The 48,748-nt window shown below is 63.6% G+C and carries 47 protein-coding genes; 20 read left to right on the top strand and 27 right to left on the bottom strand.

The genetic code is table 11. From position 1 onward, the window contains the following. From GZ092_RS14905 to gdhA, 6 genes are all read right to left on the bottom strand, one after another. Positions 1 to 1,101, bottom strand: a 1,101-nt coding sequence (locus GZ092_RS14905) for an FtsX-like permease family protein (RefSeq protein ID WP_363254542.1), incomplete at its 3' end; no start/stop codon positions are given. 21 nt (positions 1,102 to 1,122) lie between these two features. Continuing rightward, positions 1,123 to 1,770: an ABC transporter ATP-binding protein gene (locus GZ092_RS14900; RefSeq protein ID WP_293637525.1), complete on the bottom strand. Its 648-nt coding sequence runs from the start codon at positions 1,768 to 1,770 to the stop codon at positions 1,123 to 1,125. Continuing rightward, positions 1,761 to 2,795, bottom strand: a complete 1,035-nt coding sequence (gene miaA / locus GZ092_RS14895; RefSeq protein WP_293637523.1) for a tRNA (adenosine(37)-N6)-dimethylallyltransferase MiaA — start codon at positions 2,793 to 2,795, stop codon at positions 1,761 to 1,763. The genes GZ092_RS14900 and miaA overlap by 10 nt, the downstream gene beginning before the upstream one ends. Positions 2,796 to 2,854: 59 nt before the next feature. Continuing rightward, complete coding sequence (locus GZ092_RS14890; protein ID WP_293637521.1) at positions 2,855 to 3,772, bottom strand: alpha/beta fold hydrolase; 918 nt, start codon at positions 3,770 to 3,772, stop codon at positions 2,855 to 2,857. Positions 3,773 to 3,843: 71 nt separating this feature from the next. Next, the gene (locus GZ092_RS14885; protein WP_293637519.1) at positions 3,844 to 4,215 is read right to left on the bottom strand and encodes a DUF1090 domain-containing protein; all 372 of its coding nucleotides are present in this window, start codon (positions 4,213 to 4,215) and stop codon (positions 3,844 to 3,846) included. A gap of 117 nt (positions 4,216 to 4,332) precedes the next feature. Further along, positions 4,333 to 5,676 (bottom strand): NADP-specific glutamate dehydrogenase, encoded by a 1,344-nt coding sequence (gene gdhA, locus GZ092_RS14880; protein ID WP_293637517.1) that lies wholly within the window; start codon positions 5,674 to 5,676, stop codon positions 4,333 to 4,335. Positions 5,677 to 6,165: 489 nt separating this feature from the next. On the opposite strand from gdhA, the gene GZ092_RS14875 reads away from it, so the two are divergent. Next, positions 6,166 to 7,278 (top strand): acyltransferase, encoded by a 1,113-nt coding sequence (locus GZ092_RS14875; RefSeq protein ID WP_293637515.1) that lies wholly within the window; start codon positions 6,166 to 6,168, stop codon positions 7,276 to 7,278. A gap of 54 nt (positions 7,279 to 7,332) precedes the next feature. Here the strand turns inward: GZ092_RS14875 and mutL are convergent, their stop codons facing one another. After that, on the bottom strand, positions 7,333 to 9,261 hold the full coding sequence (mutL, locus tag GZ092_RS14870; RefSeq protein WP_293637513.1) for a DNA mismatch repair endonuclease MutL: 1,929 nt from the start codon (positions 9,259 to 9,261) through the stop codon (positions 7,333 to 7,335). A gap of 198 nt (positions 9,262 to 9,459) precedes the next feature. Between mutL and GZ092_RS14865 the strand changes: the two genes are divergently transcribed. Together GZ092_RS14865 and GZ092_RS14860 are read left to right on the top strand one after the other, a co-directional pair. Continuing rightward, complete coding sequence (locus tag GZ092_RS14865; protein ID WP_293637511.1) at positions 9,460 to 10,119, top strand: DedA family protein; 660 nt, start codon at positions 9,460 to 9,462, stop codon at positions 10,117 to 10,119. Between the two features lie 97 nt (positions 10,120 to 10,216). Beyond that, complete coding sequence (locus GZ092_RS14860; protein WP_293637509.1) at positions 10,217 to 12,076, top strand: AMP-binding protein; 1,860 nt, start codon at positions 10,217 to 10,219, stop codon at positions 12,074 to 12,076. A gap of 160 nt (positions 12,077 to 12,236) precedes the next feature. Here the strand turns inward: GZ092_RS14860 and GZ092_RS14855 are convergent, their stop codons facing one another. From GZ092_RS14855 to tsaE, 3 genes are all read right to left on the bottom strand, one after another. After that, positions 12,237 to 12,449, bottom strand: a complete 213-nt coding sequence (locus GZ092_RS14855; RefSeq protein WP_293637507.1) for a glycine zipper 2TM domain-containing protein — start codon at positions 12,447 to 12,449, stop codon at positions 12,237 to 12,239. A 167-nt stretch (positions 12,450 to 12,616) separates the two neighbouring features. Beyond that, a complete protein-coding gene (locus tag GZ092_RS14850; RefSeq protein ID WP_293637505.1) occupies positions 12,617 to 14,119 on the bottom strand; it encodes an N-acetylmuramoyl-L-alanine amidase in 1,503 nt (500 codons plus the stop codon). Beyond that, on the bottom strand, positions 14,116 to 14,634 hold the full coding sequence (gene tsaE, locus GZ092_RS14845) for a tRNA (adenosine(37)-N6)-threonylcarbamoyltransferase complex ATPase subunit type 1 TsaE (RefSeq protein WP_293637504.1): 519 nt from the start codon (positions 14,632 to 14,634) through the stop codon (positions 14,116 to 14,118). The genes GZ092_RS14850 and tsaE overlap by 4 nt, the downstream gene beginning before the upstream one ends. Between tsaE and queG the strand changes: the two genes are divergently transcribed. After that, positions 14,605 to 15,741 (top strand): tRNA epoxyqueuosine(34) reductase QueG, encoded by a 1,137-nt coding sequence (gene queG / locus GZ092_RS14840; RefSeq protein WP_293637503.1) that lies wholly within the window; start codon positions 14,605 to 14,607, stop codon positions 15,739 to 15,741. The genes tsaE and queG overlap by 30 nt on opposite strands. Positions 15,742 to 15,812: 71 nt before the next feature. On the opposite strand, the gene GZ092_RS14835 is transcribed toward queG, so the two are convergent. Further along, on the bottom strand, positions 15,813 to 16,718 hold the full coding sequence (locus tag GZ092_RS14835; RefSeq protein ID WP_293637532.1) for an AEC family transporter: 906 nt from the start codon (positions 16,716 to 16,718) through the stop codon (positions 15,813 to 15,815). Positions 16,719 to 16,829: 111 nt separating this feature from the next. Here GZ092_RS14835 and GZ092_RS14830 point away from each other — a divergent pair, with 111 nt between their 5' ends. Next, entirely contained in the window at positions 16,830 to 17,801 is a 972-nt protein-coding gene (locus GZ092_RS14830) for a tripartite tricarboxylate transporter substrate binding protein BugE (protein WP_293637502.1), read from the top strand. 70 nt (positions 17,802 to 17,871) lie between these two features. Beyond that, positions 17,872 to 18,774 (top strand): site-specific tyrosine recombinase XerD, encoded by a 903-nt coding sequence (gene xerD, locus GZ092_RS14825; RefSeq protein ID WP_293637530.1) that lies wholly within the window; start codon positions 17,872 to 17,874, stop codon positions 18,772 to 18,774. 11 nt (positions 18,775 to 18,785) lie between these two features. Here xerD and GZ092_RS14820 read toward each other — a convergent pair whose 3' ends face one another. From GZ092_RS14820 to GZ092_RS14810, 3 genes are all read right to left on the bottom strand, one after another. Beyond that, a complete protein-coding gene (locus tag GZ092_RS14820) occupies positions 18,786 to 20,060 on the bottom strand; it encodes a class I SAM-dependent methyltransferase (RefSeq protein ID WP_293637501.1) in 1,275 nt (424 codons plus the stop codon). A gap of 125 nt (positions 20,061 to 20,185) precedes the next feature. After that, positions 20,186 to 20,449, bottom strand: coding sequence for a hypothetical protein (locus tag GZ092_RS14815; protein ID WP_293637499.1), 264 nt, complete (start codon positions 20,447 to 20,449; stop codon positions 20,186 to 20,188). A 118-nt stretch (positions 20,450 to 20,567) separates the two neighbouring features. Then, the gene (locus GZ092_RS14810) at positions 20,568 to 21,389 is read right to left on the bottom strand and encodes a ferritin-like domain-containing protein (protein WP_293637497.1); all 822 of its coding nucleotides are present in this window, start codon (positions 21,387 to 21,389) and stop codon (positions 20,568 to 20,570) included. Positions 21,390 to 21,512: 123 nt separating this feature from the next. Here GZ092_RS14810 and GZ092_RS14805 point away from each other — a divergent pair, with 123 nt between their 5' ends. After that, the gene (locus GZ092_RS14805; protein ID WP_293637495.1) at positions 21,513 to 22,037 is read left to right on the top strand and encodes a gamma carbonic anhydrase family protein; all 525 of its coding nucleotides are present in this window, start codon (positions 21,513 to 21,515) and stop codon (positions 22,035 to 22,037) included. 264 nt (positions 22,038 to 22,301) lie between these two features. Next, positions 22,302 to 23,270, top strand: a complete 969-nt coding sequence (locus GZ092_RS14800; RefSeq protein ID WP_293637493.1) for an Hsp33 family molecular chaperone HslO — start codon at positions 22,302 to 22,304, stop codon at positions 23,268 to 23,270. Here the strand turns inward: GZ092_RS14800 and GZ092_RS14795 are convergent. The 4 genes from GZ092_RS14795 to GZ092_RS14780 all read right to left on the bottom strand — a co-directional run bounded on the left by GZ092_RS14795 (position 23,264) and on the right by GZ092_RS14780 (position 27,266). Continuing rightward, positions 23,264 to 23,794, bottom strand: coding sequence for a hypothetical protein (locus tag GZ092_RS14795; RefSeq protein WP_293637491.1), 531 nt, complete (start codon positions 23,792 to 23,794; stop codon positions 23,264 to 23,266). The genes GZ092_RS14800 and GZ092_RS14795 overlap by 7 nt on opposite strands. A gap of 66 nt (positions 23,795 to 23,860) precedes the next feature. Then, positions 23,861 to 24,139, bottom strand: a complete 279-nt coding sequence (locus tag GZ092_RS14790) for a septum formation initiator family protein (protein WP_293637490.1) — start codon at positions 24,137 to 24,139, stop codon at positions 23,861 to 23,863. 15 nt (positions 24,140 to 24,154) lie between these two features. Beyond that, complete coding sequence (eno, locus tag GZ092_RS14785; protein ID WP_293637489.1) at positions 24,155 to 25,438, bottom strand: phosphopyruvate hydratase; 1,284 nt, start codon at positions 25,436 to 25,438, stop codon at positions 24,155 to 24,157. Between the two features lie 127 nt (positions 25,439 to 25,565). Next, positions 25,566 to 27,266: a CTP synthase gene (locus GZ092_RS14780; protein ID WP_293637488.1), complete on the bottom strand. Its 1,701-nt coding sequence runs from the start codon at positions 27,264 to 27,266 to the stop codon at positions 25,566 to 25,568. Between the two features lie 149 nt (positions 27,267 to 27,415). Between GZ092_RS14780 and GZ092_RS14775 the strand changes: the two genes are divergently transcribed. Together GZ092_RS14775 and GZ092_RS14770 are read left to right on the top strand one after the other, a co-directional pair. Beyond that, the gene (locus tag GZ092_RS14775) at positions 27,416 to 28,405 is read left to right on the top strand and encodes an XdhC family protein (RefSeq protein ID WP_293637487.1); all 990 of its coding nucleotides are present in this window, start codon (positions 27,416 to 27,418) and stop codon (positions 28,403 to 28,405) included. A 19-nt stretch (positions 28,406 to 28,424) separates the two neighbouring features. Next, entirely contained in the window at positions 28,425 to 28,991 is a 567-nt protein-coding gene (locus tag GZ092_RS14770; RefSeq protein WP_293637528.1) for an NTP transferase domain-containing protein, read from the top strand. Positions 28,992 to 29,071: 80 nt separating this feature from the next. Here GZ092_RS14770 and GZ092_RS14765 read toward each other — a convergent pair whose 3' ends face one another. Genes GZ092_RS14765 through GZ092_RS14755 form a run of 3 tightly spaced genes read right to left on the bottom strand, consistent with a single transcriptional unit; the run spans position 29,072 to position 32,963 of the window. Then, a complete protein-coding gene (locus GZ092_RS14765; RefSeq protein ID WP_293637486.1) occupies positions 29,072 to 31,303 on the bottom strand; it encodes a xanthine dehydrogenase family protein molybdopterin-binding subunit in 2,232 nt (743 codons plus the stop codon). Continuing rightward, the gene (locus GZ092_RS14760) at positions 31,300 to 32,394 is read right to left on the bottom strand and encodes a xanthine dehydrogenase family protein subunit M (RefSeq protein ID WP_293637485.1); all 1,095 of its coding nucleotides are present in this window, start codon (positions 32,392 to 32,394) and stop codon (positions 31,300 to 31,302) included. Before GZ092_RS14760 ends, GZ092_RS14765 begins: the two co-directional genes overlap by 4 nt. Then, positions 32,391 to 32,963, bottom strand: coding sequence for a (2Fe-2S)-binding protein (locus GZ092_RS14755; RefSeq protein WP_293637484.1), 573 nt, complete (start codon positions 32,961 to 32,963; stop codon positions 32,391 to 32,393). Before GZ092_RS14755 ends, GZ092_RS14760 begins: the two co-directional genes overlap by 4 nt. Positions 32,964 to 33,131: 168 nt before the next feature. Here GZ092_RS14755 and coaBC point away from each other — a divergent pair, with 168 nt between their 5' ends. The 4 genes from coaBC to GZ092_RS14735 all read left to right on the top strand — a co-directional run bounded on the left by coaBC (position 33,132) and on the right by GZ092_RS14735 (position 36,065). Then, positions 33,132 to 34,415, top strand: a complete 1,284-nt coding sequence (gene coaBC / locus GZ092_RS14750; protein ID WP_293637482.1) for a bifunctional phosphopantothenoylcysteine decarboxylase/phosphopantothenate--cysteine ligase CoaBC — start codon at positions 33,132 to 33,134, stop codon at positions 34,413 to 34,415. Next, positions 34,412 to 34,819: a hypothetical protein gene (locus GZ092_RS14745; RefSeq protein ID WP_293637481.1), complete on the top strand. Its 408-nt coding sequence runs from the start codon at positions 34,412 to 34,414 to the stop codon at positions 34,817 to 34,819. Before coaBC ends, GZ092_RS14745 begins: the two co-directional genes overlap by 4 nt. Continuing rightward, positions 34,816 to 35,262, top strand: a complete 447-nt coding sequence (gene dut / locus GZ092_RS14740) for a dUTP diphosphatase (RefSeq protein WP_293637479.1) — start codon at positions 34,816 to 34,818, stop codon at positions 35,260 to 35,262. Before GZ092_RS14745 ends, dut begins: the two co-directional genes overlap by 4 nt. Positions 35,263 to 35,471: 209 nt before the next feature. Further along, positions 35,472 to 36,065 (top strand): glycine zipper 2TM domain-containing protein, encoded by a 594-nt coding sequence (locus tag GZ092_RS14735; RefSeq protein WP_293637477.1) that lies wholly within the window; start codon positions 35,472 to 35,474, stop codon positions 36,063 to 36,065. A gap of 87 nt (positions 36,066 to 36,152) precedes the next feature. Here the strand turns inward: GZ092_RS14735 and GZ092_RS14730 are convergent, their stop codons facing one another. Next, positions 36,153 to 36,677: an FKBP-type peptidyl-prolyl cis-trans isomerase gene (locus GZ092_RS14730; RefSeq protein ID WP_293637475.1), complete on the bottom strand. Its 525-nt coding sequence runs from the start codon at positions 36,675 to 36,677 to the stop codon at positions 36,153 to 36,155. A 14-nt stretch (positions 36,678 to 36,691) separates the two neighbouring features. Between GZ092_RS14730 and GZ092_RS14725 the strand changes: the two genes are divergently transcribed. The 3 genes from GZ092_RS14725 (at position 36,692) to GZ092_RS14715 (ending at position 38,958) form a co-directional block, all read left to right on the top strand. Continuing rightward, positions 36,692 to 37,921: a cupin domain-containing protein gene (locus GZ092_RS14725; protein WP_293637474.1), complete on the top strand. Its 1,230-nt coding sequence runs from the start codon at positions 36,692 to 36,694 to the stop codon at positions 37,919 to 37,921. A gap of 37 nt (positions 37,922 to 37,958) precedes the next feature. After that, positions 37,959 to 38,471 carry a hypothetical protein gene (locus GZ092_RS14720; RefSeq protein WP_293637473.1) on the top strand — a complete coding sequence of 171 codons (513 nt, stop codon included), beginning with the start codon at positions 37,959 to 37,961 and terminating at the stop codon, positions 38,469 to 38,471. A 211-nt stretch (positions 38,472 to 38,682) separates the two neighbouring features. Next, positions 38,683 to 38,958 carry a hypothetical protein gene (locus GZ092_RS14715; RefSeq protein ID WP_293637471.1) on the top strand — a complete coding sequence of 92 codons (276 nt, stop codon included), beginning with the start codon at positions 38,683 to 38,685 and terminating at the stop codon, positions 38,956 to 38,958. A gap of 53 nt (positions 38,959 to 39,011) precedes the next feature. On the opposite strand, the gene GZ092_RS14710 is transcribed toward GZ092_RS14715, so the two are convergent. The 5 genes from GZ092_RS14710 to GZ092_RS14690 all read right to left on the bottom strand — a co-directional run bounded on the left by GZ092_RS14710 (position 39,012) and on the right by GZ092_RS14690 (position 44,045). Next, complete coding sequence (locus GZ092_RS14710; protein WP_293637469.1) at positions 39,012 to 39,785, bottom strand: MBL fold metallo-hydrolase; 774 nt, start codon at positions 39,783 to 39,785, stop codon at positions 39,012 to 39,014. 41 nt (positions 39,786 to 39,826) lie between these two features. Then, the gene (gene bamC, locus GZ092_RS14705; RefSeq protein ID WP_293637527.1) at positions 39,827 to 40,867 is read right to left on the bottom strand and encodes an outer membrane protein assembly factor BamC; all 1,041 of its coding nucleotides are present in this window, start codon (positions 40,865 to 40,867) and stop codon (positions 39,827 to 39,829) included. A 138-nt stretch (positions 40,868 to 41,005) separates the two neighbouring features. Beyond that, entirely contained in the window at positions 41,006 to 41,890 is an 885-nt protein-coding gene (gene dapA, locus GZ092_RS14700; RefSeq protein WP_293637467.1) for a 4-hydroxy-tetrahydrodipicolinate synthase, read from the bottom strand. A 92-nt stretch (positions 41,891 to 41,982) separates the two neighbouring features. Next, a complete protein-coding gene (locus GZ092_RS14695) occupies positions 41,983 to 42,612 on the bottom strand; it encodes a class I SAM-dependent methyltransferase (protein WP_293637465.1) in 630 nt (209 codons plus the stop codon). A 191-nt stretch (positions 42,613 to 42,803) separates the two neighbouring features. Further along, positions 42,804 to 44,045, bottom strand: a complete 1,242-nt coding sequence (locus tag GZ092_RS14690) for an MFS transporter (protein WP_293637463.1) — start codon at positions 44,043 to 44,045, stop codon at positions 42,804 to 42,806. Between the two features lie 158 nt (positions 44,046 to 44,203). Here GZ092_RS14690 and GZ092_RS14685 point away from each other — a divergent pair, with 158 nt between their 5' ends. The 3 genes from GZ092_RS14685 to GZ092_RS14675 all read left to right on the top strand — a co-directional run. Beyond that, complete coding sequence (locus GZ092_RS14685; RefSeq protein ID WP_293637461.1) at positions 44,204 to 46,183, top strand: DNA topoisomerase IV subunit B; 1,980 nt, start codon at positions 44,204 to 44,206, stop codon at positions 46,181 to 46,183. After that, positions 46,183 to 47,100 carry a lytic transglycosylase domain-containing protein gene (locus tag GZ092_RS14680; RefSeq protein WP_363254537.1) on the top strand — a complete coding sequence of 306 codons (918 nt, stop codon included), beginning with the start codon at positions 46,183 to 46,185 and terminating at the stop codon, positions 47,098 to 47,100. Before GZ092_RS14685 ends, GZ092_RS14680 begins: the two co-directional genes overlap by 1 nt. Positions 47,101 to 47,438: 338 nt before the next feature. Continuing rightward, positions 47,439 to 48,748, top strand: a 1,310-nt coding sequence (locus GZ092_RS14675) for a DNA topoisomerase (ATP-hydrolyzing) (RefSeq protein ID WP_293637459.1), incomplete at its 3' end; no start/stop codon positions are given.

Genomic DNA, 48,748 nt, shown 5'->3' with positions numbered 1-48,748 from the left:
GCCGCCGATGCCGGCAGCTGCCACGCCGAGCGTGCCGTAGCCCAGCGCCGCGCCGCTGCTCCACTGCAGCGTCGGCGCGACGCCGGCAAAATAGCCGCCGCCCAGGTCGCCGCCCAGCAGGCGCAGCGCCAGCGCCGCCAGCCCGCTGCCCAGGGCGATGCCGGCCAGGCTGCCGACAATGCCCAGCGCCAGCGACTCGATCAGCACCAGCTGCAGGCGCTCGCGGCCGGTCAGACCGAGCACGCCGAGCAGCGCAAACTGCTGCGCCCGCTTGGCCACGCTGAGCGACAGCACCGAAAACACCAGAAAGGCGCCGGTGAACAGCGCCACCAGCGCCAGCACTGTGAGGTTGACTCGGTAGGCGCGCGACAGGTTGCTGACGCGTTCGGCGGCGTCGCCGGGCGCGGTGGCGGTGATGCCAGCCGGCAGCCGCAGGCTGTCGATGAAGCTTAGGCTGTCGGCGCCTGCCCTGAGCCGCACGTCGATGCGCGACAGCTGGCCGCCCCGGCCAAACAGGTCCTGCGCGCCGGCAATGTCCATCACCGCCAGCGGCCCGCCGCCGGCATTCACCGTGCCCGCCACGCTGACGCTGCGCAACTGCAGTCCGTCCTGCAACTGCAGCCGGTTGCTGGCAAACACCCGGCGCGCCGCCGGGTTGAGGAACACCGTGCCGGGCGCAAACAGCGCCATGCGGTCAGCGTCCTTCGCCGGCACCGGCATCAGGCCGGGCGCCACCGATGCCACGGCCAGCGCATCGACGCCGATGATGCGCAAGGACTGGCGCCTGGCCCGGTCGCTGTTTTCATCGAGCGCATAGGTCGAGAGTTCGAGCACCGGGCTGGCCATGGCCACCTGCGGATGGTTGGCCACCTGGGCGTACAGCGCCTCGTCAAAGCTGCCCTGCACGGCCCGCAGTTCCAGGTCCGGCTGGCCGTTGACCGCGCGCACCGCCTGCGAGAACTCGCTGAGCGCCGAGGCGTTGATCAGGTGAACGGAAAACGCCAATGCCACGCCCAGCATCACCGCCACGACCGCGGCCACGCTGCGCCACGGGTGGTGGCGGAGTTCCTGCCAGGAAAAGGTTTGCAGCAGGGCGCGCATGGGCTGGGTTTTTGCCACGCCTCAGGCCTCGATACCGGTGCTGCTCAGGTGCAGCACCCGGTCGGCGCGCGCAGCGGCAGCAACCGAATGTGTCACCAGCACCATCGCCGCGCCCTGTTCGCGGGTCTGGGCGATCAGCGCGTCCATCACTTTTGTCGCCGTTGTCGGGTCGAGGTTGCCGGTCGGCTCGTCGGCCAGCAGCAGGCCGGGCCGATGCACCAGCGCCCGGGCAATCGCCACCCGCTGCAACTGCCCGCCGCTCAGCTGCTGCGGCAGCCGCCGTCCCAGGCCGCCCAGACCGACGGCTTCAAGCAGCGCCTCAACGCGCGCATCGTCGGGCTCGCCCAGCAGCAGCAGCGGCAGGGCGACGTTTTGCGCCACATCCAGATGCGGCAGCACATGAAAAGCCTGGAACACAAAGCCGACCTGGCGGCGGCGCAATAAAGCGCGCTGGTCGTCGTTCATCGCGCCCAGGTCGGCGCCGTTCAGCACGACCGAGCCTTCGTCCCAGCTGTCCAGCCCCGCCATGCAGTTGAGCAATGTCGATTTGCCGACACCCGACTCGCCGACGATGGCGACGAATTCGCCCGGCGCCACGTCCAGCGAGACGTTGCTGAAAACGGCAGCATCGCCATAACGCTTGCCCAGCTGGCTGATTTTCAGGCGCATGGGAAGTTGCTCCTGTACGCCTTGACACGGTCCAGCACCTGCTGCAGCGCGGTTGGGTCATCGCAGGCCACCACTTCGCGTTGCGGCATGGAACGCAGCCAGGTGATCTGTCGTTTGGCCAACTGGCGCGTGGCAAAAATGCCTTTGTCGCGCAAGGCGTTGAAGTCTTTTGTCGAGAAACTTCCTTCCCGCCCGTCGGCCTCCAAGGCATCCAGCGCTTCCCACGCCTGGCGATAACCGACGCAGCGCATGGCGGGCAAGTCAGGCGTCAAGTCCCCCCGTGCTCGCAAAGCCCTGACTTCATCGACAAAGCCGGCGGCCAGCATCGCGTCAAAGCGTTGGGCAATGCGTTCGTGCAGCCAGGCACGATCTGTTGGTTCCAGGGAAATAAGGGTGTTCGCGCAGGCTGGACGTTCGCTGCCAGCTATGGTTTTGGTAGCGTTTCGCTGGTGGAAAAACGACAGCGGCTGGCCGGTCAGCCGGAACACTTCCAGCGCCCGCGAAATGCGCTGCGAATCATGCGGCGCCAGGCGCGCGGCCGTGACCGGGTCGATCTGCGCCAGTTGCTGGTGCAGCGCCGGCCAGCCCTTGGCGCTGGCTTCAAGCAGCAATGCCGCGCGCACTGCCGGGTCGGCCTTGGGCATGTCGTCCAGGCCGTCAAACAGCGCCTTGAAATACAGCATGGTGCCGCCTACCAGCAGCGGCAGCTTGCCGCGCGCGCTGATGTCTTCAATCAGCCGCTGCGCGTCCTGCACGAATTCGGCAGCGCTGTAGGCTTGCAGCGGGTCGCGAATATCGATCAGGTGATGCGGCACGGCTGCCAGTTCAGTAGCGCTGGGCTTGGCCGTGCCGATGTCCATGCCCCGGTAAACCAGGGCTGAATCGACGCTGATGATCTCGACCGGGTACTGCCGGGCGATGGCCAGCGCAGCAGCGGTTTTGCCTGACGCCGTGGGGCCGGCCAGGCCGATGCAAAAGGGACGGGAATATGGCGCACTGTGCGCCGGTACAAAAGAAACAGGCATGCGCTTGAGGCTACCAGAAAGCCCTGCCAGCGCAGGTGCCCTGGCATCCGGTTTGGGGTTTAGGGCTGCAGCAACTGGGGCGATACCAAAGGCATAACTGCGCGGGTGGGGCTGGCGCCAAACAGCGTGGCCAGCGCGACGCGGTACTGTGCCTGTCCCAGGGTGTTGGTGCTGTGGTGCGAGCCGCCCTTGACCAGCACAAACGCCTTGGGCTCATGTGCCGCGTCATACAGCTTGCGCCCCAACGCCGGCAGGATCAGCGTGTCATTCGCGCCATGCACCACCAGCAGCGGTGCGCCCAGGTGGGCAACTTTTTCCAGCGAATCGAAGGGCTGGGTGATCAGGGCGCGCAATGGCAACCAGCCCCATTTCATGGTGCCGAGCACATCGGCAATCGAGGTGAACGTGCCTTCGACAATCGTGCCGGCCTCGTCATCGACCTTGGCGGCCAGTTCGATTGCGACCGCACCGCCCAGAGAATGCCCGAAGATGTAGCGCGGCTGCTGAGGGTGCCGGGCGCCCAGCCAGTCCCAGGCAGCGCGCGCATCCTCGTAGGCCATATTTTCTGACGGCAGATCGGGCGAGCTTTTGCCAAACCCCCGGTAGTCAATCGCCAGCACCGAAAACCCCAGTTCCTGCATGCGGCGGATGCGCGGTGCCGAGCCTTCGACATTCCAGCGCGCACCGTGCAGGAACAGCAGCACCGGCGCCTTGGCACCATTCCAGGCAGCGTGCCCCGGGTCGGCGGGCAGCCACAGGCCGTGCAGCTTGACGGGGTTGCCCGTGGCTTTCGAGTCAAAATTGATCCAGACATCCTGCATGTCCCGCGCCAGTTCGGCGCTGCTGCCCCAGCTGCTGTTGCTGGGCTGGAAAATCCAGCCGCGTTGCTTCTGGTCCAGCGCCGTGCCGCCCGCCAGCAGTGCAAAGGCCAACAGCAGGAAAAAAAGAAGCGATAAAAAAATGGGCCAGCGTTTCATTACTTCATAGAGCGCGCTGGGCCACAAAAGTTCTCATGGCCCATGGCGCACTGGCCGCCGGGCTGCGGTGGCTAGGGCAGGAGCGGCTTTTGCGCTTGCGCCAGATCGCTGCGCGCCTTGTCCAGGTCGGCCTGCTGGCTGGCAATTTTCCGGGCATCCCCTTTGGCCTGCGCCTTGGCTAATTTTTCCTCCCGCCCGGCAACTTTTTCCGTGGCTTTTTTGATGTCGCTTTCACGATCGGCCGCCAGCGAGGCGTCCGTGCAGTTCGACTGGGTGGCGCGCAAAGCCTTTTGCAGGCCGGCAATCTGGTGCTGCCGGCCCTGCGCCTGGGCCTGGCCGACTTCCAGTTCGATGCGGGTGATCTTGGCGGCGCAGGCTGGCTCGGCCGCCAGCACAGGGGCTGCGGCAAGAACCAGCAGGCTGGCAATGAGTAAATGTTTCATGGATTTTTCTGAAGAATGGTGCCGATGGGCAAAAGGTCGTGGAGTATGCGCGTTTAACCAGACACAAAAAAAGGGGCTGTGATGCCCCTTCGTATTGTCTGTCGCAGGGGCGGGAGCTTACACCACACCTTGCGCCAGCATCGCATCGGCCACCTTGACGAAACCCGCCACGTTGGCGCCATCGACATAGCTGATCGTTCCGTCTTCACGGCGGCCGTACTGCAGGCAGGCGCTGTGAATATCCTGCATGATCTGCAGCAGGCGCGCGTCCACCTCGTCGCGCGACCACGACAGGCGCATCGCGTTCTGACTCATTTCCAGGCCTGACGTGGCCACACCGCCCGCATTGCTGGCCTTGCCCGGCGCGTACAGCACGCCGTTGTCTTCAAACACCCGCACCGCGTCCAGCGTCGAAGGCATGTTCGCGCCTTCTGCCACGCAGACCACGCCGTTTTTCACCAGGAGTCGGGCGTCGTCGATGTCCAGCTCGTTTTGCGTCGCGCAGGGCAGGGCAATGTCGACCGGCACATGCCACGGGCGAACGCCGGGGTGGAAGGCCACGCCGGTGCGCTGGGCATAGTCGTTGACCCGGCCATACAGATGGTTCTTGACTTCCATCAGTTCGGCCAGTTTTTCGGTGGTGAAACCGTCTTCATCGACGATGGTGCCGCTGGAGTCCGACACGGTGATGACCTTGGCACCCAGCGCCATGGCTTTTTCCACCGCGTACTGCGCCACGTTGCCCGAGCCCGACACGCTGACGCGCAGGCCGTCCATCGAGCGGCCTTTTTGTTTCAGCATTTCTTGCGCGAAATAGACCGTGCCGTAGCCGGTGGCTTCCGGGCGGATCAAGGAGCCGCCAAAGCTCAGGCCCTTGCCGGTGAACACGCAGTCCGAGCGGTTGGAGAGTTTTTTGTACATGCCGGCGATGTAGCCGATTTCTCGTCCGCCCACGCCCATGTCGCCTGCCGGCACGTCGGTGTCGCTGCCGATGTGGCGGAACAACTCGCTGGCAAACGCCTGGCAAAAGCGCATGACTTCGAGCGGGCTCTTGCCCTTGGGGTCAAAGTCCGAGCCGCCCTTGCCGCCGCCCATGGGCAGCGTGGTCAACGCATTCTTGAAAGTCTGCTCAAAAGCCAGAAATTTCAGGATCGACAAATTCACTGAAGGGTGAAAGCGCAGGCCGCCCTTGTACGGGCCGATGGCCGAGCTGTGCTGGATGCGGTAACCACGGTTGACGCGGACTTCGCCCCGGTCGTCAATCCACGAAACGCGGAACATGATGGTGCGCTCTGGCTCGATCAGGCGGTCAAGCAGGCCGTGTTCAGCGTATTTGGGATGCTTTTCAATGTAGGGCCAGAGGCTTTCAAGCACCTCGGTCGTGGCCTGCAGGAATTCCGGCTGGCCTGGATTGCAGCCGGCGACATGGCTTAAAAAGCTGTCCAGGGTTTGGTATTTCATCCGTTCAATTCCTCATATTGGTGCATAAACTCATGCGGAAACAGCATTTTGCCGCGAAAAGTTTGTATTTACGGCTTGTGTCCCCATCGCTTTCGTTGATATGCACCAAGTTGGAGCTTTTTAGTCCAGATGGAAAAGTGGGAAAGGCTTCCGATTCATGGCCGACAGCCGGTTGGATGAAGGCTGGCTCGCTGGCTTGGCTTGGCTTGGCTTGCGTAAGTTTTGTGCAGTTTTCCCACTTGGGGAAAGTTGCGCACGAAGGTGGCGTTCAGCCTCGCTGGAGTTTTGTTGCGCCTGGAAAGCAATCCAATGAAGACCCTTTACACCGAATAAATTGGTGACCCTTAAAAGGTATGTTTTGTTAAAAAATGTTGGCTATTGGTTTTAACTGATGAATTTCTTTCAGAATGGCCCGGCATTTCAGAGATTGAAAGGCAAACCATCAAGCCTGTTTAAAACAAGGCAGCATGAATATATCGAAATATAGCTATGATTAAATCGTTTGAAGGTGGGCGGGGCATTGCCGCTGTGTTTGTGGCGTTGTTTCATCTGGGTATCGGTGCCAGCTTTGTTTCCCCTCTTCGAAATGGGTACCTGTTTGTGGATTTGTTTTTTGTTTTGAGCGGATTCCTGATTTATTCAGTTTATTCAAAACAGCTTGAAAATACAGATGCCTTCAAACCATTCATGATCCGGCGTTTCGGCCGGCTTTTTCCATTGCTTGTATTTGCAACGGTCGCTTATGTCGCGGGTCAGAATCTGGTGGTGTTTGTCAAGAGCATGGCGGTCATGTTGGGCTATTCGCGATTTTTCCGTGAACCGGGCCTGCTGGAGTATTCTTATCCCAACGCTGCAGAAATCGTGTCAACCCTTAGCCTGACGCATGGCCTGGGGCTGTTTGACAAGCTGATTTTGAATTATGCGAGCTGGAGTATCAGCACCGAGTTTTATGCCTACCTGCTTTTTGCCAGTCTTTGTTTTCTGACACGTGGCAGAATCCGCCTGGCCATTATTGCAATGCTTGCCGTGCTGGGCTATTTGCTGACCGTCTGGGCTTCAGTCGATTTACACGATTGCCTCACAATTGGAAGATGCTTTGATGTGAGTTATGACTTTGGATTTGCGCGCTGTGTTTCAGCGTTCTTTTTGGGCGGGCTTGTCTCTCACTTTGTGAGATTTATAGATTTCAATGCCAATCGCCTGCAAATAATCGGTTTGGTTGCATTGACCGCACTTTTTTGGGCGGTCGATGATTACCCGATTTTGGGGATATTTTTCCCCGGCGTGTTTGCCATCCTGATTGTTTCAATCAGCAAGGACACCGGCTTTCTGGCGGAATTGTTGAAATGCAGGCCATTTCAAATCCTTGGTGAGCGGTCGTACTCGATCTACCTGATGCATCCTGTGGTCTTGCTGCCGCTGATGAGTTACCGGGACAGCATCAAGGGAGTTGCAATGAGCAGCGCCGTGCTGGTGGCATATCTGGCGGTTCTCTGGGTGGTGTCGGGCTTGACCTACCGGTTTGTCGAAAACCCGTTCAGGATTATCTTCAACCGCATTGCCAGGGGCTTTGCCCTGCCACGCCCCATTCCGCTGGCCTGATTCGCCTCATGCCCTGAACTGCCTTGAAATGGCATGGGACGCAAAGGCGGGTGCTCAGCGTCCGCGTAAAAACAGGCTGTCAAGTTCCTTCAGGCTGACCTGGCGCCAGGTCGGCCGGCCATGGTTGCACTGGTCGGAGCGCAGGGTAGCTTCCATCTGGCGCAGCAGGGCGTTCATTTCATCGACCGTCAGACGCCGGTTGGCACGCACCGCGCCGTGGCACGCCATGGTGCCTAGCAGTTCGTTCTGCGCCCGCTCAACCACGGTGCTGGCCTCCATCTGCGCCAGTTCGGCCAGCACGCTCCTGGCCAGTTCCACCGCATCGCCCGTCGCCAGGCTGGTCGGCACGGCCCGCACTGCGAGCGTTTTGGGCGAAAACGGCGTGATTTCCAGGCCCAGCAGGGCCAGCGTGTCGATGCAGGCTTCGGCCGTCGCCACTTCGTGCGGCGTGGCGGCAAACGTCGCCGGAATCAGCAAGGGCTGGCTGTCGATGCGCGAGGCTTCAAACTGGCTTTTCAGCCGTTCGTAAACGATGCGCTCGTGGGCCGCATGCATGTCCACGATGACCAGTCCCTGGCCGTTTTCGGCCAGGATGTAAACGCCCTGCAACTGGGCCAAGGCGCGGCCCAGCGGCCAGTCGCCCCGGGGCAGGGGGGCATCTGGCGACGAGCCGGACGGCGGGATTTCGGGCCTGGCAGTGGGAGCGCCGGGTAGCGCGCTGTCAGGCGCAACGGGCTTGACCGTGCCGGGCGGCACCGGCCACAGGGCTTCAAAGTCCGACACGCGGTTTCCCTGGTCTGCTCCGAATTTGATAGCTGGTTGTACCCACCCCTGCTGCGCAAAGGCCTGTTTTGGCTTTAAATTGAAGTTCTGCGACGGCTGAGCGGACGCCTCGGCTTGCGTGGCGTTTGCACTGGCCGCGCCGGCTCGGGGTGCGGCCAGCGCATCCTGCACGCCATGGCGCACCGCCTGGTGTACCTCTCGGCTGTCGCGAAAGCGCACCTCGATCTTGGTCGGATGCACATTCACATCGACGCGCGCCGGGTCGATCTCGACATACAGCGCATACACCGGCTGGCGGTGGCCGTGCAGCACGTCCTCGTAGGCGCTGCGGGCGGCATGCGTGAGCACCTTGTCGCGCACGAAACGGCCATTGACATAGGCAAACTGCTGGTCGGCGCGCGAGCGGGCGGCGTCGGGAATGCCCGCCCGGCCCCAGACGCGCACGGCCGGCGAGCCGTCCCGCCGGGTGGCGCTGCTCTGGTAGCTCACAGCCACCGACTGCGCCACGAAGTCGTCCCCCAGCACATCAGCGAGGCGCTGGGTGTGGGCTTGAAAACCGTCTGTGCCCTCTAGCCCCACGCAGGCACGCCACTGCTCGACCAGCTTGCCTTCGTGCCAGATGGCAAAACCCACATCGGGCCGCACCAGGGCATGGCGTCGCACGGCTTCGATGCAGTGCGCCAGCTCGGTGGCGTCGGTTTTCAGGAATTTGCGCCTCGCCGGCGTGGCGTAGAACAACTCGCGCACCTCGACGCTGGTGCCGCGCGCGCGGGGTGCCGGCTTGAGTTCACCGGTGCGGCCGTCAAGCTGCCAGGCGTGGTCGGTGTCCTGCGTGCGCGAGATCAGGCTCATGTCCGCAATCGAGTTGATGGCCGCCAGCGCCTCGCCCCGAAAGCCCATGGTGCCGACCGCTTCGAGGTCCTGCAGCGACGCGATCTTGCTGGTCGCATGGCGGCGCAGCGCCACCGGCAGCTCTTCCCTGGCAATGCCCAGGCCGTCGTCCTCCACCACGATCAGTCGCACGCCACCGGCCGACAGGCGCACCGTGACCTGCGTTGCGCCGGCGTCCAGCGCGTTGTCGAGCAGTTCGCGCACCACCGAAGCCGGACGCTCCACCACCTCGCCAGCGGCAATCTGGCTGATCAGTTCATCGGGAAGGTCACGGATGGGGCGGCGCGCGGCCGGGTCTTGAGGCGTCATGAAGCGCCAATTTTAGGCGCAGCATCCATGCGCCGCGCCCCGGCCGCAGGAAGCATGGCCGTGCCGGCTACCAATGGTGCATGCGTCGCGGACGGTTTCAGCGCCGCTCTCCAAACCGTGCAGGACAACGCCGCCGGATGTGACGTCCCGTCCTGGCGTCCGGAAAAAAGCGGTGGCAGACCTGTCAAAATCAGCTTCATGGAACTAGCCGCCTTTCTCATCGATTTCATCCTTCACGTTGACAAGCACCTCGAAACCTTCGTGGCCAGTTATGGCCTGTGGGTGTATGCGCTGCTTTTCTTGATCATTTTTGTCGAGACCGGCGTGGTCGTGATGCCGTTCTTGCCCGGCGATTCGCTGCTGTTCGTCGTCGGTGCGATGTGCGGCGTCGGCCTGATGAGCTACCCGCTGGCCGTCGGCCTGCTGTTTGCCGCGGCAGTGCTGGGCGACCAGTGCAATTATTCGATTGGCCGTTACATCGGGCCCAAGGTGTTCCAGTGGGAGGACTCGCGCTTTTTCAACAAGAGGGCCTTCAACCAGGCGCATGCGTTTTACGAGCGTTATGGCGGCGTGACCATCATCGCCGCGCGCTTCATGCCCTTTTTGCGAACCTTCGCGCCCTTCGTTGCCGGTATTTCGCACATGAGCCGCGGCAAGTTCTCGCTGTTCAACCTCGTCGGCGCGGCATTGTGGGTCGGAGGTATCGTCACGGCCGGCTATGCCTTCGGCAATGTGCCCTTTGTCAAGACGCACCTGGACAAGATCATCTGGGCCATGATCCTGATTCCCGGCCTGTTCGTGCTGTTTGGCGCCTGGCGGGCACGGCGCCAGGCGGGCAGCACGCCGGTCCAGCCTTGACGCCTGCGCGACGTGGCGGCGGCCACGGCTTTGCCGGGTGGCAGACAATTCATCGCTTTGCACGCCGTGCCTGACTGGCCGTGCTGCGTTTTTTTGAATGACCACGATGCCGATGCTCCTGACCGCCGTGCGCACCCTGCCTGAACTGCTCGCCTGGCGGCTGGCGCAAACCCCCGGCGGTGCGGCCTACCGCGCGTTTGACGAGGCTGCCGGCCAGTGGCAGACGACACGCTGGGCCGAGGCTGGCGAGCGCATCGCGCAGTGGGCCAGGGCGCTGGCGGCAATGCAACTGGCGCGGCAGGCGCGCATCGCCATCCTGCTGCCCAACGGCCTGGACGCCGTCTGCATCGACCAGGCCGCGCTGTCGCTGAGCCTGGTGCCGGTGCCGCTGCATGCCATCGACAACCCCGGCAGCATTGCCTACATCCTGTCGGACTGCGAAGCGTCGGTGCTCATGGTGACCAGCCTGGCCCAGTGGCGCGCCATTGAAGGGGTCGGCCTGGCACTGCCGGCGCTCCGGCAGGTGGTGGTGACGGCAAGCGAAACCCTGCCGGGCAGTCCTGCCAGCGTTGGTGCAGCGGTGGTTTCGCTCGTGGACTGGCTTGCGGCCGGGCAGGGTGTTTTGCCGGAAACCGTACAGCCGCCCGATGCCGGCGACCTGGCCGCCATCGTCTATACCTCGGGCACGACCGGCAAGCCGAAGGGCGTGATGCTGACGCATGCCAACGTGGTGTCCAACGTCCTCGCCATCCTGACGCGCGTGGTGCCGACGGCGGACGATGTGTTTTTGTCCTTCCTGCCGCTGTCGCACACCTTCGAGCGCACGGCTGGCTACTACCTGCCGTTGGCCACCGGCAGTTGCGTGGCCTATGCACGTTCGGTGGCGTTGCTGGCCGAAGACCTCAAGACCGTGCGACCGACGGTGCTGATCTCGGTGCCGCGCATTTATGAGCGCGTGTTCGGAAAATTGCAGGAGTCGCTGGCCGGCTCGGCCTTGAAGTCGCGCCTGTTCCATGCCGCGCAGGCCGTCGGCTGGCGGCGTTTTTGCAGGGCGCAGCACTTGACGCTGGCCGACGGTGAAGGCAGCGCCTGGGCGATGCTGGACCCGCTGCTGTGGCCCTTGCTCGACCGGCTGGTGGCCGGCAGGCTGCGGGCGCAGTTCGGCGGGCGGGTGCGTGTGGCGGTGAGCGGTGGCGCGCCGTTGTCGCATGCCGTGGCGCGCTGCTTCCTGGGGCTGGGCCTGCCGCTGCTGCAAGGCTACGGCATGACGGAAACCTCGCCGGTCGTGGCGGCCAATGGTGTCGATGACAACGATCCGGCCACGGTCGGCCGGCCGCTGCCGGGGGTGGAGGTGCGCATTGGCGACAACCGCGAACTCCAGGTGCGTGGCCCGCTGGTGATGCAAGGCTACTGGAAGCGCGCCGACGACACGGCCCGCGTGCTGGCGCCTGACGGCTGGCTGTCCACCGGCGACCAGGCCGACCTGGAGGGTGGGCGTATCCGCATCAGGGGCCGGATCAAGGAAATCATCGTGACATCGACCGGTGAGAAAGTGCCGCCGGGCGATCTGGAGCTGGCAATTGCGGTCGATCCGCTGTTCGCGCAGGTGCTGGTGGTCGGCGAGAACCGGCCTTTCATCGCCTGTGTGGCGGTGGTCAATCCGGTGGAGTGGCGCCGCCTGGCGGCCTCGCTGGGGCTGGATGCCGAAGCCGACGCCAGCCTGAACCTGCCGGCCGTTCGCCGGGCGGCGCTGGCGCGCGTGGCGGCCCAGTCCCGCGACTTTGCGCGTTACGCCACGCCCCGTGTGATCTTCCTGACGCGCGAGCCGTGGACACTGGAAAACACCCTGATGACGCCTACCCTCAAGCTCAAGCGCAACAACCTGACAGCGCGCTTTGCCGGCGAGATCGAATCGATGTACCTTCCCGATGTGCGCCAGGCGAAGGTGCGCGTATAGGCTTTCCTCGACTCCACCGGGTTTGCGGGGCGGTTTGGACAAAAAAAGACGACCCACTGACATTCATCAGGAATCGTCTTTTTGATTTCAGCCGGTCAGGCTGAAATCCGTTTTCGCCGCGTCGCCCGGGCTGGCCAGGGCGACGTTCAGGCGGAAAGGCTTAGTTGCGCTTGCCGACCTCATTGCCGATCAGCGCGCCGGCAGCGGCGCCGCCCACGGTTCCGAGCGTGCCGCCAAAGACGGCATTTCCGGCCACGCCACCGAGCACTGCGCCAGCGCCGGTGCCGATTTGCGCATTGGTCGGGTTCGTTCCGCAGCCGGTCAGGGCAATCAGGGAAGCTGCAGCGGCTGTCATCAAAATTTTCGTGATCATGGTTTTCACCTTTTCTGTTTGGATCCAGGCTGATTCACCAGCGATCGTCACGTCGTGACATCCCGGCGCAGCCTGTGAGCCTAGTCTAATGCCTGCAGCAAAGCCGGACTGTAGGAAGAAACCGCCGGCACTTGTCGTATGGACGTTCCTTGCGCAGGTCAGCCGTTTTACAGGGCGCGGTTGCGCGCCAGCGGCGGGTTCTTGGCGAAATAGCGCGAGATGCCGCGCATCAGCGCATCGGCCAGCTGGATCTGGTAGCCGTCGCTGCGCAGCCGGGCTTCTTCGGCCGGATTGCTGATGAAGGCAGTCTCGACCAGCACGCTCGGAATGTCGGGCGCCTTCAGCACGGCAAAGCTGGCCTGCTCGACCCGGGCCTTGTGCAATTTGCCGACGTTGCCGATCTCGCCCAGCATGGCGCTGCCCAGCTTCATGCTGTCGTTGATCTGCGCCGTGGTGCTCATGTCGAACATGGCCCGCTGCACCTGGGCATCCTTGGCCTTGACATTGATGCCGCCAACCAGATCAGCCGAGTTTTCCTTGTTGGCAATCCAGCGCGCCGCGCTGCTCGACGCGCCTTTTTCGCTCAGGGCAAAGACGCTGGCGCCCTGCGGCGTCTCGGTAAAAAAGGCGTCGGCATGCAGGCTGATGAACAGGTCGGCCTTGACGCTGCGCGCCTTTTGCACCCGGACATGCAAGGGCACGAAAAAATCGGCATCACGCGTGAGGTAGGCGCGCATGTTGGGCTGCTGGTTGATGCGGTCGCGCAGGCGGTGCGCAATCTGCAGCACCACGTCCTTTTCACGCGTGCCGCCCGGACCGATGGCGCCGGGGTCTTCGCCGCCATGGCCGGGGTCGAGGGCGACGATGACCAGGCGGTCGGTCTTGTTTTCAATCTCGGGCGCGGTGTCGCCCCTTGAAAATGGCGTGCTCTCGGCCTGCGGCCGGGACGGTGGCGGCCTGATGGCCGGTGGTTCCACGGATGCGACCACCGGCGGCCGGACGGCGTTGGCCGCAAGGCTGGCGGGCGGCGCGGCAGGCGCCGTCGCGGCAGGCGCGGAAGCGGCCTTGCCCGATTGCTGCGCCATCAGGTTGCCCAGCGGGTCATTGGCCTGTGCCTGTGCTGCCGCATTGACAGGCGGCGCCACGGGCGCAACGGCCACGGGCGCGGCTGGCGGCTTGACCGGGTCGGCCAGCCGTTCGGCAATCAACGCTTCGAGCGGGTCCACCGGCTGCGCCGGATACAGGTCGAACACCAGCCGGTGCTGGTAAGCGGCCACCGGCGCCAGGCTGAAGACCTGCGGCAGCATCGGCTTTTTCAGGTCCATGACCAGCCGCACCACGCCGGGGGAGTTCTGGCCGACGCGAATGCCCGAGATGTTCGGATCATCGGACTTGACCTTGGCGACGAGCTCGCGCAGCGCCGGGATCAGGTCGATGCCCTCGATGTCCACGGCCAGCCGGGGCGGCTCGGGAATGAAAAACTGGCGTGCCTTGATCGCGGTGTCGGACTCGATGGTCAGTCGGGTGTAGTCTTTGGACGGCCAGACACGCACCGCCACGATCGAGGCGCCCCGCGCAATGTGCTGGGTGCCCAGCAACAGCACGATGCCGCCCATTTGCAGCGCATGGCGGCGACTCGGACCCCCGGAAGATTTTTTCTTGTTGTTCATGCCAGTAACTCCGCCCCCGTGGGGGTATGGGCCGTCAGGGTAATGCGCCGTGATTCGTAGGGCTGCATCTCGATGGCAATCACCAGGTCGGGCAGGGGTAAATGATCCCCTGCCTTTTCCGGCCACTCGACCAGCTTGAGCCCGGGGCTGGCGAATGTCTCGCGGAACCCGGCTTCTTCCCACTCATGCGGATCATTGAAACGGTAAAAATCAAAATGCCAGATCGACAATTCAAGATTGTGGCCCGAGTCAAGGCTTGACGCCTTCAATGTGTAAGGTTCTACAACCGCATAGGTGGGGCTTTTGATGCGCCCCTGCACGCCCAGGCTGGCGAGCAGGTGGCGCACAAACGTCGTCTTGCCGGCGCCCAGGTCGCCATGCAGTTCGATCAGCGCCCGGCGGATCGCTGGCTTGGCGGCCAGCGCCCGCGCAAGGGATTGCGTGGCCGCCTCGTTGGGCCAGGTCATGTTTTTTACAATCAGCGGATGCCGACCTGCAATCAGTGGAACAGTCATCAATTCGTTTCTCAAATTCAAACCTGGGCGCGCGAGCTTGGGTTTTCGCAAACCGGCATCGCGGATGTTGACTTGTCGTCTGCCGAAGCCGGATTATCGGCCTGGCTGGCCGCCGGTTTTCACGGCAGCATGCACTACATGGCAGCGCATGGCCTTAAAAGAGCGCGTCCGGCCGAATTGGTTCCGGGAACGGTCAGCGTGATCACGGCACGAATGGATTATTTGCCGGCCTCCATCCCGCGCCAGCCTGGCGAATGGCAGGCGATGGAATTCAGCCGGCTGCAGCGGCCAGCTGAAGGCATTGTCTCGGTCTATGCACGGGGACGCGATTACCACAAGGTGTTGCGCGCCCGTCTGCAAAAGCTTGCCGAACGCATCGGCGAGGAGATCGGCCCTTTTGGCCACCGCGCCTTCACCGACTCGGCGCCGGTGCTGGAGGCCGAACTCGCATCGCGCAGCGGCCAGGGCTGGCGCGGCAAGCACACGCTGCTGCTGAACCGCGAGGCGGGGTCGATGTTTTTTCTGGGTGAAATCTACGTCGACATTGCCCTGCCGCCCAGCGCGCCGGTCACGTCCCATTGCGGCAGCTGCCAGGCGTGCATCGACATCTGCCCGACGCAGGCGATCGTGGCGCCGGGCAAGCTCGACGCGCGGCGTTGCATTTCTTACCTGACGATAGAGCACGCCGGTCCGATTCCGTTGGAACTTCGCCACTTGATGGGCAACCGCATCTATGGCTGCGACGACTGCCAGCTGGCGTGCCCGTGGAACAAGTTTGCCCAGCGCAGCAGCTTGAGAGATTTCGACGAACGCCAGGGCCTGAGCGGGCAGCAACTCGTCACGCTGTTCGGCTGGAGTGAGGAAGCCTTCCTGCGCTTCACCGAAGGCAGCCCGATCCGCCGCATCGGCCATGAACGCTGGCTGCGCAACATCGCGCTGGCCATGGGCAATGCCTTGCACGGCGGCATGGCCAACCCGGTGGACGAAACCGGTCTGCGCGCCAGCTTGCAGGGCCGTGCCGATCACCCGAGCGACGTGGTGCGCGAGCAGGTGGCATGGGCGCTGGACCAGCGGGCCGCTGAAGCGCCGGTTAATGATGAAAAGTGACGTTCACGCATGCTGTACATGCATGAGCAGCTATCAAATACGTAGCAACGAGTGTGCCGCGCCCGCCAACCTCAGTTCAGCAGGCCCAGCGCGAACGGCAGGCTCACCACGCCCAGCAGCGTGGACAGCGTGACGAGGCCTGCGACGTAGCCGCCGTTGTAACCCATGCGCGCAGCCAGCACATAAGCGCTTGACGCCGTCGGCAGGCCGGAAAACGCCAGCAAAATGGTGCTTTGCATGGCATCCAGGCCAAAGGTCCGGGCCAATCCCAGCGCCACCAACGGCATCAGGACATGCCTGATTGACAGCACCGCCACCGACAGGGTTTTGGCTTGCGACAGGTGTCCCAGTTGCATGCCGGCGCCGGCCGCCATCAGGCCCAGCACGATGGCCGAGGCGCCGAGGCGCGACAGCGTCGGCATGGACCAGGCGGGCAGGCTGAACCCCAGCAGATTGGCCACCAGGCCGGCCGCCGTGGCCAGGATCAGCGGATTGCGCAGCAGTTCACGCAAAAAACCGCTGCCCGCATGCCGCGCCATGGGCCACACCGCCGCCATGTTGAGCAGCGGCACGCTCACGCCGATCAGCACGGCGATGAGCTGCAGCCCCTGGCTGCCCGCCAGCCGCTCGGCCAGCGCCAGGCCGATGAAGGAGTTGAAGCGAAAAGCCACCTGCGCGCTGGCGGCATGCTCGCGAAGGTCGATGTGCCGACGCAAGCCGGGCAGGTAAGGCAGGCTGTAGACCAGAACGACGCCGGCCAGCCCCAGCGCCGCGCCGGCGCCGATCAGGTTGGAGGTCGCTGCCAGGTCGAGCGGGCTTTTGACGATGGACTGGAACAGCAGCAACGGAAACAAAAAATAATAGACCAGGCTTTCCACCGGACCCCATACCGTGCGGTTCAGCGGCGTGTAGCGGCACAGCAGGTAGCCGCACAAGATGAGCGAAAAGTCAGGCAGAAGCAGCTGGGCGTATATCACCGGGCGAAGAATAACCGCAATCATGGGGTTAGCCCTTATGCGTATTCCACAGGGGACTGCGCCAACGGCAGCGTTTACGATGCACGGTTGTCTTCTTCCAAGGAACTGATCATGAAACGTCGCTACCTGCTGGCTTTTTCTGCCCTTGCCCTCGGCGCTGCCCCGGGCGCCGTGCTGGCCCAGGGTTATCCGAACAAGGTCGTGAAGCTGCAGATTCCGTTTGCGCCGGGCGGCACGACCGACATCATTGGCCGCGTCATGGCCGAGCCGCTGGGCAAGGCGCTGGGCCAGGTGGTGATTGTTGAAAACAAGGCCGGTGGCGGCGGTGTGATTGGTGCCACCGAAACCGCGCGCGCGCAGCCCGACGGCTATTCGCTGGGCATTGCCACGGTGTCCACCACCGCCGCCAACCCCGCCATCAACCCGAAAATTCCCTACAACCCGCTGACCGACTTCACGCCGATCATCAACATTGCCGCCACACCCAACATCATTGCCGTGCATCCGAGCTTTCCGGCGCGCAACTACAAGGAGTTTGTCGCCGAGCTGAAGAAAAATCCGGGCAAATATTCGTTTGCCTCGTCCGGCACCGGCTCGATTGCCCACCTGCAGATGGAACTGTACAAAAACCTGAGCGGCACCTTCATCACGCACATTCCCTACCGTGGCTCGGGTCCGGCGCTGAACGACACGGTGGCCGGTCAGGTGCCGATCATTTTTGACAACCTGCCTTCGACCTTGCCGTTTGCCCTGCAAAAGCGGCTGATTCCCATCGTCGTCGCCGCGCCCGAACGTCTGGCCGCGCTGCCCGACGTGCCGACCTTCAAGGAGGTCGGCCTGGAGCCGGTCAACCGCATGGCCTACTACGGCATCGTCGGCCCCAAGGGGCTGCCGAAAGAGGTGGTGGACAAGGTCAACGCCAGCGTGAAAAAGGCGCTCGAAGACCCGGCCGTGCGCAAGCGCATCGAGGACACCGGCTCGCTGATCGTCGCCAACACGCCCGAGCAGTTCGCCGCCCAGATCAAGGCCGAGTACGACGTGTACAAAAAGGTCGTCGAAACCTCGAAGCTAAAGCTTGATTAATCCCCCGCTATTGCCATTGCCGCAGGCGGCCGATGCGCCGGACGCCCCGTCTTTGCTACCGGCGCCCGGCATGCACCCGCAAAGCCAGTCGGCCATCGACGCGTTCATCGACGCCCTGTGGCTGGAGGACGGCCTGTCCCGCAACACGCTGGCGGCCTACCGGCGCGACCTGTCGCTGTATGCCGTCTGGCTCAATGGCAACGAACAGCAGCAGCGCACGCTCGACGATTCGGATGAAGACGCCATCAAGGCCTACTTTGCGTTTCGTCATGCAGTGACCAAGGCCACCTCGGCGAACCGCTGCCTGACGGTGTTCAAGCGCTACTTTCGCTGGGCGCTGCGCGAAAACCTGGTGGCCGCCGACCCCACGCTCAAGCTCGCGTCGGCCAAGCAGGCGCTACGCGTTCCCAAGGTGATGTCCGAGCCGCAGGTCGAGGCCCTGCTGTCGGCGCCCGACGACGACACGCCGCTCGGGCTGCGCGACCGCGCCATGCTGGAAACCATGTATGCCAGCGGCCTGCGCGTCAGCGAGCTGGTCGGGCTCAAGACGTTTCATGTCGGCCTGAACGAGGGCGTGCTGCGCGTCCTGGGCAAGGGCAGCACCGAGCGGCTGGTGCCGTTTGGCCAGGTGGCGCGCGAATGGATCGTGCGCTACATCGCCGAGGCGCGGCCGGCCATCCTGGGGGGCCAGCAGACCGATGACCTGTTCGTCACCAGCCACGGCCACGGCATGAGCCGGGTGATGTTCTGGAAGCTGGTGAAAAAGTATGCGCTGCTGGCCGGCATTCATTCGCCGCTGTCGCCGCACACGCTACGCCATGCTTTCGCCACGCACCTGCTGAACCACGGCGCCGACCTGCGCGCGGTGCAGATGCTGCTCGGCCATGCCGACATTTCCACCACCACCATCTACACCCATGTGGCGCGCGAGCGGCTCAAGGCCATCCACGCCGAACACCATCCGCGCGGCTGAATGGCACACGCTCAGGCGCTGGCCGGGTACATGTAGTCACGCCGGAACGGGTAGGCCGACTTCGCGCCGCGGATGACTTCGCCCTGAAAGGCCGCTGCCGGCCGCGTCGCGAGCACCTGGTGCAGCGCAATCCAGCCCTGCTCGAAGCTCATGGCGCTGCCTGCCAGGTACAGCCGGTAGGCACGCAGTATCTTTTCGGCACGTTCGGGCGGGTTGTCAGCCGCCAGCGCCTGGCGTGCTTCGTCCAGGTGCGCTTCCAGCGCATCGGACCATTCCCACAGCGTGCGGCCATAGTGCGGCCGCAGGTTTTCGGTATCGACCATTTCCAGGCCTGAATTTGCCAGGTGGCCGAGCACGGCGCTGACATGCAGCAACTCGCCACCCGGGAAAATGTATTTTTCAATGAAGTCGCCCATGCCGGCGCCCATTTGGCGGTGTTGCAGGTCGCCTGCGGTGATGCCATGGTTCAGGACCAGTCCGCCCGGCGCCAGCAACTGCATGATCTTGCCAAAATAGGCGTCCATGTTGGCCTGGCCGACATGCTCGAACATGCCGACCGACGATATCTTGTCGAAGGGCTGTGCTTCGGGCAGGTCGCGGTAGTCGCGAAGTTCGATGCGCACCCGGCGCTCCAGTCCCTTGCCGGCGATCAGCTGCCGCACATGCTGGTACTGGTTTTCCGACAGCGTGATGCCGGTCGCATCGACGCCATAGTGCTCGGCGGCCCACAGCAGCAGCGCGCCCCAGCCGGCGCCAATGTCCAGGAAACGCTCACCCGGCCTGAGCATCAGCTTGCGGCAGATATGCTCAAGCTTGGCGTCCTGCGCCTGCGCCAGGGTCATGCCGCTGTCCTGGTAATAGGCGCAGGAATAGACGCGGCGCGGGTCCAGCCACAACCCATAGAAAGCATCTGAAACATCGTAATGGAACTGTATCTGCGCCGAGTCCCGGGCGCGCGTGTGGGTTGAAGCGGAACGTGCCCGGGTCATCAGGCGGGACCACCAGCCGGTGTCGCTTTGCATCGGGCTGTGCGGCAGGAGCTTGAGCATCACGCCCATCACATCGCGCATGGCACCCTCGAACTGCAGCTTGCCCTCGACATACTCTTCGGCCAGCGCGCCTATCTGTCCTGCCTTGAGGCGGGCGATGCTCGACCACCGGGACAGCGACAGCCGGACCGGCGCATCCGCCGCTCCGAACTGCTGGCCCTGCGGCAAGCGCACGGCCATCCCGTCGGGCAGGGCTGAAAGGGCGGACAAAGGACCGGAAGCCATGAACGAGGACATGCGCAACTCCTTGGGATTGCAAAAAGTCTAGCGCGCCTCCATACGGGCCGCCATCACCTGAAATGCCCAGTCTGCGGCCCGGACGCCGGCCTCCGCTCAGGGGCGGCTGCTGTCGAACCAACGCCTCAGTCGGTGAGCAGGTTGCGCATTTCATGCGCAAAGCACAGCGACGAATTTTTCCATCGGGCCACGTCGGCGCGCAGCTGCTGTATCTGGCTTTCGAGAAGCTGGATGCGTTGCTGCTCGGCACTCAGCCGGTTGAGGCTGAGCAGCCGGCTCGACATATCCGGCTGCAACGGGCCGGCCACGGGACGGACCATGGACCCGCTGACTTCACCGGGTTCAAAAAATTTGATTTTTGCCTTTTGAATCAGTAGCTTCATCATCATTGCGAGTCTCCTGTTTTCATTCGCCCCATGGTCTCCTGCCAACGTTTTCAAATGTAGCGCCGTCCAGTCCAGCTGTGCGAAAAGGTGATTGGACCGTTTGGACTAGGGCAGGGCACCCTCAGGCGCTGGCGTTCAGCTCGTCCAGTTCGGCTTCGCTGAAGCCTGCCTGGCGCCTGGCTTGCAGGTTCAGCGGCCCTTTCAGGCGTGGCGCGCCGTATTGCGCCGCCAGCAGCGCATAGGTGGCCAGCGGCTCCAGTCCGCGCTGGGCGCACAGGGTGCGGTACCAGTGGTTGCCGATGGCGACATGGCCAATCTCATCGCGCAGGATGATGTCCAGGATGTCCACGGCACGCAGCGCCTGCGGCGTGCCGACCTTGCGCAGCTTGGCCTGCATCGGCGGCGTGGCGTCCAGCCCGCGCGCTTCCAGCGTGCGCGGCACCAGCGCCATGCGCGCAAGCACATCGCCTTCAGTTTTTCGCGTCATGTCCCACAGGCCGGTGTGCGCCGCAAAGTCGCCGTAGTCGTAGCCCAGGGTTTGCAGGTGGCTGCGCAACAGGCTGAAGTGTTCGGCCTCCTCGGCCGCCACCCGGAGCCAGTCGAGGTAATAGGCGCGCGGCATGCCGGTAAAGCGCCAGATGGCATCAAGCGCCAGGTTGATCGCGTTGAATTCGATGTGCGTCACCGCATGCAGCAGCGCGGCCAGCCCGTCCGGCGTGAAGGGCGAGCGCCGGGGCATGTTCAGGTGCAAAAGCAATTCGGGCCGGAGGGGACAACCCGGCACACCGGCTGGCGCGCTGAAAGGTTGGTCGGTAGCTATGAAAATAGTAGCTGCTTGCGCTTGCAGGGCTTGCGCAAGCAGCACTTTTTGTTGTGGATCAGGCTCCAGGATTGCCTGCAGGGCAAGCTGGCGCAGTTCGGGCGCGGGGGGCGTGGCGGTCATGCCCGGATTGTCGTTGATGCGAGTTGAAGGGCAGAATCCCGGCCGGAACACGCTGGCCGGCGCCTGCCTACAATCAAAAGCCGTTTTCACCCCCTGCTCAACCTGCTACTCCCAAGGAATCCCATGGCTATTTACCAGCTGGACGATCTGCAACCTTCCATCCATGCATCGGCCTGGGTCGCCGACAGCGCGCAGGTCATGGGCAATGTGAAGCTGGCCGAGGGCAGTAGTGTCTGGTTCGGCGTGGTGGCCCGGGGCGACACCGCCACCATCACGGTCGGCAAGGGCTCCAACATCCAGGACAACAGCGTGCTGCATGCCGACGAAGGCCTGCCGCTGGTGATCGGCGAAAACGTCACCGTCGGCCACCAGGTCATGCTGCACGGCTGCACGATTGGCGACGGCTCGCTCATCGGCATCCAGGCCGTGGTGCTCAATGGCGCGAAGATCGGCAGGAACTGCCTGGTCGGCGCCGGCTCGCTGGTCACCGAGGGCAAGGAGTTTCCCGACGGTTGCATGATCCTGGGCAGCCCGGCCAAGGCGGTCAGGCAACTCTCGCCCGAACAGATCGAGGGTTTAAAAATGAGCGCGCAGCACTATATGGACAATGCCCGGCGCTACAAAGCCGGACTCAAGAAACTGGCCTGAACGGCCTCCAGAAAGACATCGAGAGCGACATCCAGAACATGAACCATTCAAAAACGCGGCCGTCCCCGACCCCGCACCGATTAGCAGGAGCTGCAGTACCGGCTTTATCTAGCCGCAGACGAACCGAAGTACGCAAAGCGACAAGCATGGAAGCGGTAGCGTTCCGGGCCAGCCAGGGCCACGGAACCGGCTTTGCCGGGCCGCAGGCGCAGCGGCCCCCTCGGGGGGCAGCGCAGTACGCGAAGCGACAAGCGTGGGGGCTCCATGTCTGAACTGCATAAATTCATCTTCGATGGCCTGCCGGTTCGCGGCATGATCGTGCGCCTGACCGATTCATGGCAGGAAATCCTCAAGCGCCGCGAGGCGGCCGGCGGCTATCCGGCCGAGGTCCTGCAGCTGCTGGGCGAAATGACGGCGGCCGGCGCCCTGATGCAGAGCAGTATCAGCTTCAACGGCGCGCTGATCCTGCAGATTTTCGGCGACGGCCCGGTCAAGCTGGCCGTGGCCGAGGTCCAGCCCGACCTGAGCCTGCGCGCCACCGCCACCGTGACCGGCGACGTGCCCGGGGGCAGTTCCCTGAGCCAGCTGGTCAACGTGAAGAACGAAGGCCGGTGCGCCATCACGCTCGACCCGAAGGACAAGTTCCCGGGCCAGCAGCCCTACCAGGGCGTGGTGCCGCTGTTTGGCGACCAGCATGAAAAAATCGAGAAGCTCAGCGAGGTGCTGGAGCATTACATGCTGCAAAGCGAGCAGCTCGACACGCGTTTGATTCTGGCCGCCGATGGCAACGTGGCCGCCGGCCTGCTGATCCAGCGCCTGCCGGTCAAGGGTCAGGGCAACCTCGAAGGCCAGATGAACCGCCAGGCCAATGAAGACCAGATTGGCGTGAACGAAGACTACCAGCGCATCGCCCTGCTGGCCGGCACGCTCAAGCGCGAGGAATTGCTCACCCTGGATGTCGATACGATCTTGCGCCGGCTGTTCTGGGAAGAGCCTGTCACGCGCTTCGAGCCGCTCACGCCGAGCTTTGCCTGCAGCTGCTCGCGCGAACGCGTGGGCAACATGCTGCGCGGCCTGGGAACGGCGGAGATTGAAAGCATCATTGCCGAGCGCGGCCAGGTCGATGTGGCCTGCGAATTCTGCGGCGCGCAGTATGAATTCGATCCCGTCGATGCGGCGCAGCTTTTCACGCACCCGCTCCAGCAGCCGCCGCCGACGGCAACGGTTCAATAAAGGCGCGACTGCTGTTCAGGCGTTGAAGCCACGCTGTCGCGCCGGGCCAGCAAGGCCGTCAGCAGCCGATGCTCGCACTGCGGGTCGCTGCACTTGTCACACATCCAGACCCAGGGCTGTTTTTTCAAGCCGCCCGTGAGGCTGGCTTGCCTTGGTCGACTGGCTGCCGGCAGCAGGCTTTCCACTGCCTGCTGCGCATGGGCAAGCCGCTCGCCGGCCGTGCCATACAGCACCCGGTAGGAAACGGCAGTCTCTGCCAGCGCGGTGCGAATTGAACGATCGACCGCTTCCTGGTCAGGAGCGGGAGCAGGATCAGGCCCCGTCTTGCGCAGCACAAAAAATGGCGCTTCAAGCCCTGACAGCAACACCAGGTCAAAGTCGGACAAGCCCGCGGGCAGGGCATCGGCGGTGCATGCTGTCACCAGCATAATTTGACCTTCCAGGGCTTTTACCGCCTGGTTCAGGGCGGCGGCAAGTTCGGACAGCTGAACCGGACAAGCACCCAACAGGGCAAACTTCAGCATGGCGATGCAAGTGGATGGAGCCGGCCATGAACAGACGCGTTTTTTGCCAGCCACCGGGCAGACAGCTTATTCGGTGAACTGGACAAACATTTCATTGGGCTTGACCATGCCGAGTTCGCTGCGCGCTTTTTCCTCGACCATCTCCAGGCCTTCCTGCAGGTCCTTGATCTCGGTGGCCAACTGGTCGTTGCTCGCCTGGTTCACCTTGTTGTTCGCCAACTGCTGCTCCAGACGCTGCTGCATCTCGCGCACGCTGGGGATGCTGCCCCTTCCCATCCACAGCTGGGCCTGGAAAAGCCCGAGCAGTATGAGCAGAACGGCAGGAACCAATAAACGTTTGCCCATGGGCTGGCGACTGCCTTAGCGCAGGTTGTAGAAAGCAGCCCGGCCCGGGTAAACCGCAACTTCGCCCAGGTCTTCCTCGATGCGCAGCAGCTGGTTGTACTTGGCCATGCGGTCCGAACGCGACAACGAGCCGGTCTTGATCTGGCCGGCGTTGGTACCGACGGCGATGTCGGCAATCGTCGAGTCCTCGGTTTCGCCCGAGCGGTGCGAGATCACGGCGGTGTAGCCGGCGCGCTTGGCCATTTCGATGGCAGCGAAGGTTTCGGTCAGCGTGCCGATCTGGTTGATCTTGATCAGAATCGAATTGGCGATGCCCTTGTCGATGCCTTCCTTCAGGATCTTGGTGTTGGTGACGAACAGGTCGTCGCCGACGATCTGCACATTCTTGCCCAGACGGTCGGTCAGGATTTTCCAGCCGTCCCAGTCGCCTTCGGCCATGCCGTCCTCGATGCTGATGATCGGGTACTTGTCGACCCAGGTTGCCAGCATGTCGGTCCATTCCTGCGCGGTGAGGCTCAGGCCTTCGCCGGACAATTCGTACTTGCCGTCCTTGTAGAACTCGGAGGCGGCGCAGTCCAGACCCAGGGCGATTTGCTCGCCCGCGACAAAACCGGCCTTGTCGATGGCTTCCAGGATCATCTGGATCGCCGCTTCATGGTTGGTCACATTGGGCGCAAAACCGCCTTCGTCGCCGACAGCGGTGCTGATGCCCTTGTCGTTCAGGATTTTCTTCAGGGCATGGAACACCTCGGCGCCATAACGCAGGGCTTCGCGAAAGCTCGGCGCGCCCAGCGGGATGATCATGAATTCCTGGATGTCCAGGTTGTTGTTGGCATGCTCGCCGCCGTTGATGACGTTCATCATGGGCACCGGCATTTGCACCGCCGCCATGCCGCCAAAGTAGCGGTACAGCGGCAGGCCGGCTTCCTCGGCGGCGGCACGGGCCACGGCCATGGAAACGGCCAGCATGGCATTGGCGCCCAGATGGGACTTGTTATCGGTACCGTCGAGTTCGATCAGCGTGCGGTCCAGGAAGGCCTGCTCGCTGGCGTCCAGGCCGAGCACGGCTTCAGAGATTTCATTGTTGATATGGCCCACCGCCTTGAGCACGCCCTTGCCAAGGTAGCGCGACTTGTCGCCGTCGCGCAGCTCGATGGCTTCGCGCGAGCCGGTGGAGGCGCCCGAAGGCACGGCTGCCCGGCCCATCACGCCGGACTCCAGCAACACGTCGCATTCGACGGTGGGGTTGCCACGGCTGTCGAGAATTTCGCGGCCCACGATATCAACAATTGCGCTCATTTTTTTCCTTGGGAAGTAAAAAGAAGAAGTTTTATCAGACAGGCTTTTGTCTAGGTGAAGGAAACGGTATTCGGGCCTGTGAGCTGTGCTGACGATTGCTTCAGTCCGGTCCCGAATCGGCAAGGCATCATGCCGATGCCACCACTTTGAGGGGAGTGGCTGCGTCCGCCGTCTGTGCCAGGCTGGCCGCGTCGCGGTGCGCCAGGGTGGCGGCAATGTAGGCATTGAACAGCGGATGGCCGTTCCACGGCGTCGAATTGAATTCAGGGTGGAACTGCACGCCGATGAACCAGGGGTGTACGGCCTGCGGCAACTCGACGATTTCGGTCAGGTGCTCGCGCTGCGTCAGCGCTGAAATCACCAGGCCCGACTTGCGCAGCGCGTCCAGGTAGTTGACGTTGGCTTCGTAGCGGTGGCGGTGGCGTTCGGTCACCACGTCGCCATAGATCTGGTGCGCCAGGGTATTCGGCGCCACGTCGGAGCTTTGCGCGCCCAGGCGCATCGTGCCGCCCAGGTCGGACTTGGCATGACGCGTCTTGATGGTGCCGTCGGCGTCCTTCCATTCGGTGATCAGGGCAATCACCGGGTGCTTGGTAGCGGGGTCGAATTCGGTGCTGTTGGCGTCCTTCAGTCCGGCCACATGACGCGCAAACTCGATGGTCGCCACCTGCATGCCCAGGCAGATGCCGAGGTAGGGAATCTTGTGTTCACGGGCAAAGCGCGCCGCGCAGATCTTGCCTTCGACGCCGCGAATGCCGAAGCCGCCGGGCACCAGGATGCCGTCGAACGCCGCCAGGCACGACACGGTGTCGGGGTTCAGGGTTTCCGAATCGAAGTAGGTGATGCGCACCCTGGCATGGTTTTTCATGCCGGCGTGGCGCAGCGCTTCGTTGAGCGACTTGTAGCTGTCGCTCAGTTCCACGTACTTGCCGACCATGGCAATGCTGACCTCGGATTGCGGGTGCTCGGTTTCATAGACCAGGTCGTCCCAGCGCTTGAGGTTGGCCGGCGGCGTGTTCAAGCGCAGCTTGTCGCAGATCAGGCCGTCCAGCCCTTGCTCGTGCAGCATGCGCGGCACCTTGTAGATGGTGTCCACGTCCCACATCGAGATCACGCCCCATTCGGGCACGTTGGAGAACAGCGAGATTTTCTCGCGTTCCTCGTTGGGAATGCGGCGGTCGGCGCGGCACAGCAGCACGTCGGCCTGGATGCCGATCTCGCGCAACTGCTTGGCGGTGTGCTGCGTCGGCTTGGTCTTGAGTTCGCCGGCGGCGGCAATCCACGGCACGTAGCTCAGGTGCACGAAGGCGGTGTTGTTCGGCCCCATGCGCAGGCTCATCTGGCGAACCGCTTCAAGGAAGGGGAGGGACTCGATGTCGCCCACCGTTCCGCCGATTTCGACAATGGCCACATCCACCGCATCCGGCGTGTCGTAACGCGCGCCGCGCTTGATGAAGTCCTGGATTTCGTTGGTGATGTGCGGAATCACCTGGACCGTCTTGCCGAGGTAGTCGCCGCGGCGTTCTTTTTCAAGCACGCTCTGGTAGATCTGGCCGGTGGTGAAGTTGTTGGCCTTGCGCATCCGCGTTTCGACGAAACGCTCGTAGTGGCCCAGGTCCAGGTCGGTTTCGGCGCCGTCTTCGGTCACGAACACCTCGCCGTGCTGGAAAGGCGACATGGTTCCCGGGTCTACATTGATGTAGGGGTCGAGCTTGATGAGGGTGACCTTGAGGCCGCGCGATTCAAGGATCGCAGCCAGCGAGGCTGAGGCGATTCCCTTGCCCAGGGAAGACACCACACCGCCGGTGACGAAGACAAATTTGGTCATGCCATGTACGAACCTGCAAGTTCGCTAAGGTGGTAAACGGAGATTATAGGGGTTGGCTGTCTGCCAAAGCCGGCCGCGTCCTTCACAAAAGAACATCCTGCCTTGGGGACACTGGCACGGCTGTGTCTGCCCGAACCCTGGAGCTTTAAATGGAAAGTCTGGATTTGCGTGTGCTGGCCGATGCCCTGGGCTGGCGCCGTGCCGGCTGGCCGGTCACGCTGGTCACGGTGGTGCAAACCTGGTGCAGCGCGCCGCGCCCACCCGGTGCGCTTCTGGCCGTGCGCGGTGACGGCGCGGTGAGCGGTTCGGTGTCGGGCGGCTGCGTCGAGGATGACCTGATTGCCCGCATCCGCTCGTCCGAGGGCGCCCACAGCAGCCCCAAGCCGGCCATGATGGCCTACGGCGTCAGCCGCGAGGAAGCGGCGCGCTTTGGTCTGCCGTGCGGCGGCACGTTGCGGCTGGTGCAGGAGTCGCTTGAGGAGATCGCCTGGGTCGAGGACGTGCTGCGGCGCACGGCCCGGCATCAGCGGGTGGCGCGCACCCTGACGCTGGCCACTGGCAATATCACGCTCAGCAATGCCTCGCGTGGCGCCGGTTTGCAGTTTGACGGCCTCACCTTGACCACGGTGTTCGGCCCGCGCTGGCGTTTGCTGTTGATTGGCGCAGGCCAGCTGAGCCAGGCGGTGGCCAATATTGCGCTGATGCTCGACTTCGAGGTGCTGGTGTGCGATCCACGTGAAGCTTACGCGGCCATACCGCATCTGTCGGGTGTGACGCGCCTGCCCGGCATGCCTGACGACGTGGTGCGCGAACTCCTGCCCGACGCGCACACGGCCATCGTCGCGCTGACGCACGACCCCAAGCTCGACGACATGGCGTTGCTGGAAGCGCTGACCTCGGATGCGTTTTATGTTGGTGCGCTCGGTTCGGCGCGCAACCAGATGGCGCGCAAGCAGCGCCTGGGCGAGCATTTCGAACTGAGTGCGCAGGAACTGGACCGCCTGCAAGGGCGGGTGGGGCTGCGCATCGGCGCCCGGACGCCGGCGGAAATTGCCGTGTCGGTCATGGCGCAGGTCATCGAAGTCAAGAACGCGCAGCTTGTGGGGGCGCGTCCCGCCAGTGCGGTGGTGCAGGGCTGAAGCCGTGGCCGTGCTGCCCATGGTGATCGTGCTGGCGTCCGGACGCGGCGAGCGGTTCGTGGCCAGCGGCGGTAGCGGCGCCAAGCTGCAGGCCCGGCTGGGCGGCTGCAGCGTGTTGGAGCACACGCTGAGGGCCGTGCAGGCCTCGGGTCTGCCCTGGCATCTTGAAGCAGCGATGCATCCCGGCATGGGCGACTCGATTGCCGCCGGTGTTCGCGTGACGGCGGGCAGCCCGGCCTGGCTGATCCTGCCGGGCGACTTGCCGCTGGTGCAGCCGGAGACGCTGCGCCAGATCGCGCAGGCGCCACAGTCGCTGGACGTGGTGGTTCCGCTGGTCACCTCGGGTCACGCGGAGGGTCCGGTCAATGGCCCGCAGCGCGGCCACCCGGTGCGGTTTTCGGCGCGCTGCGGGCCTGAACTAATGCAGCTCACGGGCCCGCAGGGCGCTGCCGCCCTGGTGCGCGCCTGGGGCGAAACGCTGTGGCCGGTGCAGGACGCCGGTTGCATTCTGGACATCGACACGCTGGAGGACCTGCACCGCGCCGAGCGACTGCTCGGCTTGAGGAGTTTTCCGTTGGCCGGATGAGCGCAGTGCGGGGGTTTTTGGATGAAAAAGGCCTTTTGCGCAATACGGGCATACGCAGGAAGCTATTAAAAAAATAGCAATCAGTCTGGCGCCATGACCTTGTCCGGTGTCATCGGTGTGCTGCGCACGCGCCGGCCGGTGGCGTGGTAGATCGCATTGCAGACCGCCGCCGCCACGCAGACCATGCCGATCTCGCCCACCCCCTTGGCGCCCAGGCGGCTGACGATGCGGTCGTCTTCTTCCACAAAGATCACGTCGATGTCATGGATGTCGGCGTTCACCGCCACGTGGTACTCGGCCAGGTTGTGGTTCATGAAGCGGCCCAGCGCATGGTCGCTGTGGGTTTCCTCGTGCAGTGCCTGGCTGATGCCCCAGACCACGCTGCCCACGATCTGGCTGCGTGCTGTCTTGGCGCTGATGATGCGGCCTGCCGCAATCGCGCTGACCACCCGCGTCACGCGCACGGTGCCAAAGGCCTCGTCCACCCGCACCTCGCAAAATACCGCCGAATGCGTGGCACGCACATAGTTTTTCTGCTTTAGGGCGTTGGGCAGCATCAGGTATTTTTCCTCGATGCTGTCCAGGCCAGCAGCGGCCAGGATGTCGCTGAACGGCACGGCCGAGCCCGGCATCTTGATCAGCTGCAGGCAGCCATTGACGCATTCGACCTCATGGGATGCGGTGACTTCAAACGGCGAATCGGGCATGGCCCGGGCCAGCTTCCAGAGCTTTTTCTGCAGCTTCTCGCACACGCCTTCGACCGCCGAGCCGACCGTGGCGACATGCGACGAGCCACCCTCGACCGGCGCAAACGGCAGCGTCGAGTCGCCAAGGCGAAACGTCACCTTCTCCAGCGGCAGGCCCATGGCGGCGGCGGCGATCTGGCTCATCACGGTGTAGGTGCCGGTGCCGATGTCGCTGGCCGCGCTGCTGACGACGAGCCGGCCGTCGGCGTGCAGCACCGCGCCCGCGCGGGCGAGCATCTGCAGCGCATCCCAGGTACCGGTGGCCATGCCCCAGCCGATCAGTTCGTTGCCCTCTTGCATAGCGCGCGGCGCAGCCGGACGGCTGGCCCAGCCAAAGCGCTCGGCGCCTTGCGCGTAGCAGGCGCGCAGTTCCTTGCTGGAGTAGGGCAGATTCCTGGCCGCATCGCGTTCAGCGTAGTTTTTCAGCCGCAGCGCCAGCGGGTCCATGCCAAGGGCATACGACAGTTCGTCCATCGCCACTTCCAGCGCATGCACACCGTGCGCCGCACCGGGCGCGCGCATGTCAAGCGGGCTGTACTGGTCGAGCGCGACCAGTTTGTAGTCCAGCCGCACGTTGTCGCATTGGTAGAGCTGGCCCGACCAGTTCACCACCACTTCGACGTAGTCTTCCAGCCTTGACGTTTCGGCTACCGCTTCATGCACCACGGCCTTGAGCGTGCCGTCGCGCTCGGCGGCGAGTTTCACCCGCTGCCAGGTTTCGGGCCTGTGGCCAAAGGTGAACATCTGCTGGCGCGTGAGCACGACGCGCACTGAACGTTTGAGTTGCAATGCGCCCATCACCGCCAGAATCAACTGGTATTGCGGCCGCAGGCCCGAGCCGAAAGCGCCGCCAACAAACGGGTTTTTCACCGTCACCTTGTTTTTGGACAGGCCAAACACCTGTGACACCATCCAGCGGCTGTTTTGTGCGCCTTGCGTCTTGTCGTAGATCGTCAGGTGGCCGTCGTCCGAGCGAATCACGGTGCTGGCGTGCATTTCCATCGGGTTGTGGTGCTCCACGCCGCTGTAGAAGTCGGCGTGGATGCGCACCGGCGCGGCTTCATAGGCTGCATCGGCATCGCCTGTGGGTTTGGGCGGCGGCGAAAATCCCGCCTTCAGCCGGCTCGGCTTGTGGCTGCGGTTCAGGTTGGCCAGCAGGTCCGTCTGGTGCGCTTCCTCTTCGTAGGTCACCTGCACCAGTGAAGCGGCGTAGCGCGCCGCCTCGAAGTTCTCGGCCAGCACCAGCGCCACTGGCTGGCCGCTGTAGAGCACGCCATCGCTGTAAAACGGCTTGAAGGGTGAGCCACCCGGCGCGGTCATGTCTTTGTAGAACAGGTCCAGCTTGCGCGCCTCATCCAGATGCAGTGCGGTGATGCGCCCCTTGGCAATCGTGCTGTTCACCACCACCCCGTAGGCCATGTCGGGCGCGCTGTGCTCGGCGGCATAACGCGCCTGGCCGGTCACCTTGGCCGGACCATCGATGCGCGAAATCGAATCGCCCTTGGCCACCAGGCCGGTGCCGGGTTCGGCCACCGGCTGCACATCCTCTATTAAAACTGCGTTCATGGCGCATCCTCCGCGTTGTCGTTGTCGTTGTCGTTGTCGTTGTCGTTATTGACTGTATTTGCCACGGTGCCAGCAAGCGCCATTTCCAGCGCCCGCACCACGGCGCGCTGCGCCATCGGAATCTTGAAGGCATTGCTGCCCGGCCCGACGCCCTGCGCCTGCGCGCCGCGCAACAGGTGCTTGGCGGCCTCTGCAAAGGCAGCAGGGCTGGCGGGCTGGCCCACCAGCAGCGCCTCGGCCTCGGGGTCGCGCCAGGGTTTGTGCGCCACACCGCCCAGGGCAATGCGCGCCTCTTTCACCAAGCCATCCGCGCCAATGTCCAGCGCGGCAGCCACCGACACCAGCGCAAACGCATACGAGGCCCGGTCGCGCAGCTTGAGGTAGGCCGAATGCGCCGCAAAGCCGGGCGCAGGCGGCGGCAGGTCGATGGAGGTGATCAGCTCGTCGTGCGCCAGCGTGGTATCGATGTCGGGCTGCCCGCCCGGCAGGCGGTGAAAGTCGGCCATGGCAATGGCGCGGCCACCGCGCGGCGACTGCACCTGCACCACGGCGTCCAGCGCCCGCAGCGCCACGCACATGTCCGACGGATGCGTGGCAATGCACTGTTCGCTGGCACCCAGAATCGCATGCAGGCGCGCCAGTCCGCTGATGGCCGGGCAGCCGCTGCCGGGAACGCGCTTGTTGCATGGCACGCCGGTGTCATAAAAATAATAGCAACGCGTGCGCTGCAGCAGGTTGCCGCCGTTGCTGGCCATGTTGCGGATCTGCGCCGAAGCGCCGGCCAGGATGGCCGCGGCCAGCAGCGGGTAGCCGCGTTGGACCAGCGGGTGGTAGGCGGTGTCGGCATTGCGCGCCAGTGCGCCCAGGCGCAGGCCGCCGTCCGGCAGGGCCTCGATGCTGTTCAATGCCAGCGGGTTGATGTCCACCAGCCGCGCCGGCCGCATCACGTTTTCCTTCATCAGGTCGAGCAGGTTGGTGCCGCCGGCAATGAACTTGCCAAAGCCTGCCGCCGTTGTTGAACCGGGGCCGGGGCCGATCTGTTCCAGTGCCGTTTCCACGGCACTCGCGGGGAGGTAGGCAAAGTTGATCATGCCGGCACCACGCCAGGAGTAGCCAAGCGGCCAGCTGTAGTGCCCGCGCCTGGTTTGCCTTTGCCCAGCGCCACCTCGCTGACAGCCTGCACGATTTGCGGGTAGGCGCCGCAGCGGCAGATGTTGCCGCTCATCAGCTCGCGGACGTCATCCGGCGTGCGGGCATGGCCTTCATTGACAAGCCCGACAGCCGAACACAACTGGCCCGGCGTGCAGTAGCCGCACTGGAAGGCGTCGTGGTCGATGAAGGCCTGCTGCAGCCGATGCAGCGCCGGGCCGGTCTCCAGCCGGGCCAGGCCCTCGACGGTGGTGATCTCGCGGCCGTTTTGCATCACCGCCAGCGTCAGGCAGGCGTTGATGCGCCGGCCATCGACCAGCACCGTGCAGGCGCCGCACTGGCCGTGGTCGCAGCCTTTCTTGGTGCCGGTAAGTTCCAGCCTGTCGCGCAGCAGGTCAAGCAAAGACACCCAGGCCTGCACTTCCAGCCGGTAATCCTGCCGGTTGATGCGCAACTCGATGGTGTGTTGTGGCGGTCCGGCCAGCGCGGCGGAAGGGGGTTGGTCAGCCATGGCAAGCTCCTTGTGGTGGGGTTTTTGACTGCAGGGCAGGTCATGAAATTGAATGCTAGAGCGCTGCCACCAGGCCGATTGAAAGCGGCAATACCGCCCGGTTGTCAGACAAGGCCGCATGGGGCATGGCGCTTTGGCGCGGACCTTGAAACTGCTACATTGCCTGCCATGACACATCAAGCAAACGCACCGGGCGGCAACGAAGCCCTTGAGCTGGCCGGCAAACACATCGTGCTCGGGATGTCGGGCGGCATTGCCTGCTACAAGTCGGCCGAACTGTGCCGGCTGCTCATCAAGGCCGGCGCCACGGTCCAGGTGGTGATGACCGAATCAGCCGCCCAGTTCATCACGCCGGTCACCATGCAGGCGCTGAGCGGCCGACCGGTGTACTCGAACCAGTGGGACGGCCGCGAGCCGAACGCCATGGCGCACATCAACCTGTCGCGCGAAGCCGATGCCATCTTGATTGCGCCGTGCAGCGCCGACTTCATCGCCCGGCTGGTCCAGGGGCGCGCCGACGAGCTGCTGAGCCTGCTGTGCCTGGCGCGGCCCGTGGACCGGGTGCCGCTGCTGGTCGCGCCGGCGATGAACCGCGAGATGTACGCGCACCCGGCGACGCAGCGCAACCTGGCGCAGCTGGCGCAGGACGGCGCCACGGTGCTCGGCGTCGGCACGGGTTTCCAGGCCTGCGGCGAAACCGGCGACGGCCGCATGCTGGAGCCGGCCGAACTGCTCGAAGACCTGATGGCCTTCTTCACGCCCAAGGTCCTGCACGGCCAGCGCGTGCTGGTCACGGCCGGACCGACCTACGAGGCCATCGACCCGGTGCGCGGCATCACCAACCTGTCGAGCGGCAAGATGGGCTTTGCCATCGCCCGCGCCGCGCGCGAAGCCGGTGCCGAGGTCACGCTGGTGGCCGGACCGGTCAGCCTGGCCACACCGCGCGGCGTCACGCGAATCGACGTGAAATCTGCATCAAACATGCTCTCTGCGGTTGCTGGACGGGCGCAGTCAGCTAGTATTTTCATAGCAACGGCGGCGGTGGCCGACTGGCGGCCGGCCGACCCGTCGATGCAAAAAATCAAGAAGGACGGCTCTGGCCAGGCGCCGCAGCTGGCCTTTACCGAAAACACCGACATCCTGGCCAGCGTGGCCTGCTCGCCAGCGGCGCAGGCCGGCCGGCTGTTTTGCGTCGGCTTTGCGGCGGAAAGCCACGATCTGCTGGAAAACGCGCAGGCCAAACGCTTGCGCAAGCAGGTGCCGCTGCTGGTCGGCAACATCGGCCCCGACACCTTTGGCCAGGACGACAATGCCCTGCTGCTGATTGACGCGCAGGGCAGCCTTGAATTGCCCCGGGCGTCCAAGCGCTCGCTGGCGCAGCGGCTGGTCGGCGAGATTGCCCGCCGGATTCAAACCCATGCGCCCGCCGGGCAGAACACCACGCTCTCATGATGCAGCCTTCGAACACCCCGCCTGACGGTGACTTTGTGCGCTACGTCGAGCGCCTGACAGCCGCACAGGCAGTCGCCAGGAGTGCACCAGCGTCTGGGGGGCCGATGGCGATTCCGGGCTTGCCGTCGGTGGCGGCGGGGCTGCAATCGGTGGCGCGCATTCCTTTTCTGCGACATGTGAAATGGATCGTCGGCCTGTGGGTCGCCACGCAAATCCTGGGCCGCTTCGTGCCCGGCGCCGGGTTTTTGTTCATTCCCATACTTGCGGTGTATGTCGCCTGGCTCATCTACCGCTTGAGATCGCAGCCACCGGGCGCTTTCGTCGACAAAATGGCCGCGCTGGCCAAACGCGCAGCCGAAGAAGCCCGAAAAGTACCCTCCAACCGTCCCAAAAACAAGCCATGAACATCGACCTCAAGATCCTCGACCCGCGCCTTCAGGACAAGCTGCCCGCCTATGCCACGCCCGGCAGCGCCGGCCTGGACCTGCGCGCCTGCCTGGACGCGCCCCTGACGCTGGGCGCCAACGCCTGGCAACTGATTCCTACCGGCCTGGCGATTTATTTGCACAACCCCGGCTATGCCGCGATGATCCTGCCGCGTTCCGGGCTGGGCCACAAGCACGGCATCGTGCTGGGCAACCTGGTCGGGCTGATCGACAGCGACTACCAGGGCCAGCTCATGGTGAGCGCCTGGAACCGGAGCGACGTGCCCTTCACCATCGAGCCCATGGAGCGCATCGCCCAACTGGTGATCGTTCCGGTGGTGCAGGCGCAATTCAATGTGGTGAGCGAATTCGTCGCCACCGAACGGGGCGAGGGCGGTTATGGCTCGACCGGAAAAGCCTGACCAGGCACCGCTCCAGGCTCATGGCATGCGTGAGGTCTGTCCTACGCGCATTGATTGCACCATCCCACGCACGCTAAGCTACGGACCTGACCTAAAAACCAGTGATCTGCCTTTCAAATCAGGGCTTCAGATTCCTTCATGCCTGGCTGAATTAAAAAAGAAAAGCCCAGGCAGGACGGAATCTCAATGACTTCATCCAGGAGAATTCCATGCGCCGTATTTCCCGCTTTGTCTCAGTGACCGCTTCAGTGCTTGTTCTGGCCGGTCTGGCCGCCTGCGGCACGGTGCCCATGGACAACCAGGGCCAGATGTCGTCGTATCCGGCGCCAGCGTACCCGGGCCAGAGCCCATACCCCAGCCAGTATCCGAACCAGTACCCCACGCAGTCGCAATATCCGGCGCAACCCCAGTACCCGGGGCAAACGCAGTACCCAACCCAGAACCCGCAAGGCAATTACGTGGAATACGGCCGTGTCAACAACATCGAGGTGTTCCAGAACCAGCCGCAGGCGCAAGGTCCCGGCCTCGGCGCGGTGCTGGGCGGTGTTGCCGGCGCGGTGGTGGGTCGCCAGATCGGCGGCGGCAGCGGGCGCGACTTTGCCACGATTGCCGGCGCCGTTGGCGGCGCCGTGGCCGGCAATGCGATCCAGAACAACAACCGCAATGCCAACGTCAGCCAGACCTACCGCGTCACCGTCCAGCTGGACAACGGCGGCGCACGTGCCTATGACGTGCCGGCCACCGGCGAATTGCGCATCGGCGACCGCGTCAGGATCCAGAACAACCAGCTGTTCCGCTACTGATTCGCAGGCAGCCTGACGCAAAAGCGGCGCCGCAGTTTGATCTGTGGCGCCGCTTTTTTATGGGCCAGTAGATAGCAGTAGCGCTTTTCAGTGCAGTGTGCCGTTGCCGCTCGCCGTGGACTCCAGCTTGAAAAACCCGGTGCCCAGCGAACCTTGGCCGATTTCCGACTCGGTAGCCTCGCGCACCGATTCGACCTTCAGCGCCAGCCGGATGGCAATGCCCCCCAGCGGGTGGTTGCCGTCCAGCACCACATGCTCGGGGTAGATGTCGGTCACGGTGTAGATGTGCTCGGATGGAATCTGCGCGGTGGCGCCTGCCGGCATGGCCGCGCCGTCAAAGGTCATGCCTTCTTCGAGTTCAGCCGGAAAAATTCTGCGCGGCTCAAGGAACACCAGGTTCTCGTCGTAGTCGCCAAAGGCATTTTCAGGCTCCAGGTGCAACTCCAGCGTGTCGCCGGCCGCATGGCCGAGCAGCGCTTCCTCGATGCTGGCCAGCAGGTCCTTGCCGCCGAGCAGGAACTCGACCGGCTCGTCCAGTTCGTCCAGTACATCGCCCAAAGTGTCTTTCAGCGTCCAAGTCAGGGCAACGACGCATTGCGGGGTGATTTTCATCGGACAATTGTCCCATGGATGTCAATCAGCCCCTCTCCCTTCTCGCCGGTCTCACCCCCGCCCAGTTCATGCGCCGCCACTGGCAGAAAAAGCCCTTGCTGGTGCGCCAGGCCATTTCCGGTTATCAGCCTTTTCTCAGCCGCGCCGCGCTGGCCAGGCTGGCTTCGCGGGAAGAGGTCGAGTCGCGCCTGATCGTCCAGCAGGACAATGGCTGGACACTGAAGAAAGGGCCGTTTGCCACCCGAAGCCTGCCGCCGCTGGGCCAGCAAGGCTGGACCTTGCTGGTTCAGGGCGTGGATTTGCATGAACCTGCCGGCCATGCGCTGCTGCAGCAATTCCGTTTCGTTCCCGATGCGCGCATGGATGACCTGATGATCTCGTTTGCCACGCCGGGCGGCGGCGTGGGGCCGCATTTTGACAGCTACGACGTGTTCTTGTTCCAGGCCAGCGGGCGCCGGCGCTGGAAAATCGGCAAGCAGAAAGACTTTTCACTGCAGCCGGGCGTGCCGCTGAAAATCCTGCAAAATTTCGAAGCCGACGAGGAATTCGTGCTGGAGGCTGGCGACATGCTCTACCTGCCGCCGCGCTATGCCCATGACGGCATTGCCGAGGCCAGCATCGGGCCGGATGGAAAGCCTGCTGACTGCATGACGTATTCGATCGGCTTTCGCTGCCCGGTGGAGGGCGAACTGACAGCCGACCTGCTGCACCGGCTGGCTGAAATGGGCGAGGACGCCGCCGAATCGTGTGACGAAGAAAGCGAAGGCGCGCGCGCCGTTCCCAAGCGCATGTACCGCGACCCGGCGCAGCCTGCCACCGAAACACCGGCCGCCATGCCGGCCGGCCTGGCGGATTTTGCCCGGCAGGCGGTGCTTGAAGCGCTCAACGACCCGCTGGCGCTGGCGTGCGCGCTGGGCGAATCCATGTCCGAGCCCAAACCCGGCATCTGGTTTGACGAACCCGAACAGGCTTGGGATGGCGAAGCCGCCAAGGCCGGCCAGACAGGCATTGCGCTCGATGCGCGTACCCGCATGATGTATGACAGCGAGCACCTCTTCATCAATGGCGAAAGCTACCGGGCCAAGGGCGCCGATGCCGTCTTGATGCAGCGCCTGGCCAACCAGCGCCACCTGGCCGCGAGCGATTTGCGCAAGGCCAGTAAAAGCGCCATTGCCCTGCTGGGCGACTGGCTTGAAGCCGGCTGGCTCCAGCAAAACGAGCCCTCGCTCTCTAGCAAGGGCTGAAGGTCGGCACTTCGGCTGAATTCAAGGAGCAGGCTTCATGACATCCGAACAAGCAGGTGCAGTCCCTTCAATGCTGCCCGAAGGCCGTTTCAGCGGCCGCAGCGAATTCGCCGAACTGGTTCGGCAGGCCATGGCGGCAGCCGCAGCGCAGGGCTGGCGCGAAATGATCTGGTGCGATCCGGACTTCGCCGACTGGCCACTGGGCGAGCGCGCCGTGACGCAGGCGCTGAATGACTGGGCGGGAAGCGGCCGCAAGCTCACGCTGCTGGCCGAGCATTACGATATCGTTTTACGCAAGCATGCGCGTTTCGTCACTTGGCGGCGGACCTGGGCGCATGTGGTCGAGTGCCGCAAGAGTGGTGCGGCTTCAGCGGGCTGTCTGCCCAGCGCGTTCTGGAGCCCGGCGTGGGTGTTTGAGCGGCTGGATAGCCCGCGCTGCACAGGTGTTGCCGGTGCCGACATGGCCCATTGCAGAGTTTTGAAAGAGCGCCTCAACGAGCACCTTTTGGCCAGTTCGGCGGGTTTTCCTGCGACCGTTTTGGGCTTGTAAGTGTGGTTTTCCGGTTGCAGACCGTTGTCCGATAGCTTATTTTGAGCGTTTAAGGGTTTCCATGCTTGTGCTCGGCAGCATATAATTTGAGGCTGCGTAGAAAGAGCTCGAGTCCTTTCCTCACAGGTCAGGACACTGCTCGAATTTTTGAGCTTGAAGTTTTGACAATTTCCGGAAATTGTTTTCTTAAATATCATCAAGGATCGTAAAAATGAACAAGTCCCTCGTACTGGCTGCCATCGTTGCTGCTGTTGCCCTGGCCGCCTGCGGTAAAAAAGAAGAAGTCGTTGCGCCTGCACCTGCTCCTTCCGTCGTTGTCGTTCCTGCAGAAACCCCTTCCGCCACCGCCGCAGCTGCAGCTGCCACCGGCGCCGCTTCTGCTGCTGCCGAATCGGCCAATGCCGCTGTTGGCGCCGCTACCGACGCAGCTTCTGCTGCTGGCAGCGCTGCTACTTCCGCCGATGCCGCTGCATCTTCTGCGAAGTAAGTTTTCCTGATTCCCAAAAAAGCCGCCTCCGGGCGGCTTTTTTCATGGCCGGCTCAAAGCTGCAGCCAGGGCGTGCCGCTGGCCGGCCCGGCGACCACGATGTCGCCGGGCTGGCAGCCCAGGGCGTTGGAGAGCACATCCTGGACCAGACCGGGCCGGTTGTTTTGGGTGCTCAAGTGTGCCGCCACCAGGTGCTTCAAGCCGCCATGGGTCACGGCGCTCGCAATGGCGGCGGCCGCCGTGTTCGACAAATGGCCATAATCGCCGCCCACCCGTCGCTTCAAAAAAGGCGGGTACGCGGACTGGTCCAAGAGGTCGGTGTCGTGATTGGATTCCAGCAGCAGGGCGTGGCAGGTCTGCAGATGCGCCATCACATGCGACGTTGCATGGCCCAGGTCGGTCAGAATGCCCAGCTTGGCCGAGCCATCGGTGCAGCTGAGCTGCAGCGGCTCCCGGGCATCGTGTGGAACGGTGAAAGGCATGATCTCAAGGCCGCCCAGGTCAATCGCCTTGGCGTCCCGCGCGATATGCAGCAAGCCGTCAAAGTCAGGCGAGCCAATCGCCGAATGCGTTCCCTGGCTCATCCATACCGGAATCCGGTAGCGCAGCGCCAGTGTATGCGCGCATCCAATGTGGTCGCCATGCTCGTGGGTGATGAACACCGCATCGAGGTCTTCCGGCAGCAGCCCGGCCTGGGCCAGGCGAACTGCGAGTTGACGAATGCCCAGGCCACAATCCACCAGCAGGCGAAAGGGCAGCAGGCCGCTTGCTTCCACCAGTGTGGCGTTGCCGCCGCTGCCGCTGCCCAGACTCCTGAATCGCAACACTGTCGATCAACTGCTTGCTGGTGCGCTGCCTTGGCAAATGCTTACTTCAGATCGTCGGCAATCACCTTGACAATGCGCTGGGCATTGGCAGACGACTCGGGCGTTCCCTGGGCATTCAGGACAGAAACCGTGCTCTTTTCACCTTCGCTCTTGACCGAAATGCGGTATTTCAACGGCATGACGGTCGCAGCCGAGCCGCTGAACAGCTTGCTGAAAAAGCCCGGTTCGCCCTTGTTGGCGGTTGGCTCGACATAACGCACGAAGTAGGTGCCCTGGCTGCGGTCGCGGTCCTCGACGGTAAAGCCGGTGCGGTCCAGCGCCAGGCCAACCCGTCGCCAGGCGCGCTCGAAGCCTTCGTCGATTTGTACCACGGGCAGGTTGTTGAGCATGGCGATGCGCGATGTCTGCGTCGTGGCACCGGCGGCAATCAGCGCCTTGGACTGCTCCTGCGTCACGCCCAGCTTGACCATCAGGCGGCGCAGGAACTCCGCTTCGAGTTCGGGATCGGTCGGGCGCGGCTGCCAGATCGTGCCGTCGCCGCCGGCCGAATTGCCACCGCCCTTGCTGCCGGTGACAATTTCTTCCATGCCGCGGTGGCTGATGTAGATTTCGGTTCCGCCGTCGGGACGGCGCTCCAGGCGGGTGCGAAACTTGTCGCGCTCGCCGGTTGAGTACAGGCTGTCAAAGACCTTGCCCAGGGCATTGCGGATGAAATCCTGTGGCAACTTGGCTCGGTTTTCGGCATAGTCGGTTTCCATGATGCCGAGGTTTTCCTGGTCCTGTGCCAGCAGGAATCCGCTTTCCAGCCAGAAATCGCGCACCGGCGTCCAGAGCTTGTCGGCTGGGCGATTGACCACCAGCCAGCGCTGGTTGCCGGCGCGCTCAATGCGCACGTCGCCAACAGCAGCGGCCGCCGTGGTAACGGCCTGCGCCGGCTGGCCGATCTGGTAGCTGCTGGCGCTGACGGCCGTGCCCGGTACCACGTAGCGGGTGTCGCGGCTGAGCTGCGTCAGGTCGGGCGGCACATCAAGCGAAGGGCCTTTGGTGCCACTTGACTTGTAATCGACCCGCTCGCCTTCCATGGTGTCCCGTATCGTGGAGCAGCCTGCCAGCAGGCTGGCAGCCAGCAGTGCGGAAAGTGCAGCCGCGCTGCGCGCTTTGCGCAGCGCTGGGCGTTGCGTGGATCTTGGAAATGTCTTCACGTGGGATTCCCTTAAAAATCAGATCAGGCCGCAAACGCGCAAGGCGTTCTCGACGGCAGCTTCGTTGCTGGATTCAAGCGGTGTCATGGGCAGGCGCAGCGTGTTGCCGCACAGCCCCATTCGGGCCATGGCCCATTTGACCGGAATCGGATTGGCCTCGACGAACAGGTTGCGGTGCAGCGGCAGGAGCCTGAACTGCAGTTCCATGGCCAGCCTGACGTTGCCGGCCACTGCGGCCATGCACAACTCGTGCATCAGCCGGGGCGCGACATTGGCCGTCACGCTGATGTTGCCCTGGCCGCCGCAGAGCATCAGCGCCACGGCCGTCGGGTCGTCGCCCGAGTACACGGCAAAGCTTTTGGGCACTTCCTTGATCAGCCACTGGGCGCGCTCGATGTTGCCGGTGGCTTCCTTGATGCCGACAATGCCGGGCACTTCGGCCAGGCGCAGCACGGTGGCATGCGCCATGTCGGCAACGCTGCGGCCCGGCACGTTGTAGAGCACTGTCGGCAGGTCGCCCACGGCTTCGGCAATCGCCTTGAAGTGCAGGTACTGGCCCTGCTGCGTCGGCTTGTTGTAATACGGAACCACCTGCAACTGGCAATCGGCGCCCACCTGTTTGGCGAACTTTGCCAATTCGATGGCTTCAGCGGTGGAGTTGGCGCCGCAACCGGCCATGATCGGCACCCGCCTGGCGGCCTGCTCGACCGAAACACGGATGATCTCGCAATGCTCCTCGACGTTCACCGTGGGCGACTCGCCCGTGGTGCCGACCACGCCGATGCAGTCGGTGCCCTCGGCAATGTGCCAGTCAACGAGTTTGCGCAGCGTGGCGTAATCGACGCTGCCGTCTTCATGCAAGGGGGTTGCCAGAGCAACAATGCTGCCAGTAATGGGGTTCATGTCGTGCTTGTAACGTCATGGCTGGAGTGATGGAGCGGCTTCAAGGCGTTGAAGGCCGGCCCAAAAAGCCAAATGTGCATTCTACCCAGAGCTCAGGGAAGGGGGTATCTGGGCGGGCCGGACACTGCCACCGGCAGCATAGCGCTTGAACGCGCCGTATTCGCCGCTTCCCGAACGGCGGTGATGCGCTGGACGAAACGCGGCGTTTTGCCTGCTGGCCCTTCAATAAAACCGTCTTCAAAGGCGACGATGCGCAGCGTGCTGCAGGTGTCCAGCAGTTCTCCGGGGCGCAGCAAAAAATCAGGACTTGAAGGTTTCCCGACCGTCTCGTTGCCCTGCGTAAAGGTTTCGTAAATCAGCACGCCGCCGGGCGCAAGGCTGTCCAGCAGCGTTGGCATCAGCGGCCGCCACAGGTAGTTGGCAACCACCACCGCATCGAACTGGCGACCCGCAAAAGGCCAGGGGCCATTTTCAATGTCGGCCACCACGGCTTCGCAAGCCTGCGCCGGGATGGCTATGGATTCAATCGCGGCCTGCGCCCGGTCCACCAGCACGACCGGATGATTTCGCTGATGGAACCAGCGCGCATGGCGGCCATGTCCGCAGGCCACGTCGAGCACCACACCGCCCGGCTTGACCAGATGCGACCAGCGCACCACCCACGGGGAAGGCGCTGCTGCGTCTGCATGAAAGATGTCAGAAGCCGTTTGTTTTACTATCATTTGTGTAGCTGTTAACCACTGTCCTGTTTGCGCAGAAGGCCTGAAAAGCTTGAAATTTTGAAAAGAAGTCCTAAAAACAGGACCACATCTGGTCGGCCAGGGTGATCAGGAACTCGGGCCGCGCGTACAGCGAGAACACGCCCAGCGATGCCAGGATGGCCAGGCTCCACAGCACCGCTTTGCGCAGCATGTCAGGCGCCCTGCGGCAAGCCGCCGGGGCTGACGCGGTGAATCGGCGTTTCCCGGACCGGCAGGTTGATCAGCGCCGCCAGCACGCCCAGCACAATCGCGATGTACCAGACGATGTCGTAGCTGCCGGTGCGGTCATACAGAAAGCCGCCCAGCCACACACCCATGAAGGAGCCGATCTGGTGGCTGAAGAAGATGAAGCCGCTGAGCATCGACATGTGCTGGATGCCGAAGATCTGCGCCACCACCGCGTTGGTGGGCGGGATCGTCGAGAGCCACAGCAGGCCCATCAGGCTGGAGAAAATATAGACGCTGGCCGGGCTCAGCGGCGCGGCGATGAATACGCTGATCACGATGGCGCGCGAGAAATAGATCGTCGCCAGGATCTTGCGCTTGGCCATCCTCTGGCCGAGCACGCCCGCCGCGTAGGTGCCGAAGACGTTGAACAGGCCGATCAGCGCCAGCGCGTAGCCGGCCACCTGCGGCGACAGCCCCTTGTCCTTGAGGTAGCTGGGCATGTGAACACCGATGAAGACGACTTGGAAGCCGCAGACGAAGTAGCCCGCCATCAGCATCTGAAAGCTCGGGTACTTCAGCGCCTCGCGCAATGCCTGGCCGATGCTCTGGTCGCGCTTGGCGGGCACGCCGCCGTTAAAACCGCTTTCGCGCAATCCCAGCGCCGCTGGCACGATCAGCAGCACGGCGCCGCCCAGCACCAGCAGGGCCGTCTGCCAGCCAAGCGTGCTGATCAGGAAGCCCTCGGTCGGCACCATCAGGAACTGGCCGAACGAGCCGGCCGCCGCCGCCACGCCCATGGCCCATGAGCGCTTGTCCGCCGAGATATTGCGGCCGATGACGCCGTAAATCACCGCATAGGTGGTGCCTGCCTGCGCCGCGCCGATCAGCACGCCGGCCGTCAGCGTGAACAGCAGGCCCGTCGGCGACAGCGCCATGCCGACCAGACCCAGCGCGTACAGCACGGCGCCGCCGGCAATCACCCGGAACGCACCAAAGCGGTCGGCGACCATGCCGGCAAAAATACCGAAGATGCCCCACGACAGGTTCTGCACCGCGATGGCAAAGGCAAAGGTCTCGCGCGTCCAGCCCTGCGCCTGGGTGATGGGCTGCAGCCACAGGCCAAAGCCGTGCCGGATGCCCATTGACAGCGTGACAATGGCCGCGCCGCAGGCCAGGACCTGGAACATCGACAGTTTTTGGGGAGACGAAAGCGCGCTTGGAGTCATGGTCAGACTTTAACGAAAATGTCTTACAGGGACTGTCGCCTGCGCAAAATTTGACTCGCCAATCTCTGGAGCGCGGAAATAGCCAGACTTGAAGGCTGTATGTTTGTACAGTTGACGGGGTCGCCCCGGTCTACAATTCAGGCAACACTTGAACTGCCATGGCCGACAAAAACATCATTGCTTCCCCCGCTTATTCCGAAAGTTCGATCCGCGTTTTGAAGGGCCTTGAGCCCGTCAAACAGCGCCCGGGCATGTACACCCGCACCGACAATCCGCTGCACATCATCCAGGAAGTGCTTGACAATTCGGCCGACGAGTCACTCGCCGGACACGGCAAGAAAATCAAGGTCACGCTGCATGCCGACGGCTCGGTGACCATCGAGGACGACGGGCGCGGCATTCCTTTCGGACTGCATCCGGAAGAGCAGGCGCCGGTGGTCGAGCTGGTGTTCACCCGGCTGCATGCCGGCGGCAAGTTCGACAAGGGCAAGGGCGGCGCCTACAGTTTTTCGGGTGGCCTGCACGGTGTCGGCGTCAGCGTGACGAATGCGCTGTCCACCCGGCTTGAAGTCACGTCCTACCGCGAAGGCAAGGTCGCCAGCCTGGCTTTTTCCGGCGGCGACGTGATCGAGCCGCTGGTGCTGCGCAAGAGCGAAGGCGGCGACCGCAAATCCGGCACCACGGTGCGCGCCTGGCCAGACGCCAAATACTTTGAATCGCCGGCGCTGCCGATGGCCGAACTGACCCACTTGCTGCGCAGCAAGGCGGTCCTGATGCCCGGCGTGACCGTCACGCTGACCAACGAGAAAACCAGGGACGTGCAGACCTGGGTCTTCAAGGGCGGCCTGCGCGACTACCTGATGCAGACCCTGACTGCCGACCCGGTGATCCCGATGTTCGAGAGCGAAGGCTTTGCCGACAGCGCGCACGAAACCTTTGCCGAAGGCGAGGGCGCCAGCTGGTGTGTCGCGTTCACCGAGGACGGCGCGCCGGTGCGCGAAAGCTATGTCAACCTGATCCCGACCAGCGCCGGCGGCACGCATGAAAGCGGGTTGCGCGACGGCCTGTTCACCGCCGTCAAGAGCTTCATCGAACTGCATTCGCTGCTGCCCAAGGGCGTGAAATTGCTGCCCGAGGATGTGTTTGCCCGCGCCAGTTACGTGCTGAGCGCCAAGGTGCTGGACCCGCAGTTCCAGGGCCAGATCAAGGAGCGGCTCAATTCACGCGATGCGGTGCGGCTGGTGTCGAGCTTCGTGCGCCCGTCGCTGGAGTTGTGGCTGAACCAGCATGTGGACTACGGCAAGAAACTGGCCGAACTCGCCATCAAGGCCGCGCAGACCCGCCAGAAGGCCGGGCAGAAGGTCGAAAAACGCAAGGGTTCGGGCGTGGCCGTGCTGCCCGGCAAGCTGACCGACTGCGAAAGCAAGGACCTGGCGAACAACGAGGTGTTTCTGGTCGAGGGCGATTCGGCCGGCGGCAGCGCCAAGATGGGCCGTAACAAGGAAAGCCAGGCCGTGCTGCCGTTGCGCGGCAAGGTGCTGAACACCTGGGAAGTGGACCGTGACCGGCTGTTTGCCAACACCGAAATCCACGATATTGCGGTTGCCATTGGTGTCGATCCGCATGGCCCGAACGACACGCCCGACCTGAGCGGCCTGCGCTATGGCAAGGTCTGTATCCTGTCCGACGCCGACGTGGACGGCTCGCACATCCAGGTGCTGCTGCTGACGCTGTTTTTCCGGCATTTCCCCAAACTGATCGACGCGGGCCATGTGTACGTTGCCCGCCCGCCGCTGTACCGCGTCGATGCACCGGCGCGCGGCAAGAAGCCGGCGTCCAAGGTGTATGCGCTGGACGAAGGCGAGCTGACCGCCATTCTGGACAAGCTCCGCAAGGACGGCGTGCGCGAAAGCGCCTGGAGCATCAGCCGCTTCAAGGGACTGGGCGAAATGAGCGCGGAGCAACTCTGGGACACCACGCTCAACCCGGACACGCGGCGCCTTTTGCCGGTCCAGCTGGGTAACCAGGATTTCTTGCAGACCGAAAGCCTCATCACTAAACTGATGGGCAAGGGAGAGGCCGCAGCGCGCCGCGAGTTGATGGAATTGCATGGAGACGCTGTGGAGATTGATATCTGATGACCACTGATCCGTTACCCGACACATCACCCACCGCGACAGCCGCCAGGGATCGACAGCCCTGGAAAACGCCGCGCAAGCGTGCGGGTTTCCTGGCAATGCTGGTGTTGCTGGCCCTGCATGCCGCGCCGGCACGGGCCGACATCTGGGGCTATGTGGACGAGGACCGGATTCCGCATTTCGCCTCCAGCCGCCTGGACGAGCGCTACGAGCTTTTTCTGCGCGACAACATCGAACCCTACCGCTTGATGGACGTGCCGCGCAAGGCGCAGGACAGGGGCCTGGACGAGGCTTCCGCATCTGATTTGGCCGGCGTGGCGGGTGCTGGCGTGCTCTCGCCCAGGATGGCGGCTTTTTTTGAACGTTCGCCAGGGTACAAGGCGGTCAGTCCACTCTTGCGGGAAGCTTCCAGCAAGCATGGCATCGACTATTCGCTGCTCAAGGCCCTGATCGCCACCGAGTCGGGTTTCAACACCTTTGCGGTGTCGCCCAAAGGTGCCGTTGGCCTGATGCAGCTGATACCGCCGACCGCCGAGCGCTACGGCGTCACGGCCGGCAAGGACGGATCGATTGAAAAAAAGCTGACCGATCCGAAAATCAACATCAGGGCGGGCGCGCGCTACCTGGCCTACCTGATCAACATGTTTCCGGGCCGGCTGGAACTGGCGCTGGCCGCCTACAACGCCGGCGAAGGCGCGGTGCAGCGGGCGGGCAACCGGATTCCCAACTACCCTGAAACCCAGAACTACGTGAAGACCGTCATGCAGCTTTACAGCGGCCTGGCACCTGCCGGGCTCAAGGCACCGGCTGGCCGGGTGAGTGTGGAGCTGATGGGGGGTAACACAGGCCGCACCAGCATGCCGACACCGGGCAATCCGGTTTATCCGCTGATGCGCACTCAGTTTCCCGGTGAGTAGCCACTTGCGTTTGCGCGACGGCTCAGGTTTCATCCTGAAACGATCAGACTCAGTGCATCGCGCCTGACTTCTTGCACTAACCCGCCACATTTAGCGTTACGTTACTTTTGTTGCATCACGTAGTGATGCCGCAAATGCCGCTCCTGCCATCGATTTATATCCACTTTCTCCCAGCTTGCTTTCATTTTCAGATCATTCTTTCCGGTCGTTTTTTCGCCCCGGCCCTTGCCGTCCTGTTTGTGGCTTCGCGTTTAATCCGGGAGATGTCTGTAAACCGGACCAGGCATCTGCCTTGTCTTTTTCAATGCTTGATTTATTACTGACTGATTAAAAAAACCATGGATCTTTTCACGCCAGATACTGAACTGCCGATGCCTGCAACGCCTGACGAAGACTCGCTGGCGGCTTATGCCCAGCGGGCCTACCTTGAATACGCGCTGAGCGTCGTCAAGGGCCGGGCGCTGCCCGATGTCTGCGACGGCCAGAAGCCCGTACAGCGGCGCATTCTCTACAGCATGGCGCGCATGGGCCTGGCCTTTGGCGGCCCGAATGGCGCAACCGGCGCACGGCCGGTCAAATGCGCCCGCGTGGTCGGCGACGTGCTCGGCCGCTTTCACCCGCACGGCGACCAGGCGGCGTATGACGCGCTGGTGCGCATGGCGCAGGATTTTTCGCAGCGCTATCCGCTGATCGACGGTCAGGGCAACTTTGGCTCCCGGGACGGCGACGGCGCGGCCGCCATGCGTTACACCGAAGCCCGGCTGGCGCGCATCACCACGCTGCTGATGGACGAGATCGACGAGGGCACAGTCGATTTCATCCCGAACTACGACGGCTCCACCGAGGAACCGCGCCAGTTGCCGGCGCGCCTGCCGTTCACGCTGCTCAACGGCGCCAGCGGCATTGCCGTCGGACTGGCGACCGAAATTCCCAGCCACAACCTGCGCGAGGTAGCCGATGCCTGCGTGGCCTTGATCAAAAGCCCCAAGCTGACGGATGAAGAGCTGTACGCGCTGATTGCCGGCCCCGACTACCCGGGCGGCGGCCAGATCATCTCCAGCGGCGCCGAGATTGCGGCCGCCTACCGCACCGGACGCGGTTCGCTCAAGGTGAGGGCGCGCTGGAAGATCGAGGAACTGGCGCGCGGCCAGTGGCAGCTCGTCGTGCAGGAACTGCCACCGGGCGTCAGCACCCAGCGCGTGCTGGAAGAAATCGAGGAAATCACCAACCCCAAGATCAAGCTCGGCAAGAAGGCACTGAATCTGGACCAGGTCCAGCTCAAGCAGGCCGTGCTGGCGGTGCTCGACGTGGTGCGCGACGAATCCAGCAAAGACGCCGCCGTGCGCCTGGTGTTCGAGCCCAAGACCAGCCGCACGCCGCAGGCCGAACTCATCAACACGCTGCTGGCGCACACCAGCCTGGAGAGTTCGTCGCCGATCAACATGACCATGATTGGCCTTGACGGCCGGCCGACGCAAAAGTCATTGCGGCAGATGCTCAACGAGTGGATAGCCTTTCGCCAGACGACGATTGAAAAGCGCTCGCAGCACCGGCTTGACAAGGTGCTGGCGCGCATCCACATCCTGGAGGGTCGGCAGATAGTCCTACTCAACATCGACGAGGTGATCGCCATCATCCGCCAGTCGGA

Origin of the sequence: Polaromonas sp. (assembly GCF_010365105.1) — a bacterium.
In the GTDB taxonomy this organism is placed as follows: domain Bacteria; phylum Pseudomonadota; class Gammaproteobacteria; order Burkholderiales; family Burkholderiaceae_C; genus Polaromonas.
The sequence above is the reverse complement of the archived record's forward strand: the minus strand, read 5'-3'. Positions and strand labels throughout refer to the sequence as shown.

Excerpts from the sequence above, each read along its gene's own strand:
- GZ092_RS14770 (WP_293637528.1), top strand. The coding sequence starts at position 28,425 with ATGGTGATCGTGCTGGCGTCCGGACGCGGCGAGCGGTTCGTGGCCAGC.
- dapA (WP_293637467.1), bottom strand. The coding sequence starts at position 41,890 with ATGAACCCCATTACTGGCAGCATTGTTGCTCTGGCAACCCCCTTGCAT.
- GZ092_RS14875 (WP_293637515.1), top strand. The coding sequence starts at position 6,166 with ATGATTAAATCGTTTGAAGGTGGGCGGGGCATTGCCGCTGTGTTTGTG.
- GZ092_RS14775 (WP_293637487.1), top strand. The coding sequence starts at position 27,416 with ATGGAAAGTCTGGATTTGCGTGTGCTGGCCGATGCCCTGGGCTGGCGC.
- bamC (WP_293637527.1), bottom strand. The coding sequence starts at position 40,867 with ATGGAAGGCGAGCGGGTCGATTACAAGTCAAGTGGCACCAAAGGCCCT.
- GZ092_RS14885 (WP_293637519.1), bottom strand. The coding sequence starts at position 4,215 with ATGAAACATTTACTCATTGCCAGCCTGCTGGTTCTTGCCGCAGCCCCT.
- GZ092_RS14695 (WP_293637465.1), bottom strand. The coding sequence starts at position 42,612 with ATGATAGTAAAACAAACGGCTTCTGACATCTTTCATGCAGACGCAGCA.
- GZ092_RS14820 (WP_293637501.1), bottom strand. The coding sequence starts at position 20,060 with ATGTCCTCGTTCATGGCTTCCGGTCCTTTGTCCGCCCTTTCAGCCCTG.
- GZ092_RS14690 (WP_293637463.1), bottom strand. The coding sequence starts at position 44,045 with ATGACTCCAAGCGCGCTTTCGTCTCCCCAAAAACTGTCGATGTTCCAG.
- GZ092_RS14805 (WP_293637495.1), top strand. The coding sequence starts at position 21,513 with ATGGCTATTTACCAGCTGGACGATCTGCAACCTTCCATCCATGCATCG.
- GZ092_RS14725 (WP_293637474.1), top strand. The coding sequence starts at position 36,692 with ATGGATGTCAATCAGCCCCTCTCCCTTCTCGCCGGTCTCACCCCCGCC.
- GZ092_RS14745 (WP_293637481.1), top strand. The coding sequence starts at position 34,412 with ATGATGCAGCCTTCGAACACCCCGCCTGACGGTGACTTTGTGCGCTAC.
- GZ092_RS14720 (WP_293637473.1), top strand. The coding sequence starts at position 37,959 with ATGACATCCGAACAAGCAGGTGCAGTCCCTTCAATGCTGCCCGAAGGC.
- GZ092_RS14765 (WP_293637486.1), bottom strand. The coding sequence starts at position 31,303 with ATGAACGCAGTTTTAATAGAGGATGTGCAGCCGGTGGCCGAACCCGGC.
- GZ092_RS14830 (WP_293637502.1), top strand. The coding sequence starts at position 16,830 with ATGAAACGTCGCTACCTGCTGGCTTTTTCTGCCCTTGCCCTCGGCGCT.
- queG (WP_293637503.1), top strand. The coding sequence starts at position 14,605 with ATGCCGACCTGCAATCAGTGGAACAGTCATCAATTCGTTTCTCAAATT.
- GZ092_RS14865 (WP_293637511.1), top strand. The coding sequence starts at position 9,460 with ATGGAACTAGCCGCCTTTCTCATCGATTTCATCCTTCACGTTGACAAG.
- coaBC (WP_293637482.1), top strand. The coding sequence starts at position 33,132 with ATGACACATCAAGCAAACGCACCGGGCGGCAACGAAGCCCTTGAGCTG.
- GZ092_RS14900 (WP_293637525.1), bottom strand. The coding sequence starts at position 1,770 with ATGCGCCTGAAAATCAGCCAGCTGGGCAAGCGTTATGGCGATGCTGCC.
- dut (WP_293637479.1), top strand. The coding sequence starts at position 34,816 with ATGAACATCGACCTCAAGATCCTCGACCCGCGCCTTCAGGACAAGCTG.
- GZ092_RS14735 (WP_293637477.1), top strand. The coding sequence starts at position 35,472 with ATGCGCCGTATTTCCCGCTTTGTCTCAGTGACCGCTTCAGTGCTTGTT.
- xerD (WP_293637530.1), top strand. The coding sequence starts at position 17,872 with ATGCACCCGCAAAGCCAGTCGGCCATCGACGCGTTCATCGACGCCCTG.
- GZ092_RS14860 (WP_293637509.1), top strand. The coding sequence starts at position 10,217 with ATGACCACGATGCCGATGCTCCTGACCGCCGTGCGCACCCTGCCTGAA.
- GZ092_RS14780 (WP_293637488.1), bottom strand. The coding sequence starts at position 27,266 with ATGACCAAATTTGTCTTCGTCACCGGCGGTGTGGTGTCTTCCCTGGGC.
- GZ092_RS14755 (WP_293637484.1), bottom strand. The coding sequence starts at position 32,963 with ATGGCTGACCAACCCCCTTCCGCCGCGCTGGCCGGACCGCCACAACAC.
- GZ092_RS14685 (WP_293637461.1), top strand. The coding sequence starts at position 44,204 with ATGGCCGACAAAAACATCATTGCTTCCCCCGCTTATTCCGAAAGTTCG.
- GZ092_RS14800 (WP_293637493.1), top strand. The coding sequence starts at position 22,302 with ATGTCTGAACTGCATAAATTCATCTTCGATGGCCTGCCGGTTCGCGGC.
- GZ092_RS14760 (WP_293637485.1), bottom strand. The coding sequence starts at position 32,394 with ATGATCAACTTTGCCTACCTCCCCGCGAGTGCCGTGGAAACGGCACTG.
- eno (WP_293637489.1), bottom strand. The coding sequence starts at position 25,438 with ATGAGCGCAATTGTTGATATCGTGGGCCGCGAAATTCTCGACAGCCGT.
- GZ092_RS14795 (WP_293637491.1), bottom strand. The coding sequence starts at position 23,794 with ATGCTGAAGTTTGCCCTGTTGGGTGCTTGTCCGGTTCAGCTGTCCGAA.
- GZ092_RS14850 (WP_293637505.1), bottom strand. The coding sequence starts at position 14,119 with ATGAACAACAAGAAAAAATCTTCCGGGGGTCCGAGTCGCCGCCATGCG.
- mutL (WP_293637513.1), bottom strand. The coding sequence starts at position 9,261 with ATGACGCCTCAAGACCCGGCCGCGCGCCGCCCCATCCGTGACCTTCCC.
- GZ092_RS14680 (WP_363254537.1), top strand. The coding sequence starts at position 46,183 with ATGACCACTGATCCGTTACCCGACACATCACCCACCGCGACAGCCGCC.
- GZ092_RS14730 (WP_293637475.1), bottom strand. The coding sequence starts at position 36,677 with ATGAAAATCACCCCGCAATGCGTCGTTGCCCTGACTTGGACGCTGAAA.
- GZ092_RS14790 (WP_293637490.1), bottom strand. The coding sequence starts at position 24,139 with ATGGGCAAACGTTTATTGGTTCCTGCCGTTCTGCTCATACTGCTCGGG.
- GZ092_RS14815 (WP_293637499.1), bottom strand. The coding sequence starts at position 20,449 with ATGATGATGAAGCTACTGATTCAAAAGGCAAAAATCAAATTTTTTGAA.
- tsaE (WP_293637504.1), bottom strand. The coding sequence starts at position 14,634 with ATGACTGTTCCACTGATTGCAGGTCGGCATCCGCTGATTGTAAAAAAC.
- GZ092_RS14855 (WP_293637507.1), bottom strand. The coding sequence starts at position 12,449 with ATGATCACGAAAATTTTGATGACAGCCGCTGCAGCTTCCCTGATTGCC.
- GZ092_RS14715 (WP_293637471.1), top strand. The coding sequence starts at position 38,683 with ATGAACAAGTCCCTCGTACTGGCTGCCATCGTTGCTGCTGTTGCCCTG.
- GZ092_RS14890 (WP_293637521.1), bottom strand. The coding sequence starts at position 3,772 with ATGAAACGCTGGCCCATTTTTTTATCGCTTCTTTTTTTCCTGCTGTTG.
- GZ092_RS14810 (WP_293637497.1), bottom strand. The coding sequence starts at position 21,389 with ATGACCGCCACGCCCCCCGCGCCCGAACTGCGCCAGCTTGCCCTGCAG.
- miaA (WP_293637523.1), bottom strand. The coding sequence starts at position 2,795 with ATGCCTGTTTCTTTTGTACCGGCGCACAGTGCGCCATATTCCCGTCCC.
- gdhA (WP_293637517.1), bottom strand. The coding sequence starts at position 5,676 with ATGAAATACCAAACCCTGGACAGCTTTTTAAGCCATGTCGCCGGCTGC.